Below are 57671 nucleotides of genomic sequence, written 5' to 3' on the forward strand. Positions count from 1 at the left end.
TAGCCACGGAATTTGAACAGTCCTTCATCGGACATTCTCTGAAGTCACAGCTATTCCAGCTAGTAAAATCACAAACTTAACCTAAATAGTTCCTCCAATCCAGTCCGCCTCTCCCCAGCTAATTCAAATGTTATATAAAAAGTACGGTATCATCTTTAGTTTGGAGAAAGACATCGATTTTGCGGGTGTGCTACGATTTTGCTTGAGAAGGGGGGCTGTTTAACAGACGATTGTAAGCGCTTAACTTAAAGGGCAGGTACTAATCCATAAAAAAGAGGAGTGCAATGCATGAGTAGAATGTTCAAGCGAGTCTTTTCCACAATATTAGCCGCCAGTCTGATGCTTCCGCTAAGCTGGGTTGCTCCGGCATCCCGGAATGCTCAAGCTGCGGAAGCCGGCCAGACGGAACAAACCATCGTTTATCATGAAACCTTTGCGGACGGGGCAGGCAAAGCCGCTCAATCCGGCGGGGCCAGCCTGACTGCAGTAACCGGCGTGCTTTTTGAGGGCAACGCTGACGGTGCGGCTGTATATGTAAGCAACAGGGCGAACAACTGGGATGCTGCAGATTTTAAATTCAGTGATCTGGGACTCGTTAACGGGGAGACTTACACAGTAACCGCAGTGGTGTATGTTGATCCCGCTGTAATCCTGCCTGACGGTGCAAAAGCGGCACTGCAAACCGTGAACAGCTACGGAAACTATGCTGAAGCAGCCTATGAGGCGGGCAAGGCCGTTACCCTGACTAGAGAATTCATTGCGGATACGTCCAAGGATCAGGCGCTGCGCATTAATTCCAATGAGGCCGGCAAGGCGGTTCCGTTCTATATTGGAGACGTTCTGATTACCGGTAAACCAGCCTCCGGCGGCGGAGAAGAGCCGGTAAGAGACCCGGCGCTGCCGTTCAATACGATTACCTTTGAGGATCAGACAGCAGGCGGCTTCGCCGGCAGGTCGGGAAATGAGACGCTGACGGTGACTGATGAAGCGAACCATACCGCAGACGGCTCCTATGCCCTGAAGGTGGAAGGACGCACATCAACCTGGCACGGGCCGGCGCTGCGTGTAGAGAAATATGTGGACAAAGGCAGCGAATATCTGATCTCCGCCTGGGTCAAGCTGATTGATCCGGCCAGTTCACAGCTTCAGCTGTCCACACAGGTAGGCGACGGCAGCAGCGCCAATTATGTCGCACTCTCCCCCAAGACCATCAATGCCGCTGACGGCTGGGTCAAATTTGAGGGAAACTACCGCTATAACAGCGTAGGCGGCGAGTACCTGACGATTTACGTGGAGAGCTCGAATAACGCTACAGCATCCTTTTACATTGACGATATCAGCTTTGAACATACAGGCTCCGGTCCGGTAGCCATCCAGAAGGATCTGGTTCCGCTGAAGGCTGCGTACCAGGATGATTTTCTGATCGGGAATGCCATTACGGCCGAGGATCTGGAAGGAGTGCGGCTGGAGCTGCTGGAAATGCATCACAATGTTGCCACAGCGGGCAATGCGATGAAGCCGGATGCGCTGCAGAATACGAAGGGCGAGTTTACCTTTACCGCAGCGGATGCGATGGTCGATAAGGTGCTGGCGGAAGGGATGCAGATGCACGGCCATGTTCTGGTCTGGCACCAGCAGTCGCCGGTGTGGATGAATACGTCCAAGGATGCGGAGGGCAATACCGTACCTTTGAGCAGGGAAGAGGCGCTTGTAAATCTGCGGACACACATCCGTACCGTGATGGAGCATTTCGGGGATAGGGTGATCTCCTGGGATGTTGTGAATGAGGCGATGAATGACAATCCGGGCAATCCGGCCGACTGGGAGTCATCGCTGCGCCAGGCCCCGTGGAAAACCGCAATCGGAGCAGATTACGTCGAGCAGGCTTTTTTGGCGGCGCGGGAAGTGCTGGATGATCATCCGGAGTGGAACATCAAGCTCTATTACAATGATTACAACGAGGACAACCAGAATAAAGCCCAGGCTATCTATAACATGGTAAAAGCAATAAACGATAAGTATGCGCTTAATCATCCAGGCAAAAAGCTGGTCGACGGTGTAGGCATGCAGGCGCACTATAACGTAAACACGAATCCTGAGAACGTCAGACTTTCACTTGAAAAATTTATCTCCCTGGGTGTGGAGGTAAGTGTTACGGAGCTTGATATTCAAGCGGGCAGCAATTATGAGCTGTCAGAAAAGCTGGCCGATGCCCAGGGGTACCTGTACGCCCAGCTTATGAGCCTGTACAAAGAATATGCTGCGAAAATAGCACGAGTTACCTTCTGGGGCATGGATGACAATACGAGCTGGAGAGCCTCATCCAATCCGCTGCTGTTCGATAAGAGCCTGCAGGCCAAACCGGCCTATTACGGGGTGATCGATCCGGTAAAATATATTGCCGGGCATCAGCCGGATACGACGGACGCCAATGTATCTAACGCAGTCTATGGCACACCGGTCATTGACGGGACCGTAGATGCACTCTGGTCCGGTGCGCCTGAAATGCAGATTAGCCGCTACCAGCTGGCCTGGCAGGGGGCAAGCGGCATAGCCAAAGCCCTGTGGGACGACCGGAATCTGTACGTGCTGGTTCAGGTCAGCGATGCGCAGCTGGATAAGGCGAGCGCGAATGTCTGGGAGCAGGATTCGGTTGAGATTTTCGTGGATCAGAATAACGGGAAGACCTCCTTCTATCAGGACGATGACGGCCAATTCCGGATCAATTTTGATAACGAAAGTACCTTTAATCCTGACAGGATTGCGGCAGGGTTCGTCTCTGCAACCCAAGTATCAGGAACTAACTACACGGTTGAAGTAAAAATACCGCTTACCAGCGTAACACCGGCCAACGCCAAGAAGCTGGGCTTCGATGTACAGATCAATGACGCAAAAGACGGCGCGCGGCAAAGTGTGGCGGCATGGAACGATACCACCGGTAACGGGTATCAGGATACTTCGGTGTATGGTGTGCTTACGCTTACGGGTAAGCCTGATGCACCGGCAGTGACTCCTACTCCGGAGCCAACACCGGTGCCAACGGCAACAGCAACACCGACGGCTACTCCGGCGCCGGCCGCTATTCCCGGCGGTACCACTAGCGGTAGTGCTACGCCAAAGCCGACTGTTTTGGAGAGCAATGGCGGTGCAGTGACGGTCAAACCGGAGGTTATTGTCACCGGCGGCGCAGCAAAGGCAACCGTTTCTGCCGAAAGCCTGAAACAGGCGCTTGAACAATCGGCATCTGCAGCTGACGGTCAAAAACAGGTCATTATTGAGTTGGCTAAGCAAGGAGACGCAGCCGCTTATGAATTGCAGCTGCCTGCGCAAAGCTTGAAGGGGCAGGCAAACTTCGTACTGCTTGTGAAGACAGCAGCAGCAATCATTGAGCTTCCTGGCAATATCCTGTCCAGTGCAGCAGCAGACACGGAACTCTTATCAATCTTTATCAAACATGCCTCCAAAGATGGCCTGGATGCCAAGGCACGCACGCTCATAGGGGAAGGTACGGTTATCGACCTGAGCCTGACGGCAGGCGGCAAAGCTATTGCCTTGGGCAGCCCGGATGCTCCGGTAAAGGTGTCCATACCGTATACTCCTGCTGCGGCGCAGCTTAGTAATACGGCAGCCCTCATAGCAGGTCAGCTAGGCAGCACGGGCAGCCTGGCGGCCATCCCGAACAGCCGCTATGATGCAGCTAGCGGATCACTTGTGTTCCATATTACCGGGTCCGGCACCTTTGCAGCTGCCTTTAATCCAGTAAGCTTCCCAGATCTGGAGAAGCTGACTTGGGCTGAAGACGCCGTTACCGCCCTGGCAGCCCGCGGCGTCGTGCAGGGAACCGCTGAAGGCAGCTTCTCCCCGGCAGCACCCGTGAAGCGCGCCGACTTCATCGCTCTGCTCGTCAGAGCGCTTGAGCTGAAGGGAACAGGCCCGGCTGCTTCCGGCTTCAGCGATGTCCCGGCCGGAGCTTACTACGGCAGCGAGCTGGCCATTGCACAGCAGCTTGGCATCATCAACGGCTATACCGACGGAATGGTTCGTCCAGAAAGTCCGGTAACCCGCCAGGAGATGATGGTGATCGCAGCGCGGGCGCTGGCAGCCGCCGGCAAGCAAGCGGCCGGCAGCGGCAGCGGCAGCCTGGATGCATATCCGGATGCAGCACAGATAGCCGGATATGCTGCAGACAGCGTATCCCTGCTGGTTGAAGCCGGTATTGTCACCGGCAAGAACGGCCTGCTTGCCCCGGGCGACACGCTCACCCGTGCGGAAGCGGCAGTGATTGTGTACCGGATCTGGGGGCTATAGGTTAGTCTAGACAAGCAACATTGCAGCGAGAGCAAGAGCAAAATACGTATCCGCTATCAGGCTGCTGAGTTGCACCAGATAGCCAAGCATATAATGAATAAAAAGGAACCGCAGAGGCTACCTCCTGCGGCTCCTTTTTTTGATATCCGTTTAATTAAGAAGAGGGGGGAGTAATTTGAGTACAAAACGGTATTTCCAGTATCTGAGACAGCCTGTATACTAAATACTGATAGTGTAACTATTACTTGTTAGGGGATTATATATGACAATAAATAGAAAGCCCCGGGCATTTATTGGAAGCTCACGGGAAGCTATCCCATACGCTCGCGCAATTGCCGAAGGTATCGAAATGTATATTGAAGTTAATGCCTGGTACGCCAATACTTTTCAAGCTAATGACTACACCATGGAATCGCTTGAGCGAGAGCTTGATGCGAATGACTTTGGGATTTTCGTTTTTGCAGCCGAGGACGTAGCTACCATCCGAAATCAGACTTATTTTGTTACACGGGACAACACCTTGTTCGAAATGGGGCTTTTTTGGGGGCGGCTGGGACGTAAGAGAGTCTTTTGTATTATTCCAAATGTCGTCCCGTCTGGTCAAAAGGGTGACCCTACTTCTTTACATTTACCATCCGACCTGGAAGGTATTACTTTACTGAGATATATGGCTGATCATTCCAGAGGGCCGCGAAGTGCTATGAGTACAGCTTGCGGGCGAATCTTGAGTGCAGTTGAAGAAGAGGGATTCTTTAAACAACGCTATGAGCTTTTTCAAGAGATGAGAGAGGGAATGGAGAGAAAGGACAGCATTATCCAGTTGCTTTTAGAGTATCTACGGAATGTGACTCTTTCAGGCGGTAAAGAAGGCTTTAACGCTGCTGCTGAGGCTGTTCGTAATTCCATTCTGCCTCCGGAAGGATTTCGGGTCACAGGGGCAGCAATCTGGACACAGGTAGATGATGAATATATATCCCAGGTAGGCGGAAATGTCGGAAAGGGCCGAAGATATCACGTATCAGAAAACGACGGCAAATCTCCGGATGAGGAGCAAATCTATGTTCTTAAGGTACTAGGAACTAATAACTGGAAATTTTTTAAACGGGAGCAGATTGCCCGTATAGGTGTCTTATGTTATGCTTTGAGTAAGAAACACGTTCTATCGGTTCATTTTTCAGGTAATCGTGAACTGAGTGATGAATTAATGAAACAGGTTGTTGAGGTAAACCATGATTTGTTGTTTACTACAAAAGGACTGGTGGGAGGGATTCGAAATGAATGAGAATTCTAGGAAGGCAAAAAACCGTCTGATTGGATCCGGCTACAGGTCAATTGTTGTAAGCAACGGTGTATCTGCTGCGCCTGCCAACAGAAAGGACACACGTGCCGGACGGTTTATAAATATTCATGCAAAATCAGCCCCGGTTGAATTAGTAAAAGACCGGCGGTATATAGGTCCAGCAGATGAAGGTACATCAGATGTAAGATATGTTGAAGCAGTAGGCGGAACAATTTCAGATCGTAAGCCTTCCTTCATCCGGTAATACAAGTGCTCAGCAGCAGCTGGGCACTTTTTTGATAATACCGCAACAAACATTGACACAACCCCAACCGCTGGCTATACTTGAAATGTTAAAATGCAAATCGGATAAAACATTGATGAAATGAAGTACGCCGGAGCATGGCTCCCTCAGAGAACGGGTTCCGTTACGAATCATTTGTAATGGCTGCGAGAACCCGGAAGACAGACCGGCGGAAAGCTGATTTCGGAGTGCGGGGAAATCCCGCCGGGGGCGCCCGTTAACAGCCGCGACAAGGCGATCGTCTGCAGGGTCCGTGTATCACGGGTCAAGGCGATAACCAGGGTGGTACCGCGATAATCATCGTCCCTGAATTTATTCAGGGGCGTTTTTGTGTATTCCGGCAAGCTTGCGGATGCAGATTAATACTAAGACGGGGGCTGTACATGATGAAAGCAAGTGAAATCCGTTCCAAATGGCTGCAGTTTTTTGAGAGCAAAGGCCACAAAATCGAACCAAGCGCATCGCTCGTTCCGCACAACGATCCGTCCCTTTTGTGGATTAACGCCGGTATGGCGCCGCTGAAGGCATACTTTGACGGCCGTGAGATTCCTGAGAATCCGCGTCTGGCGAACTCGCAGAAATGCATCCGTACCAATGACATTGAGAATGTCGGCAAAACACGCCGTCACCACACGTTCTTCGAAATGCTGGGGAACTTCTCGATCGGCGATTATTTCAAGGAAGAAGCCATTACCTGGGCCTGGGAATTCCTGACCGGTAAAGAGTGGATCGGCTTTGACGGCGACCGCATTTCCGTTACGGTATACGCTGAGGACGAAGAAGCATTCAAGCTGTGGAATGAAAAAGTAGGCCTGCCTGCTGAACGCATCATCAAGCTGGGCGATGAGAACTTCTGGGATATCGGCGAAGGCCCTTGCGGACCTTGCTCGGAGATTTTCTATGACCGCGGTGAAGCTTACGGCAGTGACATGAGTGATCCTGAAATGTATCCGGGCGGCGAAAATGAACGCTGGCTGGAAGTATGGAACCTTGTATTCTCCCAGTTCAACCACAATAAGGACGGCAGCTACACGCCGCTTCCTAACAAGAACATTGATACCGGTGCGGGTCTGGAGCGCCTGACTTCCATTCTGCAGGATGTGGATTCCAACTTCGATACGGATCTGTTCCAGCCTGTAATCCAGAAGACTGCCGGCCTGGCCGGAGTGAAATACAAAGAGAACCTGGAGCAGGATATCGCGCTAAAAGTGATTGCCGACCATGTCCGTACTGTAACTTTTGCAGTAGGTGACGGTGTGCTTCCTTCTAATGAAGGCCGCGGCTATATTATCCGCCGTCTGCTCCGCCGTGCTGTCCGTTACGGAAAAACCCTCGGCCTTGACCGCCCGTTCCTGCATGAGCTGACTGAAACCGTCGGCGAAGTGATGGGTGTGTACTATCCGTCCGTTGTGGAGAACCGCGAATATATCGCCAAAATCATCCGCTTGGAAGAGGAACGCTTCCACGAAACCTTATCTGACGGCCTGGCTATCCTTGGTGAAATTTCGGCCAAAGCCAAAGCTGACGGCCAGAGTGTGATTGCAGGCGTTGATGCGTTCAAGCTCTATGACACCTATGGCTTCCCGTTTGACCTGACGGAAGATTTTGCATTCGAGCAGGGACTGACGGTTGACCGTGAAGGCTTCGATGCAGCAATGCAGGAGCAGCGCGACCGCGCCAGAGCAGCCCGCCAGGACAGTGCCAGCATGAAAATCCAGGGCGGCGCGCTTGCTGAACTGACGGTTAAAAGTGAATTTGTTGGATATAATGACACGGTAGCAGAGTCCAAAATTCTTGCTATTGTTGTAGACGGAGAGCTTGTGGATACCGTCAGCGAAGGCGCTGAATGCCAGGTTGTGCTTGAAGCAACTCCGTTCTATGCTGAAAGCGGCGGCCAGGTGAGCGACACTGGTGTTCTGACCGGCGGTTCTGTTACGGCAAAAGTAACCGGCCTGTTCAAAGCTCCGCACGGACAGCATGTACATCTGGTAACCGTCGAAGCCGGTGACCTGAAGGTCGGCGATAGCGTGCGTGCGGAAGTGAACCGTGCCGAGCGCGAAGACATCGTGAAGAACCACACGGCAACTCACTTGCTGCATAAGGCACTGAAGGAAGTATTGGGCGGTCATGTTAACCAGGCAGGTTCCCTGGTGGAAGGCGCACGCCTGCGCTTTGACTTCTCCCATTTCGGTGCCATTACACCGGAAGAGCTGAGCGATATTGAACACCGGGTGAATGCGCAGATCTGGCGCGGCCTGGATGTGGTCATTGAGAACAAGCCGATTGATGAGGCCAAAGCTATGGGCGCAATGGCACTCTTCGGCGAAAAATACGGCAACATCGTCCGTGTCGTGCAGGTCGGCGATTACAGCCTTGAGCTGTGCGGCGGTATCCATGTCGGCAACACATCGCAGATCGGGATCTTCAAGCTGGTCAGCGAGAGCGGTATCGGCTCTGGCGTACGCCGGATCGAGGCTGTAACCGGCCGTTACGCATACCAGTTCACCGAGGGTCAGCTGGATCTCCTGAAGCAGGCTGCAGGCCTGCTGAAATCCTCGCTGAACGATGTGCCTAAGCGGATCGAAGCGCTGCATGCGCAGGTGCGCGAAGTATCCCGCGAGAATGAATCGCTGCAGTCGAAGCTGAGCGCAACCTTTGCCGCTGAGCTGACCGGCAGCGTGAAGACCGTAGGCGCCGGCACACAGCTGCTTGCCGTTGCTGTTCAGGCAGGCAACATGGATGCGCTGCGCTCCACGGCCGATGAGCTGAAGGTCAAGCTGCCGGATGCCATCCTCGTGCTCGGCGCTGCAATGGACGACAAAGTGAACTTTGTTGTATCCGTACCGCAGGCACTGGTTAAACAGGGCTTCCATGCCGGCAAGCTGGTTAAGGAAGTTGCTGCCGTATGCGGCGGCGGCGGCGGCGGACGTCCGGATATGGCACAGGCCGGCGGCAAGGATGCTTCCAAGCTGTCCGAAGCACTGGCCAAAGCCGAGGAGCTTGTAGCTGCCCAGGCTTAAAGAGTGACAAAGGCTGTCTGCACAGCCACTCCCTCCATATAAAAATGCCCAGCGGTACTGAGAGCCTTACATCAGTACCGCTGCTTTATTAAGCAGGGCAGAGTGGTGCATTTTGGCGAAAATTCGCCCGGGAATGGTTCTGCAATAGCTCAAAAACCAAAATTATCTATATTTTTGTAGATAAAATGCCAAAAAAAGCGCTATCTCAGAGGCAGGATTTCCAAGGCAGGGCCTGAATATGTTATGATGAAGGCAGCAAGTGAGCTGTACAGCAGCAACTATGCGAAGCCGCCCTCTGAGGGTGATTTTGCAGAAGGAAGGTGTCACAAATGGACTCCATGGACAAAACGGTTAAATTCAATGTGAAGGGCGACGAAAAGGAAGCTTCTCCCCAGGAAATTCTGCTCGCCGTATACGACGCGCTGGTGGAGAAAGAGTACCATCCGATCAACCAGATCGTAGGGTATTTACTTTCCGGAGATCCGGCTTACATTCCGCGCCACAACAATGCGAGAAGTTTGGTCCGGAGAAAAGAACGTGATGAGCTGATTGAGGAACTGGTCCGTTTCTACCTGGCCAATCACCGGGTGGATCAGCCGAGATGATGAAGAAGCTGGGACTGGATTACGGCGACCGCAGAATCGGAGTCGCCACAAGTGATATTTTCGGGTGGACCGCCCAGGCTCTGGAGACCATTGAACGCCGCGGAAACGGCAATGAATTTGTACGCATCCGTGAGCTGGTCAAGGAGCATGAGATTGGAGAAATCGTGGTTGGCCTGCCGAAGAATATGAACGGCTCAGTTGGACCCCGCGGTGAAATCTGTATCGAGTTTGCCGGTCAGCTGCGGGAAGAACTCGAAATACCCGTACACCTTTGGGATGAGCGTCTGACGACAGTATCCGCCGAGCGGATGCTGATTGAAGGGGACGTCAGCCGGAAGAAACGCAAAGGGATTGTGGATAAAATGGCCGCAGCCCTGATTTTGCAAAATTTTTTGGATGCTAACAGTAAAAGGTGAGGGGTGCGCATTTATGACAAACGAGCAGATTGGCCAAGAAGAAGAACCGGAAATTATCTATATTCCCGATGAGGAAGGTAATGAAGAGGAATTTGAGGTCATCATGAAGTTTGAAGTCGACGGTTCGGATGCAAAGTATATGATGGTGGTGCCGCTTGATTCCGAGGACGAGGATAGCGACGAGGTCTATGCGTTCCGTTACGAGGAAGACGGCGATGATCTGCAGCTCTTCATGATCGAGAATGACGAAGAGTGGGCAATCGTTGAAGAAACCTTCAATACACTTGTTGACGAGCTTGACGGGGGAGCAGAGAATGACTGATTTTTCCGCGGAACAGGCGGTCTGGACATCTAAGCTCAAGGAAGTCTACGGAGAAACAGTAGAACTGGAAGATGAGCAGGGCCGGTCTTCCGTTTACAATATTGTCGCCGAGTTTGAGGTCGGTGACCGCGCGTATGCGGTACTGGCCGGTTCCGGAAAAGGCGCGGAGCAGGAAATTCTGCGGATCGTGGTTTCGCCTGACGGTGTGCCGGAGCTGGAAAGTATCGTTGACGATGAAGAGTGGGAAGATGTCTCCGAGCTGTACGATGAGCTGACTTTTCCTGCAGAAGACACGGAATAAAGACTGTTCCAGATATACAACATCTATGCTGGGCGAGGAAGAGGGCGGATTTATTTCCGCGCTCTTTTTGCTTGGTAAGCCATGAAAATGGCCATGCTGAAATATAAAAATCACTAGATCAACCCGTATAGTAAAAAAATATGTTGAATTTAAGATAATACAATTCTATACTATATAGTCGGAAAGTGAGGAATTCCATTTGAAAGCCGCAATCCGCGCCGTGCTGATTATAGTCCTGGTACTGGTCTTGGCAGCAGGGGGAGGCGCATGGTATGTCTGGAATGGAATGCAGCCGGTTAAGCCCGCAGGGCCAGCCGTTACGTTTACGATAGAGAAGGGCATGGGCAGCTCGGAAATTGCTGATCTGCTGGAGGAGAACGGCATTATCCGTAACGCTTTATTTTTCAAAGGTTATCTGAAGTGGGTTAAGGAAGGCTCCGGCTTTATGGCGGGTACTTATACCGCAAGCCCCGGCGATACTTATGACAATCTGATTGCCCGGCTGAATGCGGGGGATGTCGTGAAGAAGGAGACGGTTGTCTTCACTATTCCTGAAGGATACACAGCAAAGCAAGTAGCAGACAAGCTGGCTGAGGTCTGGGGGGAGAAGCCTGAGGTTTATCTTGAGATTATCGATTCAGGGGCAGGCTTGGCTGCTGTTGACAGGCTTGGGATTCCTTCCGGTACTGAGGTGCTGCATCGTCTTGAAGGATACTTGTTCCCTGAAACGTATGAGATTCTTAAGGACAGCACGCCCCAGGAGGTTGTCGAAGCGCTGCTGGAGCAGCTGGAGAAGAAGCTGGACAGTATTCCCGAATGGAAAAAACAGCTGGCTGAACGCAAACTCTCCCTGCATGAGCTGCTGACCGTAGCTTCGCTTGTGGAGCGTGAGGTTGTGGTTGACGATGAGCGGCCGCTGGTGGCCGGCGTTATTTATAACAGGCTGAACAAGGGCCAGGATCTGGAGATTGACGCTACAGTCCAGTATCTGCTGGGCAAGCAGAAGGAGCGGCTGCTGTACAAGGACCTGGAAGTGGACAGCCCGTACAATACTTACAAAAATGCAGGGCTGCCGCCGGGGCCGATTGCCAGTCCCGGACTTGCATCAATCAAGGCTGCGCTTGTCCCTGAGGCATCAGAATATTACTTCTACGTGACCAAAAAAGACGGCACACAAGGCCATCTATTCGGTAAAACGTATGAGGAACATTTAGCCAATATAAAAAAAAGTGAACAAACTACGCCGTAACCTATTAAAATAGAGATTACTGCGGTTTGATGTACCGCAAGGGCAGGAGGATGCAACATGATGAACAAACCGGAGCTGCTGGTTACAGCGGCATCCCTGGAAGAGGCGCGCGCGCTGCTTAATGCAGGCGCAGACGCGCTGCTGATCGGAGACGACCGTTTCGGCATGCGGCTGGCCGGCCATTTTACGCTGGAGGATACAGTTGCTGTAATAGAACTGGCCCATGGCATGGGACGTAAGGTATATGCCAGTCTGGGCGGCCTGATGTCCAACCGTCTGCTGGACGAGCTTCCGGCCTATGTGAAGGCCATTGGCCAGCTTGGGATTGACGGGATCGAATTTGGTGATCCGGCTGTGCTGTTTGCCGTGAAGTCCGAGGCGCCGGATCTTCGGCTTCACTGGAACGCCGAGATGACCTCGACGAACTACTATACGGCTAACTATTGGGGCCGCAAAGGGGCTTCACGTGTGGTACTGGCACGCGAGCTGAACATGGACGAGATCACCGACATGGTGCCTCTGCTTGAGGTGGAAGCCCAGGTGCAGGTGCACGGGATGACGAATATTTATCATTCCAAGCGCGGGCTTGTGGCCAGCTATATGGCCCATCAGGGGCGTCCGGTCTCAGACGGCAACCTCGGCAAAGACCGCGGCCTGTTCCTGATTGAAGCGGAGCGCCAGGAAGAGAAGTTTCCGATTTACGAGGATATCAACGGAACGCATATTATGAGCTCTGATGATGTCTGCATCCTGGAGGATCTGCATATTCTGCTGGCCGCCGGGGTGCACAGCCTGAAGATCGAAGGCTTGCTTAAGCCGGTTGCCTACAATGTAGCTGTCGTTAAAGCTTTCCGCCATGCGGTTGACCTGTACTTCCAGGACCCGCAGGCATATGAATTTGATGAGTCCTGGATGGATAGTATCCGTGCGCTGCAGGACCCTGAGCGTGACTTGTCGTTCGGCTTCTTCTACAAAGAACAAGTCTATTAATCAATCTTTTTGGAAATAAAATAAGGCAATGATTCAGCCTCTTAAATAAGGTTTGAACCATTAACTTTCAGGTGTAGCGGCGGAAGGGAAGTTTGGAACTGTAGGAGCGATAGCGCCCGCCTGAGAGCTTTCCGAAGGAAAGCTGGCTACGTAAGCATAAGCTATGTTTGGATTTCTACCGCGGCAGCGGATTAAAATCAGGAAATCCAAACATAACAGCGGCCGGAAGTCCAAACATTCCCTGCAACTGCGTACAACACCGTGAAGCGGGGTTTAAGCTTTTTTAACAGCTGAAGATATGGAGGGGAGAACATCAATGGGTACCATGACCAAGCCCCAATACAAGGGCAAACGTTACCGTCTGGACAAACCGGAGCTCCTGGCTCCGGCGGGCAACCTGGAAAAATTGAAATTCGCCGTGCACTATGGCGCGGATGCAGTATATATCGGAGGACAGCATTACGGCCTGCGCTCCGGGGCTGATAACTTCAGCTTCGAGGAAATGCGCGAAGGCGTTGAGTTCGCCAAAAAATACGGGGCCAAAGTATTCGTGGCCACCAACATCTATGCACACAATGAAGATATCGCCGGAATTGAAGAATACCTGCGTAACCTGTATGAGGCCGGCATTGCTGCCATAATTGTTGCTGATCCGGCGATCGTGGATACGGCGCGCCGGCTGGTGCCGGGGCTGGAGGTACATCTCAGCACCCAGCAGTCCACCCTGAACTGGCAGGCGGTCTCCTTCTGGAAGGAAGAAGGGCTGCCGCGTGTCGTACTGGGCCGTGAGACCAGTCTCGAGGAAATCGCCGAGATCAAGAAGCATGTAGATATCGAAATCGAGAGCTTCATCCACGGTGCGATGTGCTCCTCATATTCCGGGCGCTGCGTGCTGTCCAACCATTTTACAGACCGTGACTCCAACCGCGGGGGCTGCTGCCAGTCCTGCCGCTGGAAGTATGACCTGTTCGAGGATGGCCGTCCGGAAGGAACCTGGGTGTCGGAGGAGGATCAGGCTGAGGCTGCTGCGCCGCAGCATCTTTTGCCGGGAGTAACCCAGCTGCCTCTTCATCAGCCGGAGGATAACCAGTTCACCATGGGCTCCAAGGACCTGTGCATGCTGGAGAGCATTCCTGATCTGATTGAAGTCGGCATCGACAGCTTTAAGATTGAGGGCCGGATGAAGTCGATCCACTATGTTGCGACGGTAGTAAATGCTTACCGTAAGGCAATTGATGCCTATATGGCAGATCCGGAGAATTACGTGCTCAATCCGGAATGGCTGGAGGAGCTGCAGAAGGCGGCAAACCGTCCGCTGAACACCGGATTCTTCTACGATACACCGGATCATGAGGATCATATTTATGAGCCTGAGGAAAAAGCGGCGCCTTATGATTTTGCCGGCCTGGTGCTGGAATATGATGCGCAGACCGGTATGGCCCTGATCCAGCAGCGGAATCACTTCAAGCCTGGACAGGAAGTCGAGTTCTTCGGACCGGACATCACTCCATTCAAGCAGACCGTAGGTGAGCTTTGGGATGAGGAAGGCAACAAGCTTGATGCTGCCCGCCACCCGCTTCAGCGGATACGCATGAAGGTGGATCATCCGGTTGCCTATTTTGATATGATGCGCAAAAGAAAATAATAGCTTCAGTTTACACGGGGATGCCTCATATGCGGGGCGTCCTCTTTTACATAGGCGGATGTGGCAAAAGAATATAAAAACTATAAAAAATTCTCAGATTATTTCTTGCAAATCCTAAGCAATTCGTCCTACTCAGCCGATATAGATAGTGAACGCTTACATACATCCTCTATTCTTGCTGGTAGGTGATTATATGGGGACTCCCGGGCAGGGAACAGAGAGAACAAACAGAAGGGGAGAAGGGTGAAAGTGAGAGAGAACAATCAGCAATCAGACAAAGAGCAAAAGGCAAAACCAGGCTTTAAAAGGGGAAATAAATCACCGGGCAAAGAAAAAAGTAAAGTGAAGATGCCGGATTTTAGCTTTAAAGGGGTACTGAACGGGTCAGTCCGTCAGGTAAAAAGAGTTAATCCGGTGAAATCGGTAGGCGTCAAGCTGTTTCTGATTTTCCTGTCTTCGATTGTAATTGTCGTACTCCTTCTGGGTCTGTTGTCTTACAACAAGGCTAAAAACACGATTAAAGATAATGTGGCAGAAGCGAACAGACAGACCATTCTCCAAACCTCGGACAAGCTGGACATCATGCTTAACCAGTACGAGAATCTGGCACTGCAATTATATTTCGATACCAAAATGCAAAGCGATCTGAACGCTCTGGCTTCTGCACAGTCCAATTATGATAAATTCGTTGCCACGGATTCAATCAGCAAGAAGCTGTCTAGCCAGACAACGACGGATTCCAATATTGTAGCCATTTCACTGATCCCGACAGCACCGGAGGAGAGCGTCCTTTCGAGCGGTAATTCGACTCTGAAGATGGATGGGATCAGAGATCAGGAATGGTACAAAACAGTGGTTGCGCGGACCACGGAATACACCTCTTACTACACAGAGGATGCTGATTCACTGCAGAACTACTGGTTCTCAACCGCTGTACAGGGAAGCGGCGGAAAGAATGTAGCGATGGTAAGATCCCTCAAAACAATGGGATCGGCATCAGGCTATGTTCTGATGCTTGAACTCAAGAATACGCTGCTTGAGAATGCTTTTAATAGCGTTTCGCTTGGCGAAGGCTCGCGGATTCAGCTTGTTGATCCGGATGGTGTCGTGGTAGCTTCTTCCGTTTCGGCTGATGATGGTGCGGCTTCGGAATTCAACTTCATTAAGGACAGCAAGAGCGAAAGCAGCAGCCGGGAAGCCAAAACCTCGGACAGTAAGGATGTTCTTGCTGTATTCAGCACTATGACCAAAGCGGACTGGAAGCTGGCCGGGGTCATTCCGACGGGAGAACTGGTAAAAGCTGCCGAGCCGATCCTGTTCACTACTTATATGGCCGCGCTTGTAGCAGCGCTGCTTGCTGTGCTGCTGGGCTTCTGGATGGTCCGGATGATAGCCCGTCCGCTGGCCCGTCTGAAGGATCTTATGGTTGAAGGAGCCAAGGGTGATCTGAGCGTGCGGACTGAATATGCATCGCAGGATGAAATTGGCCAGCTGTCCGCATCGTTTAACATAATGATGGAACGGATTACCGATCTGGTTGCCCAGACTACCGATACAGCGCGTGAGGTGCTGGAGACTGCCGGAGAGCTCGGTGATGCCTCCCGCAAAACGGCAATTTCGGCGAAAGAGATTGCTGCGGCTACCGAGGAAATTGCCGGAGGCGCGGGCAGCCTTGCCCTTGAAGCAGAGCGCGGCAATGAGCTGACCGATCTGATCGGAACACAGATGCAGAGCGTTATTGCTGCTAACGCAGCGATGGATGAGGCTGCGCACACGGTTGGTGAAGCCAGCGGCCATGGAGCACAGCAGCTGGGCGAGCTGCTGGAGAAGACAGGCCTGATCGGCGAGAAGACAAGCGCGCTGGTGTCCCGTGTCAACAATCTGAAGGAAACGGTTTACTCAGTCGTCAAAGTGCTGGATGTGATGAAGAATATTACCCAGCAGACCAATATTTTGTCCCTGAATGCTACTATTGAAGCCGCCAGAGCCGGTGAAGCAGGCCGCGGATTTATGGTGGTTGCCGGGGAAGTCCGGCAGCTGGCTGATCAGTCCAAGCAGTCCATCGCTCTGGTTGCCGGAATCATTGACAACATCGTTACTGAAATGAACGGAACGGTAGAGGAGCTGTCTGAAGTGGCACCGCTCTTCAAAGAGCAGATGACCTCCGTTAAAAGCACAAGCGATATCTTCGTCTCCGTGCAGGGCCAGATGGAAGATTTCATCGCCAGTCTGGAGTCTGTTACCAGCGCGATTGGCAGTCTGAGTCATTCGCAGGGTGTGCTGTCTGATGCCATGAGCAATGTGAGTGCAGTGGCAGAGGAATCGTCGGCTACTTCAGAGGAAGTGGCTTCCCTGAGCAGCGAGCAGCAGAATGTGAGCGACCAGCTCGTATCGCTGTCCGGTAAGCTTGAGGTGGCTTCGAACCAGCTGAAAGACAAGCTGGCCCTGTTCACCATTTAATTCGATATAACTGGTAAGTATGATGTATATTCAGGCCGGTTCTTCCATAGCGGAGAGCCGGCCTGTTTTTGCGTAAAGGGCTTTTTCTTGTGTATCCCGAAAGAGGCAAGTATAATTATTTTGTTAGGTAAAAGTTATGATAACGGAAATAGCATTTGGAGGAATAGGAATGGCTAAAAAGATTACAATGCAGAAAATTGCCGATCATCTCGGCGTTTCTAAATTTGTTGTTTCCAAGTCCTTGTCCGGCAAAGAGGGCGTAAACGAAACGACGAGGGAACGGGTAATTCAGGCGGCTTCACAGCTCGGCTATTTCACACAAAAAAACGCATATATGCAAAATGCAAAACGCTCCAGCCAGACTGCTGACAATGACCGCAATAAACAGTCGGTTCTGGTGCTGATGCCCAATATCCGTTCACAGACACAGGATTCGCTGTACTGGGGCAAAATTGTTGACGGCATCGCCCTTGCCCTGGACGAGCACGGATTGGGCATGGTCATTGTCTCGGAGCACCGCGCTGACAATTTCGTGAATATTCTGAATCCCGGCGGACTGCTGGGTCTTGTCGGTGTAGGGACTATTTCAACCTCACTGCTGCTGGAGGTGCACCGGATCGGCCTGCCGATGGTGCTGATCGATCATGAGGACCCGCTTATTCCGAGCGATACCGTATTTGCGAACAATATGGACTCCATGTCCAGGCTGAGCAATCATCTGCTGGGTATCGGCCATACGCGGCAGCATTTTATCGGTCCGATCCGCTATTCTCGCAGCTTCAGGGACCGCTGGATCGGGTTCCGCAGTGCACTTGAGGAAGGCGGCCTCCAGTCCCAGGCAGGCGATGACGAGCTGCTGCTGCAGGAGGGGATGGACGCGATTATTTTACATGAAGAATTCAAGCAGTGGCTGATGAAACGGAAAAAAGAGGATAATGTACCGACTGCGCTGCTGTGCGGGAACGATTTTATTGCGCTTACGGTGTGCAATGTGCTCCGGGAGGAGGGCTTGTCCGTGCCTGGGGATATTTCTGTGACCGGCTTTGACAATATAGATGATGCTGCGAGGGGCATTCCGCCGCTCACCACAGTCCATGTCCCCAAAGAAGCGATGGGCCGGGCCGCTGTGGAGAAGCTGCTGAGCCGGATTAACAGCCCGTCCGCACCACTTGAGAAGATCCTGATCGCGGCCGATATTGTCCACCGGGATTCGGTGGGGGAGCTGCGGGGTTAAGCGGAAGTATCGGAAAGCCGGAAAGGGGATGTACGGGAACAAAGAGGAGTGCCAAAAGGACAACTTATTTTAACTGGAGTGAATAAGCTGATGAGCTATAACGTGCATATTACCCGGGCGGAACACTGGACAGAGAGCGACAGTAAGCCGATTTCTCTGGAAGAGGCAAAAATATATTTTGCCGGGCAGGAGGATTTTGAGTACAGCAGCGGTCTTTCGGTAGAAGGCCCGTTTGGTAAACTGGCGGTCGGCGGGGATTTTTTTAACTGGCTGGCGGAAGAGGATGAAAAAGTCCCTTTTAGACATACGGATGGCCGGATTACGGTGGCGGGCGCGGATGATTTTGTAATAGAAAAAATGGTAGAGGCTGCTGCCGGCTTGAATGCCAAAGTGCAGGGGGACGAAGGAGAGGTTTATTAAGTTTCTGGGGTTAACTTCGCGGGATGATAGGATGACTATTCCGGCGGCACCACTGGTCCAAAAGCGCAGTGCCGCCGAGTTCCGGTTAGTCTGCAGTTACTCAGTTACTCTGGCAGCTCCCAGGCCGGGTTCCAGGCGACCTCCCATAGATGACCGTCCGGGTCCTGAAAATATCCGGCATATCCCCCATAAAAGGTGTCGTGAGCAGGTACGGTAATGGCCGCGCCTGCTTTTTGCACTTCTGCCATAAGCTTATCTACTTCTTCCCGGCCGCTTACATTGTGAGCCAGTGAAAATTCCGTCGGACTGGCAGGGGTCTGCGGAAGCTTGCTGTCATGTGCGAGATCACTGCGTTTCCATATAGCCAGCCTGAGCCCTGCCTGCAGCTCAAAGAAAGCAACAGCGCCGTGCTCAAACTCCGTTCCGATTATCCCCTCAGACGGCAGCCCCAGCCCGTCGCGGTAGAACGCCAGCGACCGCTCCAGATCATCTACTCCCAATGTAATAACTGAAATCCGCGGTTTCATCTTCTTTATCCTCCTCGCTGTAAGTAAGATTTAGTTCTGTTCCATTGTACCCTGTTTATAAAATAGGAAAACATCCTCTTCGCAAGCAAGCGGACTAAGTGGAATTTCGCTACTTAATTCTCTATATAATCGCCTAATCAGCCTGCCTAGTTGGAAAAATGCTACTTAATTACACCGGATTTAGGAGTACCGGGACTTTCGAGCCGAAATAAGTGGCGAAAATCCACATAGATGTGAGAGCTGAGCCTTCTAAGGCTCAACGGCTGCCGGTACTCCCGCAGTGTTCTCTGAGGGCTTAGGCCTTCCCGAATTAAAGTCTTAGCGGCCTTGCGAAGGTACAGCGGAGCCAGAACAACAGACAGATGCCCGCAGAAGCATTAAGCTCTGCGGGCATCTGTCTGTTTATTATAAACGTATAAATTATAGCTGCAGATTACGGTCGATCAACGAGATGCGCTGCTGAACGCAGGCATAGGAGCGCAGCGGATCTTCCGGTGTGTTCAGCACGTAGTCGAGCATCTGGTCGACTGTGGTGGTTGCGACATGCACACGGGTGTCGGAGGAGGCGTAGTAGATGTAGATCTCTCCGTTGTCACGGGCGATTGCACCGTTGCAGAACACTACATTAGAAACGTCCCCGACACGTTCTTCTCCATCCGGTGCGATAAAGTGGCCGCCTGGAGCATGGGTAACCTTGTTCGGCTCATTCAGGTCGGACAGAAAGACATAGAGAACATAACGCAGGCCGGCAGCGGTATTGCGCACGCCGTGGGCGATGTGGAGCCAGCCGCGCGGGGTTTTGATCGGAGCGGGTCCCTGGCCGTTCTTCACTTCTTTGACAGTGTGATAGAAGCGCTGGTCGATGATCGTTTCGCTGGTGATTACAGCATTCTCGATCGAGTCTGCGAGACCCCAGCCGATGCCGCCGCCGGAACCGGCGTCAATGAAGCCGTCCTGCGGACGGGTGTAGAAGGCATACTTGCCGTCTACAAATTCAGGATGCAGCACTACATTGCGCTGCTGGGCGGAGCCGGTCTTCAGATCGGGCAGGCGCTCCCAGGTCTTCAGATCTCTGGTGCGGGTGATGCCGCACTGCGCTACCGCGCTGGACAGGTCACCGTGCGGCGCATCCGGGTCCTTGCGCTCGGTGCAGAACAGGCCGTAGATCCAGCCGTCTTCATGCTTGGTAAGGCGCATATCGTAGACGTTGATGTCCGGCTCTTCCGTCTCAGGCAGGACAACCGGATGATCCCAGAAGCGGAAGCCGTCCACGCCGCTGTCGCTCTCGGCAACAGCAAAAAACGATTTGCGGTCATTGCCTTCAACACGGGCAATGATGTAGAATTTGCCGTCCAGCTCGATTGCTCCCGGATTGAACACGCCATTTACGCCGATCCGTTCCGCGAAATAAGGATTAGTCTCAGGATTAAAATCATAACGCCAGATCAGCGGAGCATGCTCTGCAGTCAGCAGCGGGTAGCGGTAGCGGTCAAAGATCCCGTTGCCGAAAGGCAGCTTTTCATTGGTGCGGGTAATCAGGTCCTCATAACGCTGCGTCAGCTGTGCTTTACGTTCTTCGAATAAGGCTGTCATTAATGAGTCTCCTTTGCAGCAGCCTGCAGCCGTCCGATCATTTCGAAGCAGGCTCTGCCATTATGATATGGGCATTTCCAGGCACTGACCTTGGGAGCATGGGCGAGCGGCTGCTGATGCTCATCTACCGCCCAGTACCATTCACCAAGCTCATGGTCAACGATATAACGGTCGATGAATGTCCACACTGCACCGGAGGCATCCAAGAAACGTGTATCCTGTGTGAGCTGATAAGCATTATAGAAGCCGACCATAGCCTCAGCCTGCGGCCACCAGTCCTTTTCTTCGTTTAGCAGGCCGTTCTTATCAGCCTCGTTCCAGATCCCGCCGTCCTTATCAATCCCTTCAGCCAATACAGCTTCGGCCATGGTAACGGCAACCTTGCGCACACGCTCCAGCAGTTCCTCATCCCCAAGTACCTCTGCCGCTTCAACCAGCAGCCAGCTGCCCTCAATATCGTGGCCGTAGGAGGTGATGTCTGATTTTACATTCCACTCTTCATCCAGGAACAGGTGGAAGTGCTGGTCCTGATCATCAATAATGTGAACCATCATTGTATCAATCAGCTCGGCCAGCTTCACCCGCAGCTCCTCGGATTTCCAGACGCGGTAGAGGCCGGTATAGCCTTCGAGCACATGCAGATGGGTATTCATCGATTTTTTCTCATTCATATCCTTATCGCTGAGCGAAAGTTCATCCGTAACCTCCCATTCGCGGGAGAGAGCTTCGATATAGCCTTTATAAACGGAATCATAGCTGTACTTCTCCAGGGCCCGGAACACCTCTACCGCCTGATCCAGTGCTTCCTGATTGCCGGTAGCGTGATGGAATTCAGCCAAGGCATAAATGGCAAAAGCTTGACCGTACACCTGCTTTTTAGGCTGGGAAGGTGATCCGGAAGCATCGACCATCCAGTACAATCCGCCATATTCCTTATCCCAAAAATGCTCAAGCAGATATTGGTAAGCACGTTCGGCCATGCTCAGATATTCGGGTGAACCATACGTCCGGTAAGCACTTGCAAAAGTCCAGAGAATCCGCGCGTTAAGGACAAGGCTTTTCTCAGCTCCGGGAACAATGTTCAGCTGATTATCGATTTCACCGACGAACCCGCCGTGCTCCTTATCCAGCGTGTGCTTCATCCAGAAGCCGAGAATGTTGTTTTGTAGCTCGTTTGTAAGTGCGCCCAGCCATGCTTCAGTTGTTAGTTTCATGGTGTATCATTCACTCCTGACTCTTTATTTTGGATGTAAAATATTCTTTGATCACCGGTGCAGCCGCCTTGCCGTACATACAGTAATCATCATTGACTGCAGCCTCTTCCAAAGGGTAAAGCTCAGCCGGCCAGTCCCAGAGCATGAAGCCCTGCACCCAGTCACGCTTCTGGCTTGCGCCGAACATCGCCTGGTAGAACCGGCTTTGCTCTTCCTCATCAGGCACGCCCGGCAGTGACCAGTCATTAGGGATCGCTGCGCTTCCGCTGCGGCTCGGACAGCCGGCTTCCATGAAGAAGAAGGGCTTGCCGTGCACTTGTACCACTGCTTCAATTCTGTCCAGCTGCACTTCCCAGTCCGTTTCAGGATAATAACCGCTGGAGGAGATCACATCGAGCGCATCCCACCAGGTCACATTGTCCTCCTGATACTTGTCGCAATTGTAGGTTAGTACACCGGTGTATACCTTGCGTACTTCATCGATCAGTGCGCGCCATTCTGCTTCACGGCGGTCGGTTTGCACCATTTCACAGCCGATACAGAACATCTCGCAGCCGGTTTTTTCAGCAATTGCAGCATAATGCAGAATAAAGGCGGTATAAGAGCGGAACCAGTCTGACCATTTAGGCTCACAGGGAACATCCTTGTCAAAAAAATTAATATGGGCCCGCCATGTTCCGTCAGTGCAGTTTACAATCGGTTTCAGACAGACCTTTAAGCCGAGTGCTTTGGCCTTGCGGATGGCCCACAGCACTTCATCATCAGTAACCGTCGGCGCTTCCCGGAAAAGGATGTCCGTAGACTGGGCAGTAGCCTGAAAAGCACTGAAGGCGATAGCTGTCCAATTGGCTCCCGTAACCGATTTCATAAGTTCCATTGAGTTTCCGGCAGCCTCTGTATCCCATGTTCCGCGCTTGCCCATAAAGCCCCAGGTAACGCCTGCTACATATTCATTCAGCCGTGACATTTGCAACTCCCCGCTTTGCTAATTTTATGATAAAACAATAATAACAAATTTATTTTGTTATTAATAATTAGTTAAATAATAATAACAAAATGATAATTTAATAATACAATTTAGTTATAACCCTTTTCAGGAGTGATTTCAAGAGGGGAAACTGATGAAACAGGATGGAGATAACGATCTTTTCAAGGAATCATCGACATCAAACGTCTAATAGAACAATATCACAGCGTCCCTGGACCTAATCGATTATGATTAAATGCAGTTATGTGCAAAAGATAATGAAAATTTGGCGGTGATTGTTTGTGAGTAATTCAGGAGCAGGCAGCAAAGGAATATCCAGGCTGCTTCCATCCAGGTCATTAGGAACGCGGTTATTCCTGGTGTTTTTTATCACTACTATGGGAATTGTTCTGTCACTCGGCTACACCTCGTATTCCGTGGCCAAACATACGATTGAAAACAATGCACTGGCGGCAAATGAACAGACCGTGCAGCAGACGGCAGAGAAGCTGGATGTTATTCTGCTGCGTTTTGAGGACAGGCTGGGTGAGCTGTTCTACAACAAAACAATCGTGCAGGCTGTCCAGTCCGCAGCAGCAACAGTGTCCGGCAGCAACGATACACGGGAGACATCGGCTGCCAGGATTCAGGCTGAGCTGGATCAGTGGCTCACTGCCGCCGGCAATATGGAGGCTGTGTATCTTATTCCGCTGGATGAGAGCCTTCCGGTGCTGGCTTCAGGGATTGAAGATAACGCTTTTATTGAAGGAATAAGAGGTAATGACTGGTTCAGACAGCTGCAGGAGCAGCCTCAGAGTTTATGGATTACGCAAGCGGTAAAACAGGGTGAGAATACCGGGGTGTTCCATTTTGCCAAGTCGGTTAATGTTAACCCGGGGAGCACAGGGTACATTGCAGTCTGCGACATCAAGACCGCCGAAATCGAAGGCCAGCTGAGCAAGGTTAGCCTGGGCATGGACTCCTACATCCAGCTGCTGACAGGTAAAGACGAGCTTATCGCTACCTCGCAGCATGAGGAGGCAGATTCATATCTGCGCCTGGGCGGAACACTGTTTAACGGCTTGAGTCAAGCCTCAGGCTCACTGCCGACCAAAGACGAGCAGGGCAAGTCGATCCTGGCAGTGTACGGTACTTTGGCGAGCTCGGGCTGGAGAGTTCTAGGTGTAGTGCCTTCGGACAATCTGACCAGGGACGCGGGCCGTATCCTGAATACAACCTATATCGCTGTTGCCGCCGCCGCTGTTATTGCCGTTTTGATCGGGTTTTGGATGGTCCGGATGGTCTCAGGCCCGCTGAACAGGCTGAAAACACTGATGTTCCATGGAGCAGAGGGGGATCTCCGGGTACGGACTCAAGTCACGTCACTGGACGAGATCGGCCAGCTCTCCGGGTCTTTTAATATGATGATGGAACGGATTAATGAGCTTGTTATACATACGAATGAAACGGCGCGTGAAGTGCTTGAAACGGCGGATGCGCTGGGAAGTGCGTCACGCAAGACGGCAATGGCGGCCCGGGATATCGCTTCAGCAACCGAGGAGATTGCCGGGGGAGCAGGCAGCCTGGCGCTGGAGGCCGACCGGGGCAATGAAATGACAGAGAAAATATCCGGCCAGACTGCTCTGGTCATTGCCGCTGCGCAGGAGATGAGCAGCACAGCGCACAGTGTCGGGGAATCCAGCCAGGAGGGGGTTGCCAAGCTGCAGGAGCTGCTCGTCAGAACAGGAAGCACCGGTGAAATGACCGGTACACTGGTCCGGAAGGTGAACGGGCTGCAGGAAACGGCATCTTCAGTCATTAAGGTGCTGGATGTCATGCAGAACATCACGCAGCAGACCAATATTCTGTCGCTGAATGCCACAATAGAAGCGGCCCGGGCAGGCGAGGCGGGCAGCGGATTCATGGTGGTGGCCGATGAAATCCGCCAGCTGGCCGACCAGTCCAAACGCTCGATTGCTGTTGTGGCGGAAACTACAGACACCATTATCAAAGATATCAATGAGACTGTAAACGCCTTGTCACAGGTTGCGCCGCTCTTCACGGAGCAGATGGCCTCGGTCCGGGAGACAAGCGGGATTTTCGTATCTGTGCAGGAGCAGATGAACCAGTTCATTGCCAGCCTGGATTCTGTTTCGGAATCCATCACCGTGCTAAGCCAGTCCCAAAGGGGACTGGCGGAGACAATCGGGAATGTCAGCTCGTTTGCCGAGGAATCGTCAGCGGCTTCCGAGGAGGTGGCTTCACTCAGCGGGGAGCAGCAGAATGTGAGCGGCTATCTGGTCGAGTTGTCCGGCAAGCTGGAGAATGCTTCTCTCAGGCTTAAAGAACGGTTGTCCAGGTTCATTGTATAGTGTGCAGAAACAGATCTTTTCAAGATATAATTACAGCTACAACAACAGAATAAAGTGTGTTTATGTACAGCCGTATTATCCGTCAGGATAGTGCGGTTTTTTTCTCGGCTGCCATTCATGTAATTTATCCGGAAGGTGGGCATAATAAAGGCAGAAGTCCTGACCGGTTAAGGTACAGGCGGCAAGCGGGGGGAATAAACTTGCAAAAGCACATCAATAAGCGGATAGTCTGGAGCCTGCTCATATTGTCGGCTCTTGTTGGAGTTTTGATCTTTAGGCTGGCCTGGGTTCAGCTGGTGCTGAGGGAGCGTAAGGTTCCCGGAGCAGAATATACGATGGCTCAAATGGCGGAAATTCAAAGTGAGCGGGAGATGGTGCTCGACAGCGGAAGAGGCCGGCTCTATGACCGCAGCGGCAAGCCGCTTGCCGGGGAGACGGTGTGGACGGCGGCTTTTTTTCCGCAGGAGGAGTTATCGGAAGCGGCAGATGAGCCGAAGCTGCAGCGCCTCGCCACTGTACTTGGGGTGACCTATGGCGAGCTGGATAGCCGGATTAGCGGCCTGAAGGAGCCGCTGCTTTGGCCGGCGGACGGCGGACGCGATCCTTTGGCGCTGACCCCGGATCAGGCGGAGCAGGTTGAGCAGCTTGGGATGAGCAACGTGCGCGCGCTGCCGTTTGCCCGCAGGTATGACGGGGTTGCTTCCGGACGCCAGTGGCTGGGTTATCTGTCTGAGCTGTCCCCTGCGGCCGCGAAGCAGTCACCGACCGGACTGCGGGTCGCGCTGTCCGGAACGGACGGTCTTGAAAAGACGCTGGAGCCGCTGCTGCAGGGAGTAGGACATACGGAAGTGTATGCGCAGGTGGATGCTCGCGGCAACCGGCTTCCCGGCAGCGCACTGAAAGTCAGAGCGCCAGGGAATCCGTATTATCCGCTCTCAGTATATACGACAATTGATAAAGAGCTGCAGGAGAAGATAGAAAAGCTGGCTGTGAAGGCCGGAATAAAAGAAGGAGCGGTGGTTGTACTGGACTCCGGGTCAGGAGATATTGAAGCGATGGTTTCGCTGCCTTTGTATGAGCCGGACCATATCTCGCCTGAAGGCGGTGAGTGGAACAACCGGGCACTGCAGGCGGCCATTCCCGGCTCAATCTTCAAGATCGTTACCGCCGCCGCAGCGCTGGAGGCCGGTGTGACTTCGCCGGATGAGCGGTTCTTCTGCTCCGGCGAAGTAGGCAGGTATCACCTGTCCTGCCCGCACGGCAAAAAACACGGCTCCCTCACGCTGGCGCAAGGGTTCGCCGTGTCCTGCAATACCGTATTCGCTTCGCTGGCCGAACGGCTCAGCGGCGCTCAGCTCCAGGCCGCAGCGCTTGCGCTGGGTCTGGGCAGAGACATCGGCTGGCAGGCCGCGGACACGCTGGGCCAGCCGGTGCTCCGGCCGCTGGCTGGCGAGCAGCCGGGCCGGATCTTCAGCACCCTGGTTCCGGACGACGCCGGGGCCAGGGTGCAGACCGCCATTGGCCAGCGGGATGTCACCATGACGCCGCTGCAGGCGGCGAATCTGGTGGTGACGCTGCTGCATGGCGGGGAAGTGCGGGCGCCGCGCATTCTGCAGCGCGTCGCCTTCCGCAACGGGCAGACGCTGCAGGAGCTGCCCGCCCATCTGGCGCCGGTAGCCGCAGGCGCCATCTCGCGCGGGACCTCGCAGACGCTGCTGTCCTGGATGCGGCTGGTTGTGACCGAAGGAACCGGCAAGCGTCTGCGCAGCACGCAGTGGCCGGTCGCCGGCAAATCCGGGACGGCCCAGACAATGGTAAAGGGGGTGCCGCGAAATAACCAGTGGTTTATCGGCTACGGGCCGGCAGACCATCCCCGGTATGCCGTGTCTGTGGCCGTGGAGAATGTGGCCCCGGACAGTGAGCATGTCGCTACTAAACTGTTCGGTCAGATCTTTAATTTGCTGTCGGCATCTTCTGAAGGAGCCTGAGGCTCAGCGGCAGAATCACCAGACACCGGGCCGCCGGCCGTTGATGTGCCGGATGCCGCGAACGGAGATACAATGAACTCTTCCTGGGGCAGATAGATCCAGCGCTGCAGATATCCCTGCTGGATCAGCTCCTTGATCAGAATGAGCAGGATCGGCGACAGGATCAGTCCGGCAACACCGAAGGCTGACATTGAGAAGATGACGAACGAGAGCATCAGAAAAGCGGAGGATACTCCAATCGAATTACCGGTAATTTTCGGCTCCAGCAGCTGTCTTACAATCAGCACGACGGCGAGCAGCACAATCAGGCCGATGGCCAGGGAAGTATTGCCGACAATAAACAGGTAAACGATCCAGGGGATCAGAATGGTCGATACACCCAGCAGCGGCAGCACGTCAAAGACGGCGCAGACCAGCGCCATAGTGAGCACATTTCCGGTTCGGAGAATGAGTAATCCGACCAGCACAATGACAAAGGTGATACCGATGAGAATCGCCTGCGCCTTCAGGTAAGATCCAATAGCCTTAAAAACATTTCCCTGGACAAAAGCGTAAGCGGTCTTGAATGTCTTGGGCATTTTATCATGGGCAATTTTGCGCCAGTCCTTAATCTCCATGCTGAGGAAAAAGGCCAGGATAATCGCAATTCCGAAATTACCCATAAAGGAAGAGAAGGAACCAAGCGCTCCGATCATATACTTAAAGAAAACGATCAGCCAGCCCGACAGGACGTTGGTGGCATCTGTAAAATAGCCGTTGATTTTGTCCGTCAGATCGGCGGGCAGGGCAGCAATCTGCTGCTGGAGATATGTAGTGGCTTCGGTAAAATGAAGCTGGACAATCGCCGTATACCTCGGCAGGCTGTCCTGGAAGTGCAGCGCCTGGGTAGCGATGAGCAATCCGGCACCGAACAGGATACCCAGCAGAATGACCAGAAAGAGCAGCACCGAGATGGCTGAGGCGAAGGGCTTGCCCAGGCCTTTGCGGTTAAGGAAGCGGGCCAGCGGCTCAATTAGCAGAAAAACAAAAAAAGACAGAAAAACAGGCGCGGCGAGCTGATACAGCTTGCTGAACGCGAGCATAACCAGATACACCGTCAGTACGACCAGCCCGATGTCAAAGAACGTTCGCCAATATTTTTTGTACAGCGGCAGCATAGATTAACACGACTCCTTTTTCATAAACACAGATTTAGCAGATTTTACGTGGCTCCGGATAAATGGTTTCTTTTTAGAGAAAATGACAAAATTAGCTTGAATTCATTGTACACGATTTTAATAAAAATGCGTCTTTTTCTTTATGACCTGTGTTAAAATAGGGGGTAACGTTTTTTTTGCGGAATCTGTCCGACATCTGTCACCCTACTTGGCCGTACCCGTAAGACGAGCCAAAGTCAACTCTGGAAAAGCGGGGAATATACATGCAGACTTTGCTGCTCTGGTTATTTTACATTTCTACTTTTTATGCTTTCATTCCCGGAATGATCAGCCGGATTTTCGGCTACCGCGTCTTCCGCAAAGGGATTGGGCGGAGTGAATTTGCCTTGACCTTTGACGACGGGCCTGACCCGCTTTATACACCGCTGCTGCTGGATCTTCTTAAACAGTATGATGCCAAAGCGACCTTTTTTGTCGTTGGTGCCCATGCTGAGCAGAATCCGGACATTGTCAAGCGTATGCATGATGAGGGCCATCTCATCGGCATTCATAATTATGTGCACAAAACAAACTGGCTGATGCGGCCCGGAACCGTAAAGCGCCAGATTAAGCGCACAGATGATATTATTTACAGTATTACCGGTGAGCGGAGCACCTATTACCGTCCGCCGTGGGGGATTGTTAACCTGTTCGACTTTTCGAAGCGCCGGCAGGTGCAAATTGTCCTGTGGTCTGCGATGTTCGGGGACTGGAAGGAGAAGCTTGGTGCAGAACGCCTGACCGGCAAGCTGCTTAACAAGCTAGGTCCGGGCGAAGTCATGCTTTTGCATGACTGTGGAACGACCCTCGGTGCCGATCCGAAAGCACCGGAGCATATGCTGGTTGCTCTTGAACGGATGCTGGATGAAGCCCGCCGGCGCGGCCTGCGCAGTATCCGGATTGATGAGATGATCAGACAGGTGCAGACCTCCCCGGTCTCGCAGCTATCCTTCGCCAAACGGCTGGTTGTCGGCCTGTGGCTGATCTGGGAGCAATGCTTCCAGTTCCTGTTCCAGATCAAAACCATTGCTCCGGCTGACCCGTTTCTGCATTACCGGCTGCGCAAGTACCAGGGCGAGCCGGTGCTGATGGATAACGGTGAACGCCTGGCTAAAGGGGACCCGATTATCGAGCTGCACATCGATAACCGGCAGCTGTTCGAGCTCGGCGTGCATTCCCGGTCTTCCGCGCAGCTGGCCATCCGGATGATCCGCCGAATGGAAAAGGATCTGCCGGTGCTTGCAGAGCGGATTGCCGCAGATGTGGATCTGGCAGAAGCCAAGGCGCTGTACGGAGTAAGTATGCTGAACCGCGGGCCGGAGAAGTTCGGCTTTATGGTCCTGGACCTGCCGGACGGCTGGTTTGCCCGTTCGACCAAGTTCTATCTGAGCATCCTGCTCAGTGTCATTCATCCGGCAGGCGGCGCGCGGCTCAAGGAGCGCAGTGAGGTACTGGTGCCTAAGATGATGCTGATGCCGGTCTCTGAGCTGCTCGATAAGATGAACCAGCAGCGGCCGCAGAAGCAGGTTAAGGCGCGTGAGCGGGTAAGGGAAGAGGAGCTGGCCCTGGAAGCCGAGCTTCCGGGAGCGACGGTTGTGCATTGAACGTGTGGAAACTACTGTGCTATTTTTCTTAACATAAGTGCATTGCCCGATAACGTGCAAAAAAAGACAGAGACTCTTGAGGGAGCTTCTGTCTTTTTGAGGTAATACGATAAGTGCTTCAAATTCTATGGCTGTAAAACTGTTGTGGTGTAAAAATTATACAATGATGGATCTTCCTAAAAAAGAGAGAAAATTATATTATTTATGGCGCTTAGATAAGAAATTATGAATAAAGTAAGAAGAATGGCTACATCGTGTAGCGAGTAAATAAATCCTTTACTTTTTTGGCCTGGGAACGACTTAAAGGAAATTCTTGATTATTAGACATTATTACTGAAGAAGAAGTGAATCTACGGACATGCTCTAAATTAATTATTATTGAGCGGGTGATATACATGAATGTTGCATCTAAAGTATTTACATATTTTGATAATGTTCCATTTATAATGTATTGTTGATTCGCTGTTATCACTGTGAGCTTATTTTGCTTCAGTGAATGTTTAACTTTTACTATGGCAATAACATCTGTCTTCCTAAGAACAAGATGCTCTCGTTCCGATTTAATAGTAAAATATCGATTGGTTGAACTCTGGATAAAGCTGCACAATTTCAAGATGTTTATCTTAAATAATTCGTAATCTATGGGCTTGAGCAGATACTGGAATGTTTGAACATCAAAGCTGTCCATGACATGTTTCGGATGACTGCTCAAAAACATAATCTGTACATCGTGGTCCGGAATAAAACGAATTTTATTTACAACTTCGAGTCCGTTTATACCGTCCATCTCAATGTCAAGGATAAGGATTTGAAAAGCAAACGCTCCTTTTTCTATATAGTAATGAATCAATTCCTCTCCAGATTTAAAAAACTGAATATTATAATGATAAGAATATTCTGAGGACAATCGGGTGAAATGATTCTTTAATTGCTCATATATATGCAGTTCATCAACACAAATTGCTACTCTAAACAAATGATTTCCTCCTTTCATTGTTTGGAACAATTACACGAAATGCTTGATCGCATAAGTAAAATGTTATTTTACATGTAAATCATTCCCAAAAACATAATAATATATATATTATTTGATTGGGAGAAATAAATGATAGAATTCATTGTGAATCCAATCACATAGGTATATCTCCCCTCTGTAATCTTCAGGGGTTTGACGTTATTTGGTTAAATGATTAAAATAATAGGAGGAAATTCAAATGAAAATTAAGTATGCAATTGGTTCAGCGGTGTTATTATCTTCTATTCTTCTTTGTTCAGCTGGTGCCGGCATGGCCTCAGCAGAGAATGTGTTGAGTACAGAATCAATAATGACGCAATCCACACTAAGTAAAATCAGTCCTATTAAAACAACCAACATGATAGTTATTGACAACAAGAAAGTATTACTCTACCCAACTTTTCAAAATCAGCAAAGTGCCATAGACGGAATCAATAAAGAAGCTGCAGAGCTTTTAAATACGTTATCCCAAAGATTCGCATTAGGAGAGCTTACAACAGATAACTGGTTAGATTATAGAAGCTCTGCGGATCAATATGCCACTGAGAACTCGTCTATGTCTGAACAAGAAACTGTACAATATAGCCTGTTGAATCGTTTCTTTGATATTTATGAGAACCAGGATAAGAATAACGCCATTACTGAATTGGTCACAAGAAATAATTTTGCAAAAGCGGCGATAGATAACTCCGAATTAGAACTTTTATTACCATATACTTCGGATATCTCAAGCAATTTTAACAATATGCAAGTTGCCCAGAAACAATTAGCTACAGTAAGTTCGATTCCTAATCAGTCATCCTCTATTAGTTATGCATCTAACTACGCGGTTACGCCTAACAGCACTGCTTATGCAGTTTTTGGATCTGATTGCACAAACTTTGCATCGCAAATCCTTGAGGCGGGAGGTGTTAGCCAGTCTGTATTCACGGATGCCTCCAAAGGCTGGTGGCATAAAATTACTGTAACTCAATATGGGCAACTTATTCATACCAACTCGACTTCATGGAGCGTAGCAGATACGTTCGCTCGTTACATGGGGGTAGGGTATACCTCCAAATCACATTCTTCTTTTAGTTCAGCCATTGCTGCGGGCGATTTTATCGCTGCAGACTTTGAGGGTGATGGAGACTGGAACCATATTGGATTCGTTACAAGCAAGAGTAGTTCTTCAGGTTCCTATGGCGGAAAAACCTATTATGATTATAAAGTTGCACAACACACAAATAATTATCATGCCTGGACAAGCAGTTCGACAAATGGGTGGGAGACTATCGAAGATGATAACGGAACGTACGGAAGAGTCAGAAGATAAATCAATCTTTAAGCTAAATCTGCTAATCTTCTTATTAATTCTTGGTCATATCGTTTGTCTGGCTATTTCCTCATTAGAGTATTCTATTCTGAGAAGAAGCATTATTCCACATTTTACTCGAGATCTGTCAGGCGGACCTGATACAACTATGATATATCATCTTTATGAAGAGTTGCGGTGGCCTTTTATGATCGATTCATTAATTATAATATGTACGATTGTTTTAGCTTTTAGAAGCTATAAAGTTAGCCGGAAAAGTAGTGTGCTTTTTTTACTAGTCATTTTTTTATTATTTTGTATTGTACAAGTCGTGCCAGATGTCATTTTTGAATTTACTGGATTAACATCTGTGCTGACAGGAATTCGGTTCCTGTTAGGAACCAGTACGAGGATACCTAGTGTGCAATATCTGTTTTTTCCGTACTATACACTGCTATTTGCAGCAATGTTATGTTTTGTCTTTGGTTCTTTATTGAAGCTCGGGGGCAGGGACAGCATGCCTAAATGAATGTAAAAGAAGAAGACCCAGGCACTTAACGTGCCTGGGTCTTCTTCTTAAGAGTGCAGAACAGTTAGATCTTCAGCACGCCGCCCTTGCTTGCATTGGTAACAAGCGCGGAATAACGGGCCAGATAGCCTTTTTTGACCTTAGGCTCGAAGCCTTTCCAGCCGGTGCGGCGGGTAGCCAGGGTTTCCTCGTCAACCAGCAGCTCAATCTTGCGGTTGATCAGATCCAGCTCGATGATGTCGCCGTCTTCAACGAACGCGATCGGTCCGCCTTCAGCGGCTTCCGGCGAGATGTGCCCGATGCTGATCCCGCGGGATGCGCCGGAGAAACGTCCGTCGGTGATCAGGCCGACTTTGGCGCCCAGACCCATGCCGACGATTTGGGAGGTAGGAGCAAGCATTTCCGGCATGCCCGGTCCGCCCTTCGGACCTTCATAACGGATAACTACGACATGGCCTTCTTTTACCTTGCCGTTAGCGATGCCTTCCAGTGCCGTTTCCTGCGAATCGAAGCAGATGGCAGGACCTTTATGGTAGCCGCCTACGGAAGCGTCAACCGCACCGACTTTGATGATCGAGCCTTCCGGTGCCAGGTTGCCGTAAAGTACAGCGAGTCCGCCTACCTCGGAATAAGGGTTTTCCAGTTTATGAATAACGCTGGTATCCAGAATTTCGTGGCCGCGGACATTCTCGGCAATTGTCTTGCCGGTAACCGTCATACAGTCGCCGAAGATAGCGCCCGGTTTCTTGAGCAGCTCGTTCAGTACGGCACTTACGCCGCCTGCCCGGTCAACATCTTCGATAAAGATGTCGGAGGCTGGAGCGAGCTTGGCCAGGTAAGGTACGCGGTTAGCTACTTCATTGATACGTTCCAGCGGATAATCGATCTCAGCTTCCTGGGCCAAAGCCAGTGTGTGAAGCACAGTATTGGTAGAGCCGCCCATCGCCATATCAAGAGCAAAGGCGTTATCCAAGGATTCCTTGGTTACGATATCACGCGGCTTCAGATCCAGCTTGATCAGCTCCATCAGCTGGGTAGCTGATTTGCGTACGAAATCTCTGCGTTCTTCGGCTACGGCAAGGATGGTGCCGTTACCCGGAAGGGCAAGACCCATTGCTTCAGCCAGACAGTTCATGGAGTTCGCAGTAAACATACCGGAACAGGAACCGCAGGTAGGACAGCCGAATTGTTCAAGCTCAAGCAGCTCGGCATCATTGATCTTGCCGACCTGGTGAGCGCCAACGCCTTCAAATACGGAAGTCAGAGAAAGCTTATTGCCTTTGCTGTCCACGCCGGCCTTCATCGGTCCGCCGCTGACAAAGATGGTCGGGATGTTGACGCGCAGGGCGCCCATCATCATGCCTGGGGTGATTTTATCACAGTTGGGAATGCAGACCATACCATCGAACCAGTGCGCGGAAACAACGGTTTCCAGTGCGTCAGCGATGATCTCACGGCTTGGCAGCGAATAGCGCATACCGATGTGGCCCATTGCGATACCGTCGTCTACGCCGATTGTATTGAATTCAAAAGGAACGCCGCCGGCTTCGCGGATCGCTTCCTTAACGATTTTGCCGAACTCCTGCAGATGCACATGACCTGGAACAATATCAATGTAGGAGTTACAGACCGCGATGAACGGTTTGCCGAAATCCTCCTCTTTAACTCCGGCTGCACGCAGGAGACTGCGGTGCGGAGCACGGTCGAAGCCTTTTTTAATCATGTCTGAACGCATTTTCTTGGCTGCCATATTGACATTCCCTCCCGAAATTTGTTGAACAGATATAGTGTCGCATTAACGCATTGCAATCCCGAAAGCTGCGTGTCTGCGGATTATAGAAATAACGGGGTCCAGCTTCATGTTGCAGAAGGAGGGCGGAGCCGTTTCTATAAAAAATAATGCCGTATTAACAGGGCCAGACTATCCTGCCTAAGAGGTTAGCGTGCCATTGTTATTAGTGAGTCTATCATAAAAGGCCCGTTTTTTCTACCGGACAGTGTGAAGTTTGTCGGCTGGAAAGAATATGGTCGTTTTATGGAAGCTGCAGCCGCTGCTACTTTCCTCTGTCTTTGAAGACGGATCGTGTAGTCAGTATTTTATTGCAGGAAGCAGCTTAAACAGAATATTTATAATTAATTACAAAAATACTGTAATAAACAAGCGGGTTGCAGATTTAACAATAAATTTTGAAAGCGTTGACAGATTTGGTCCCCGGGATTATACTCTGAGTTGATTTACCGATATCCCGTTTAGGTAATCTCTTATTCATTTAATTGTTACATAAAATCAGTAATAATAAAATATAAAGTCGGGAGTGAAGCTCATTTTGAGTACACCAGCAGCAGAACCATCGATTCCCCGTCCGGAATATCCCAGACCCCAGTTTGTCCGCAAGGATTGGTTGAGCCTCAATGGACAGTGGGATTTTTGCTTTGATGACGGGCGCGCCGGTGAAGATGAACACTGGTACCGGGGAGATGCGGAAGCTTTTTCAGCCCGGGCAATTCAGATGCCGTTTGCGTTTCAGAGCAGGCTGAGCGGGATTGCCGACCCTTCTTTTCATGATGTGGTGTGGTACCGGAGAACATTTTGCATTCCTGCAGACTGGAGCGGCAAAAGGGTTGTGCTGCATTTCGGAGCTGTTGATTACCTGGCCAAGGTTTGGGTGAACGGGCAGCTTGCAGCGGTGCATGAAGGCGGTCATACTCCTTTTCAGGCTGATATTACGGCAGTACTGACTGAAGGAAATAATACGGTTGTGGTCCGGGCGGAGGATTTCAGCCGAGATGTCACCCTGCCGCGCGGGAAGCAGTACTGGCTGGAAAATTCCGCATCTATTTTTTACACCCGTACGACCGGAATCTGGCAGAGCGTGTGGCTTGAACCGCTGTCTGAAGTTCATCTGGCCAAAAGTATGCTCACCCCTGATATTGACCGCAACGAAGTCCGGATCCGCACGTTTCTTAAGGGATACGAGGCGTCAGATAAGCTTAAACTTCGTATTCTGATCTGTTTTGAGCAGGAGCGGATTGCCGAAGAGGAATATATAGTTAGCGGAGCTGAACAGCAACGGAGTATCGGGCTGGGTGATTTCAATGATCATGGACTTGGACGGCTGTGGAGTCCGGAGCATCCGAATTTATATGATATCCGGTTCCAGCTTGTCCGCAGTGAGACCGTTATAGATGAAGTCTCTGCTTATTTCGGGATGCGCAAGGTGTCGGTTGAGGACGGTAAACTCTGTCTTAATAACAGGCCTTACTATCAGCGGCTTGTGCTTGACCAGGGGTATTTTCCTGACGGCATTCTGACTGCTCCTGCTGACGGCGATTTGCAGCGTGATGTGGAGCTGGCCAAAGAACTTGGTTTCAACGGTGTGCGCAAGCACCAGAAGACGGAAGATCCTCGTTTCCTGTACTGGTGCGACAAGCTCGGCATGCTGGTCTGGAGTGAGGCGGCCAATGCTTATGAATTTTCGGAAGCTTATGTCCGGAGGTTCACGCAGGAGTGGCTGGAGATTATGGAACGTGACTATAACCATCCTTGCATTGTAGCCTGGGTTCCGCTTAATGAGAGCTGGGGGATTCCTAATGTGCAGATTGATGAGCGCCAGCAGCAGCACGGACTGGCCATGTATCATTTGACCAAATCCCTCGATGGGACCAGACCGGTGGTGTATAATGACGGCTGGGAGCATATGACAACGGACCTGGTAACCATTCACGATTATGAGAGCCGCCGGGAAGTATTGGAGCAGCGATATGCCACGGCAGAATCGGCTGTTAATGCCATGCCGGCGAACCGCAGGATTTTTGTCGGAGGCGCTTCTTACCAGGGGCAGCCGCTGCTTGTCTCGGAGTTCGGGGGCATTGCCTTCAAAAAAAGCGAGCAGGAGGGCTGGGGCTACTCCGGAGCAGAGAACGAAGCGGATTTTCTGAGCCGGCTGCAGGCGGTCGTCGGGCCTATGTTTACCTCACCGGTGATTCAGGGCTACTGCTATACGCAGCTGACGGATGTAGAGCAGGAGATCAACGGGATGCTGACCTATGACAGAAAACCGAAAGCGCCGCTGGCCGCTCTCCGGGCAATCATGACGAATGAACAGGTGTAGCAGATTGATTTTGTCGAAGGAGAGGGAATACTTTTGCTGGAGCTAAGCATTGAAGATCCGGACCGGCTGGTTGCGGTAACCCATGCCTTGTCAACACGTTCGAGGGTGGAGATGCTCCGGCTGCTTGATAAGGAGGATCTGAATATCATTGAAATAGCCGCCAGGCTGCAGCTTCCCGTATCAACGGTGGCGAGCAATGTCAAAGTGCTGGAGGCAGCCGGACTGATCCGTACATCCGCTGTTCCTGCCTCCCGCGGGGCAATGAAGCTGTGCAGCAGCAACTACAGCAATATCCAGATTAACCTGAATGAACAACGGGGACCGGAGTTAAAAAAGATTTATGTCTACGAGGTAGATATGCCGGTCGGCCATTACAGCGACTGTGAGGTGGAGCCCACCTGCGGAATGGCCAGCGCCGAGGGGCTTATTATTAAGGAAGACGAACCGTCGAGCTTCTATCATCCCAAGCATATTAACGCCCGGATTATCTGGCTTCGCCGCGGGTATCTTGAATATCTGCTGCCGGTGGATCTGCCTGAACAGGCCGAGATTACATCGCTTGAGCTGTCGATGGAGATGTGTTCGGAAGCACCCGGATATGAACAGGACTGGCCCTCGGATATTACTGTGCGGGTGAACGGTATGGAAATCGGCATGTGGACAAGTCCCGGGGATTTCGGTGACCGGCGCGGCCGGCTGAATCCGCAGTGGTGGCCGGACGGATCAACCCAATACGGATCCCTTAAAACATGGCATGTGAACCGTGAGCAGACTACGCTTGACCGGGAGAAGGTGTCGGATGTTAGCCTTAATGAGCTGAACATTACCAAGAGCCCCAAAATACGGCTGCAGATCGGTATTCATCCGGAAGCGGTTCATCAGGGCGGGCTTAACCTGTTCGGCCGCGGGTTTGGCGATTACGAGCAAAATATTATCATGAAAATTAATTATACTCTCAGGTCCGAATAAGCGCCACTGGTTTTGAGTGACGCATAAAAGCCCGGCTCTTGTGATGCGGATAACGCTCACAGTGCCGGGCTTTTATGGATCAGGAGATGCGCCCAGTGTGTATTAAGGAGTGCGCCGCAGCGCAGCGCGCTGCAGGCTGATCATCCAGTCTACCTGCGGTTCAACCAGCGGGTGGAGCCAGCGCTTGACAGCCGGCCGGGCAAGCAGCAGTGTGCAGAGGACGGCTGCGGACAGGAGCAGAACGGCTCCGGCCGTATTGCCGATGTAGCTGTAAATCCCGGAAGCAGCAGCCAGCCGGACAATGAAGCCGTGGAGCAGGAAGACATACAACGTGCGGCGTCCCCAGTCCGTCATCCGGCTTACACCATAAGGCACGAGTCCGAGAAACGCGAGCGAAGCTGCAATCTGCACAGCATACAGCGCCAGACGGTACATGCCCGCATACCATTCAGTTGCACCCAGCTGCATATAAGTCATATTGCCGTACAGCCAGCCGAGCGGAAGCCCCGGACTTGCCAGAACGAGCACGGCGAGGAGCAGTACGGAGACAGCGGCTGCGGCTGTTTTAATATTTTTGCGGTAGAGCTTAGTGAAGGTGCCGAAAGAGAGATGATAGCCGATTACGAAATAAGGCAGATACACAAAAGTGCGGCTGATGCTGAACCATACCCCGTCTACCTGTAAATAGCCGACGGCTACGCCGGCTGCTACAGCAAATGCTATTTGTGCTGGTGCGGACCACTTGCCCATTCCCAGCATCAGTAGACGCCAGCAGGCATGACTGGCCAGAAACCACAGGAGCAGATAGGGAGCGAATACGGAATGATGAATGCCGTCTACATGAAAAAGGGATACGTCAAGAGCTGAATACAGAGTCTGAAAAATCAGGTACTGCATACCGATCTGCAGGAGTACCTTGCGGCCTGCGCCTCCGGTAAGGCTCTTCCTGGCGAAATAACCGGTGACCAGCACAAACAGCGGCATATGGAAGCTGAAAATCCACATATAAAGCCCGTGCATGCCGTTCATTCTGCTGATTAACGGCTCGATTGCATTACCGGCGAATACAGTGACGATAAGCATGAATCGCAGGTTAAGAAAAAACGTTTCTCCGCGCGCCTCCAGCGTACTTTCCCTTTCCATGGTCTAACCCCCAAAAGTTGCACAATGCAAAAGTTTTTAATTTAATTTTAAAATACATCTTTTCGCGGTTGGTTATTGTGAATTCAATCACAATAGAAAGCGCTATCAGAGGGATTATTTGTGGCGATATGTTGAAGGTTGTTTGATTACCTTGATTCCTCTATAATTTTCTGTATGCAGTACACGGGAGTGAATCTAATTGAAAAAAACAATAAACAGACGCAGGATTCTCCTGTCGCTTGCAGTCCTTCTGATCGTTGCCGGATTGCTGCTGTGGAGATACCTGACACCGTATGAGCCGGAACAAAATGCCGAGACTGCAATGCTCTCCGCCGCAGGTGTGACAGTGGAACAGAACGACGGCTGGATTTCTTTTGAGCCGGCTGTGAGCAGCGGTACAGCTGTTATTTTTTATCCGGGTGCGCTAGTTGAAGCAGAGGCCTATGCGCCGCTCGCCAAAAGAATTGCCACCGCAGGACATCCGTTCTACATAGCCCAAATGCCGTTCAATCTGGCCGTCATTAAAGGGGATGCGGCGGAGGAAATTATCAGCGCTCATCCGGAGCAGTCCTTTGTGATCGGCGGCCACTCCCTGGGCGGTGTTATGGCATCGCGTTACGCGGCAGAGCATGAGGATCAGCTGGAGGGCGTCTTTTACCTCGCATCTTACCCGGATGAGAAAGGCAGCCTGAAGGACACGACGCTGTCTGTCTTGTCTGTGCTCGGAAGTGCGGATACCGTGGTCAACAGGGACAATTACAATGAAGGCCGTGCCTACTTGCCCGGCAATACTGTCTATTTGTCCATTGAGGGCGGAAATCATGCCCAGTTCGGAAGCTACGGGAAGCAGAAAGGCGACGGGGAAGCTTCCATCACAGAAGAAGAGCAGCAGATCCGCACCGCGCGGGCTATGCTGGATTGGCTGGGCAACCTGCGCTGATTATTTGAATTTCAGAGAGGAGGCGGAGAATGCCGCAGCTGCATGTTAATGATCTGGCCGTTCCCTGCCAGTGTATATTATTCGATAAGGACGGCACTCTGCTGGACCTGCTCGCCACCTGGGGAGCCTGGGCGGAGCTGGTGCTGCAGGGGCTGGACAATCAGCTGGCGCTCATAGGGGGCAGCAGCCTGCCTGATTTGTCCAGTGTTCTCGGGACCCGGCACGGCGCTGACGGCCGGCTGACCGGCTATGACCCTGCCGGGCCGCTGGCGATGGCGACAGCCGAAGAGAGCACTGGCATTCTGGCCTGGCATCTGTACAGTGCCGGTGTTCCCTGGAACGAAGCAGTTACCCGTGTTAATGCTATTGCCAAAGAGGCGATGAACAGGCTGCGGGCACAGCGCGCTGCAGTACCTCTGCCGGGCCTGCCGCCGTTTCTGCAGCAGTGTGCAGCTGCAGGGCTGAAGCTCGGAGTTGTTACTTCAGACGGAGCCGGGACGACTGGTGAACATCTGGAATGGATGGGCATTTCCGGTTATTTCCAAACGGTGGTGACAAGAGACCGGGTGCGGCACGGGAAGCCGGCGCCCGAAATGGCTGAGCTGGCCTGCCGTGAGCTGGAGGTTCTGCCGGAGAATACTGTCATTATCGGTGACAGCAATGCGGATATGCAGCTTGGCAAAGGGGCCGGCCTGCGGCTGTCTGTCGGAATCTCGCCGGAAGGCACTGCAGGCCACCTGCTGGATGCGGACACCATTGTTACCGGGTATCATCAGCTTCATATTACAGATTAATTCTGTTTGGAGAAAGGTGAGTGTGCAGAGTATGGATCAAGTGCAGACACTGGTTTCCTGGATTAAGGACAGCGGAAATATTGTGTTTTTCGGCGGAGCCGGAACGTCTACTGAAAGCGGAATTCCCGATTTCCGTTCTGCGGCCGGATTATATCAGTCTGAGCAAAATTCCCCATATCCGCCTGAGGTCATGCTCAGCCGCCGTTTTTTTATGTCCTCGCCGGACATTTTTTTTGATTTTTACCGAAGCAAAATGCTGCACCCGGAGGCCGTACCCAATGGCGCACATCTGCTGCTTGCCGAGCTTGAGGGCCAGGGCAAGCTGAAGGCGGTCATTACGCAGAATATCGACGGCCTGCATCAGAAGGCGGGCAGCCGGGCCGTGTTCGAGCTGCACGGCTCGGTTCACCGGAATCACTGTATGGGATGCGGCTGCTTTTATCCTTTGGAAACCGTTACAGGTTCAGCTGAGCGGGTTCCGCGCTGCGGAGACTGCGGCGGCATCATTAAGCCGGATGTAGTGCTGTATGAAGAAGAGCTTGATCATGATGTGCTGGTCGGATCTGTTGCAGCCATTGCTGCGGCCGATCTGCTGATTATCGGCGGTACCTCGCTGACGGTACAGCCGGCTGCCAGTCTCGTAACCTATTTTCACGGGCGCCATACTGTCCTGCTGAATGGAGAGCCTACTCCGTATGATCACCGGGCTGATCTGATTATTACGGACCGGATCGGCGAGGTTATGGGGAGAGTACTGGTCCAGCTGTGAAGCGCGATTCTGTGAGCGGCAGATTATAAACGCAGAGCCAGGTTTAAATTAGGGTAGTGAAGCAATTGAGGTTAGCGAGAGGCAGGGATCGGCAATGGTATATGTGGCTAGCGATGAACGGTATGAAGTGATGCAGTACAACCGCTCGGGCAGATCCGGCCTGAAGCTCCCGGCAATATCGCTGGGGCTGTGGCATAACTTCGGCGGGATTGACGCCTATGAGAACGGCCGGGAGATGATTACCCGCTCGTTTGATCTCGGCATTACCCATTTTGACCTGGCGAACAATTACGGTCCGCCTGCGGGCTCTGCAGAGGAGCTGTTCGGCAAGGTGCTTAAGCGTGATCTTTCCGCATACCGTGACGAAATGGTCATTTCGACCAAGGCGGGATATTATATGTGGCCGGGTCCTTATGGGGACTGGGGCTCACGGAAATATATGCTGGCAAGTCTGGACCAGAGTCTGAAGCGGCTCGGGCTGGACTATGTCGATATCTTTTACTCCCACCGCCCGGACCCGGAGACGCCGCTTGAAGAGACGATGAGGGCGCTGGATTATGCCGTCCGCTCAGGCAAAGCCCTGTACGTCGGGCTGTCCAACTATACGGCGGAGCAGACGGTGGAGGCGATCCGGATTCTGAAGGAGCTGGGTACACCGCTGCTGATCCATCAGCCGCGGTATTCGATGCTGGACCGCTGGATTGAAGGCGGACTGCAGCAGGTTCTGGAGGAGAACGGGGTCGGCAGCATTGCTTTTACACCGCTGGCTCAAGGTCTCCTGAGCAATAAATACCTTAACGGTATCCCTGAAGACTCAAGGGCGGCCGGCCCTTCGGCGGCACTGGACGAGAGCGGGATAACGCCGGAGGTGCAGCGCAAAATCCGTGCGCTTAATCAGCTGGCTGTCACACGCGGCCAGAGCCTGGCGCAGCTTGCGCTGCAATGGACCCTGCGCGACAGCAGGGTGACCTCGGCATTGATCGGCGCCAGCCGGATCAGCCAGATCGAGGAGAACATTGCCTGCCTGTCCCATCCGGAATTCTCGCAGGAGGAGCTGGACCGGATCGAAACGATCCTGAAGACCGAAAGTGAGGTTTAAGGAGCTGGCGGTGGAGTTAGTGCGTTCTTTCAAAGTTTAGCTGAGAAGCGGGGAGCCCGGCAGCTAGGTGGATTTTCGTCATTTAATTTCGCCATTATCCAACTTTTTTAAAGATTAGTTTGAAAATCGCAGCTTATTTTAGACTGCAACCGCTGTTTGGAGCGAAATGGGCATAATTAAGTAGCGTTTTTCCAACTGGATTCTTTGCGGCAGTGGTTTACCCGGAATTAGTTGTCGATTTTCCACTTAGCTTGTTTAGCGAGACCTGTATGGTTCATTTGTAAGATCCATAATCAAAAGATGCAGCAGAGAGCACCCCCGACAGCCCGTTTCCGGAAAGGAGACGGGCTGTTGCTTTACATAAAGATAAGGCTCGCGGATAAGCATAAGTAGCGGTATCGCATGAGATGCGCATCCCGCAAGCAATGATGCGGTTACTTCTCCCCGTGTCTGGCTGTTGTCAGACGGTAGGCGGTCGGGGACTGGGCGCAGAACCGCTTGAACTGGCGGGAGAAATACAACGCATCGGTCAGCCCCACGGAAGCAGCTACCTGCTCAACGGACAGCTCGGGGCGCTCACGCAGCAGCTGGCGTGACTTCTCAATGCGCAGCTTGAGCAGGTAAGTAACCGGCGAGAGGCCGGTTTCCTGCTTGAAAATCCGTGACAGGTAGGCCCGGTTGTAACCGAGGCTGCCGCACATCTGTTCAATCGATACCGGGTGGGCATACTGGGAGGCCATATAATGGATCATCTGCTTCACTGTTCGTTTGATCTGGGATTCCGCTCCCGGGAGCCGCGATGCCGAGAGATGCCGTTCCGTTGCTTCACCTAGGACCAGATACAAATAGCCGAGCGAGGTGAGATGGGCACTCTCCTTGTTGGCATAAAAGACCTGCATCATCCCAGAGAGAGCGCCGGGAATAACAGTGCCCTCCGCGGTGCCGAGCACGGGCTGCTGCGGAGCAAATCCGGCCTGCAGCACGAGTCCGTCTGCGTCAGCCCCGGTAAAAGCCGCCCAGCGGTACCGCCAGGGCTGCTGTCCGTCCGAGACGTAGCTGACAAGCTGGCCGGGATGGATCAGGAAACAATCTCCCGGACCAAGCGCATACTTGCGGTGCTCGGTTGTGAACAGCCCATAGCCGGATTCAATGAAGTGAAGCAGATAATAATCGTAGATTTTGGGTCCGGCCTGATGGACCGGCAGGGTCTGGCTCTCGCCGGCAAACAACACATGCAGATTCTGCTTATCGTAATATACAGGGTTCGATCCTACGGAATAGGTATGTTCCACGCTGACAGATCCTTTCCTTGAGTTAACGCTGTCAATGCCCTGCGCGCAGGGAGGCGACTTCAGAACCTGAAGCCCGGCCTGATCAAAGTATAACGTGCGAAGTCACATTTATCCATACATTACACACATGATTGCATTATCAGGGCAAGTCTGATTTTATTATAATGTAACCATAAAGAACATAAGCAACTGAACTTAAGAACAAAGAGTGAAACCAGCGAAAGGATGGAGTGGCATTAATGAGCATACAGGAACTTAACAGCAAATTTATCGAGCAATACGGGGAGAGCACGGAGGAGGCGCGTGTATTCTACGCTCCGGGCCGTGTGAATCTGATCGGCGAGCATCTGGACTACAACGGCGGTTATGTGTTCCCGGCAGCACTGGATTTCGGAACAACCCTGATCGTGCGCCCGCGCAGCGACAGCAAGGTGCAGTTCGCTTCCACGAACTTCCCTTACACAGCATCCATTGACTACAGTGAAATCGGCAAAGCCAAAACCGGCGAATGGGTCGACTACCCTGTCGGCGTTCTGGTTGAGCTGGCCAAGAAGGATCTTCCGCTCTCCGGCGGCTACGATCTGCTGTTCCACGGTGAAATCCCGAACGGCTCCGGCCTTTCATCCTCCGCTTCCATCGAAGTAGTTACAGGTTATGCTTTCCTGTCCCTGCTGGGCGGAGATACCGATACAGTGGAAATTGCCCTCCTGTCCCAGCGTGCCGAGAACCAGTACGTTGGCGTTAACTCCGGCATCATGGATCAGTTCGCTGTAGCCAACGGCAAGCGTGACCACGCAATCCTGCTGATGTGTGACACACTGGAATACAGCCTGGTTCCATTTGCAACCGGAGCCTACAAGCTGGTAATTGGTAATACGAACAAAAAGAGAGGTCTTGTAGACTCCAAATATAACGAGCGCCGCAGCCAATGTGAAGAAGCGCTGGCAATCCTGAAGCAGGAAGTGCCTTCCCTGTCGTATCTGGCAGAGATGAAGCCGGAGGAGTTCGAGCTTCATCAGCACAAAATCGCCGACGAGACTGTACGGCGCCGGGCCCGCCACGTTGTGGAAGAAAACCAGCGTGTGCTTGACTCTGTAGAAGTGCTGAAGAACAACGATCTGAAGCAGTTCGGGCTGTTCATGAACGACTCCCACGTGTCGCTGCGCGACCTGTACGAAGTAAGCTGCGAAGAGCTGGATGTAATGGTAGAGGAAGCACAGCGCATTCCAGGCACACTGGGCTCCCGGATGACCGGTGCGGGCTTTGGCGGATGTACAGTATCACTGGTTCATGAAGATGATGTCGAACGCTTCATCCGCGAGGTAGGCGAAGCTTATAAAGCAAGAACCGGCCTGACCGGCGAATTTTATGTATGCGGCATCGGCAATGGTGTAGAAGAACTGGAAGGAGTGAAGTAAGATGGCAATTTTAGTAACAGGCGGAGCAGGGTATATCGGATCCCACACGGTAGCGGAGCTGCTGGACCGGGGCGAAGAGGTTGTAGTGATCGACAATCTGCTGACAGGGCACCGTGAGGCGCTGCTGGGCGGCAAGCTTTATGAAGGCGATCTGCGTGACAAAGAGCTGCTGGCAAAGCTTTTCTCCGAAAATAAAATTGAAGCGGTCATCCATTTCGCAGCCAGCTCCCTTGTCGGCGAGAGCATGAAAGACCCTGTTAAATACTACGACAATAACGTGTACGGTACGCAGTGTCTTCTGGAAGCCATGCAGCATGCCGGTGTAGACAAAATCGTCTTCTCCTCCACAGCGGCAACCTACGGCGAACCTGAGAAGGTGCCGATTGAAGAAAGCGACCGCACCGAGCCGGCAAATGTCTACGGTGAAACCAAGCTGACCATGGAGCGCATGATGGCCTGGTTCGACAAGGTGCTGGGCATCAAGTATGTGGCCCTCCGCTACTTCAACGCAGCCGGCGCACATGCCAGCGGCAAGATCGGTGAAGACCACCGTCCGGAGAGCCATCTCGTTCCGCTGGTGCTGCAGACCGCCCTTGGACAGCGCGAAAGCATCGCCGTGTTCGGAGATGACTATCCGACAGAGGACGGAACCTGTGTCCGTGACTATATCCATGTCAGCGATCTGGCAGACGCCCATATCCGCGCGGTAACCTACCTGCGCAGCGGCAGTGCCAGCAATGTCTTCAACCTCGGCAACGGACTGGGCTTCTCGGTGAAACAGGTTATTGAATCGGCCCGCAAGGTGACCGGCCGGGACATTCCGGTTGTAATCCAGGAACGCCGCGCTGGTGACCCGGCAGTGCTGGTGGCTTCCTCGGCCAAAGCGCGGTCGGTGCTTGGCTGGAATCCGCAGAAGGCAGACATTGAAGAAATTATCCAGAGCGCCTGGAACTGGCATTCCGCCAATCCGCAAGGCTACGGAGAATAATACAGACAAGAGGCTACACCTGAATAAGGAGAATGGAGAGTTAACATGTCTAACGATAATACTGCCGCTCCCGCCGCAGAGGAGGCACTGTATGCCATCGAACAGCTTGTCCTGTTCGCACAGCACCAGCAGCTGATCCAGCCGGCGGATGTGGATTACAGCCGCAACGAGCTGCTGGACCAGTTTGGCTTCAGCGAGCCGTATGCCGGAGCATTCAGCGAAGCTCCGCTGGAAAGTCCGCAGGCTCCGCTTGATGCACTGATTGACTACGGGTTCACTATCGGCCTTATCCCTGAGAACACCGACACGTACCGCGACCTGCTGGATGCTAAAATCATGGGTCTGCTGATGGCCCGGCCGTCGGAGGTCAATGCCGAGTTCATGAGCCTTGCCGCCGAGCAGGGGATTGCAGCGGCTACTGACCGCTTCTACAAGCTCAGCATTGATTCCAACTATATCCGGATGGACCGCGTCGCCAAGAACGTCTACTGGCTGCAGGATTCGCCGTACGGCGATATCGAGATGACGATCAACCTGTCCAAGCCGGAGAAAAGTCCGAAGGAAATCGCGATGGCCCGGCTGCTTCCGCCGCCGGTCTATCCGAAATGCCAGCTATGCCGCGAGAATGTCGGCTATGCCGGCCGGGTCAACCACCCGCCGCGCCAGAACCTGCGTATCATTCCGCTTGAGCTGAACAAGGAAAAATGGTTCTTCCAGTACTCGCCTTACGTTTACTACAATGAGCACTGCATTGTGTTCCATCACGATCATGTGCCGATGAAGCTGACGAAGGATACGCTGAAGCGGCTGCTCTCTTTTGTAGAGTCGTTCCCGCATTACTTCATCGGCTCCAATGCCGATCTGCCGATTGTCGGCGGGTCCATTCTGACCCACGACCATTTCCAGGGCGGACGTCATACGTTCCCGATCCAGAAAGCGCCTAAAGAGGACAGCTACACTCATCCTGCTTATCCCGGCGTGAGCCTGAGCATCGTGAAATGGCCGATGTCTGTGCTGCGCCTCAGCGGCAATGATCCTGCTGTGCTGCTGGAATGCGGAAATGCACTGTACGAGGCCTGGAAGGGCTATAGCGATCCTGAAGCCGATGTACTGGCATTCAGCGATGTTGAAGGTGTGCAGACACCGCACAACACCGTTACGCCTATCGTGCGCCGGTCGGAAGACGGCGGCTTCGAGATGGATCTGGTGCTGCGCAACAACCGGACCAGCGAGGAGTATCCGGAAGGAATCTTCCATCCGCACCGCGAAATGCACCATATCAAGAAGGAGAACATCGGCCTGATTGAGGTTATGGGTCTGGCGATTCTTCCGGGACGCCTGAAAGAAGAGCTTGATGCTGTGGCCGGTATTCTGGCCGGTGATCAGGCGCTGCTTGAAGCGGTCAAGGCAGAGGAAGGGCATGCGCTCGCGCTTCATGCTTTCTGGATTGATGAGCTGGTGGAACGCTTCGGCACAGGGCTTGCCCGTGAAGAAGCAGTCAAGACCGTCCAGAATGAAGTGGGTATCAAGTTCACGCATATTTTGGAGCATGCCGGAGTGTACAAACGGACACCTGAAGGCCAGGCGGCTTTCCGCCGGTTTGTTCAGAGCTTTGGCGCACTATAAAAATAAGCTTACGGGAATGTCCCGGCCTCTTACGGCCCGGGGCATTTCTTTATCCTGCCCAGGGAGGGAAATGATCCCAGAACCGATTTGTATGCGGCCTGCCGGAGGTCTATAATATAATCCTGCATCCTATTTTTGAAATTTACGGAGGTTAAGACATATGCGCAAATTTGAATTTTATAATCCGACCAAATTGATTTTTGGACAAGGCACCCTGCAGGCACTGCGGACAGAAGTACCGAAGTACGGCAAGAATGTCCTGCTCATGTACGGGGGCGGCAGCATCAAGCGCAGCGGTCTTTATGATAATGTGCTCGCCGAGCTAAGCGCAGCCGGAGCTGTTGTGACAGAGCTGGCCGGTGTTGAGCCTAATCCGCGCTTGTCCACGGTACATAAAGGCGTGGAGCTGTGCCGCGAGCATAATATTGAACTTATTCTTGCTGTGGGCGGCGGAAGTGTGCTGGACTGTGCCAAAGCTGTAGCTGTCGGGGCAAAGTACGACGGGGATATGTGGGATTTCGTGGAGCGCAAGGCGGCTCCGCAGGGTGCACTTCCGCTGGGTACAGTGCTGACTATGGCAGCAACGGGCTCGGAAATGAACAACGGCTCGGTAATCACCAACGAAGTTACCAAGGAAAAAATGGGCTGGGGCAGCGTTCACGCCTATCCGGCATTCTCGATTCTTGATCCGGAGAACACATTCTCCCTGCCACGCGACCAGACAGTATACGGGATGGTGGACATCATGTCCCATACCCTTGAGCATTACTTCCACACCGACACCAACACGCCGCTGCAGGACGGCTTCTGCGAAGCGCTGCTCCGCACCGTTATCGAAGCGGCTCCGAAGCTGATCGAGGATCTGGAGAATTATGAGCTGCGTGAGACGATCATGTATTGTGGCACAATGGCGCTGAACGGCATGGTCAGCATGGGCTTCGCCGGAGACTGGGCCACACACAATATCGAGCATGCTGTATCCGCCGTTTATGACATCCCGCATGGCGGCGGTCTGGCGATCCTGTTCCCGCAGTGGATGAAATATAACCTCAGCACCAACCCTGCCCGCTTCCGCCAGCTAGCGGTGAATGTATTCGGAATTGATGCTTCCGGTAAAACCGACGAGGAAGCCGGACTCGAGGGAATCAAAGCGCTGCGCAGCTTCTGGGATTCCATCGGTGCTCCGAAGACGCTTGGCGATTACGATATCGATGACAGTGAAATCGGCAGCATGGCCGACAAGGCGGTCCGTTTCGGTCCGTTCGGCAACTTCCGCAAGCTGGAGCGTGAGGATGTTGTAGAAATTTATAAAATGTCGCTGTAAGAGACAGCCTTATTGCTCTCTTGCCTTTGTCTGTGAACAGGGGTGTCCCCGGCCGTATCAATGGCCGGGGACACCCCTGTTTTATTGCGGATGACATCAGATGCACATATGCATGATACATTAATGAGATAAAAATCCAAGTTTGTGAAACCAAGGACATGGTTTGTGCGTTTATACTGGTATGACAGTCCGTAACTACAAGACGGGAGGAGAAAATTATGCAAACGCTATACTTGGGCTGTTTGGCGCTGGGCGTAATTTTTGCGGTGGTTAGTGTGCTGGTGGGGGATCTGATCGGGAATGCCCTGGACGGTGTTTTTGATCTTGTATCGTTCGATTTTCTGAATCCTACAGTACTGGCGGGGGGCATCACCGTTTTTGGCGGGGCAGGGATTCTGCTCACCCGTTACAGCGGGCTGGAAGACGGCGCAATTCTTGCCTTGTCCCTGCTGATAGCGGCGTTTATGGCAGTGCTCCTGTTCCTTGCAGTGATTAAGCCTATGGATAAAAGCGAGGTGTCTACAGGCTTCTCGATGCAGGACCTGCCAGGCAGGATCGGGGAAATTACAGTTCCTGTCCCCTCGTCAGGCTACGGCGAGGTGATGGTGAAGTTTGGTGCAGGCAACAGTCTGCATACAGCAGCAAGCTTCGAACACCAGTCCCTGCCTGCCGGCAGCAAGGTGGTAGTGATCGAAGTAAGAGAAGGCGTTGCACTGGTATCTGAATTTGAAGAGAGAAAAGGAGCGGATGTGTAATGTTCGGTGTACCTGATTATTTGTTTATTCCTGCAGTAGTTGTAGCTGTGCTGTTTGTACTGGGGATTGCGTTCTGGGCCCGTTATAAGACAGTCGGACCCGATGAAGGCATGATCGTTACCGGTTCATTCCTCGGCAAAAACCACATTTCCGATGACGGCTCCGGCCGTAAGATCAAGATTGTCCGCGGCGGCGGTGCGTTTATTCTTCCGGTATTCCAGAAGGCTGAGTTCATGTCGCTGCTCTCCCATAAGCTTGATGTAACCACTCCTGAGGTATATACGGAGCAAGGGGTTCCGGTTATCGCCGACGGTGTAGCGATTATCAAGGTCGGCAGCTCGACCGAGGATGTGGCAACAGCCGCCGAGCAGTTCATGGGCAAGCCGATAGATGCACTAAAGAGTGAAGCCCAGGAAGTGCTGGAAGGCCATTTGCGGGCTATCCTCGGTTCGATGACTGTTGAAGAGGTGTACCGTAACCGTGACCGGTTTGCCCAGGAAGTGCAAGGGGTTGCGGCACGGGATCTGAAGAAAATGGGTCTGCAGATCGTTTCATTCACGATCAAGGATGTGCGCGACAAGCACGGATACCTGGAAGCGCTCGGTAAACCGCGGATTGCGGCAGTAAAACGCGATGCGGAAATTGCCGAAGCCGAAGCGATGCGGGATGCGCGGATTCAGAAGGCCAATGCCGAGGAGCAGGGGCAGAAGGCGGAATTGCTGCGTGATACGAACATTGCCGAAGCGTCCAAGGACAACCAGCTGAAGGTTGCTGCGTTCAAGCGCGATCAGGATACGGCTAAGGCGGAAGCTGACCAGGCGTATCACATTCAGGAAGCCCGGGCCAAGCAGACAGTGGTTGAGGAGCAGATGAAGGTAGAGCTGGTCCGCAAGGAGCGCGAGATTGATCTCCAGGCCAAAGAGATCCAGGTCCGCGAGAAGCAGTATGATGCAGAAGTCAAAAAGAAAGCGGAAGCCGACCGTTATGCTGTAGAGCAGGCGGCAGAAGCGGATAAGGCAAGACGTATGCGCGAGGCCGATGCCTTGCAGTACAGTATTGAGAAGCAGGCGCAGGCGACCTCGGAGCAGAAGCGGCTTGAAGGTCAGGCGATGGCTGATGCCGAGCTGGCCAAAGGTAAAGCGGAAGCCGAAGTCATCCGGGCGCGCGGTCTTGCCGAAGCGGAAGCGAAAGAGAAGCTGGCTGAAGCGTTCCAGAAGTTCGGCGAAGCGGCGGTACTCGACATCATCGTCAAGATGCTGCCTGAGCTGGCCGGCAAGATTGCGGAGCCGATCGCTTCCATCGACAAGCTCACTGTTGTCGATACCGGGAATGGTGAAGGAGCGGCACGGGTCAGCAATTATGTGACCCAGCTGATGGCTACCGCTCCGGAAATGCTCAAAAGTGTCTCCGGGATTGATGTGGAGTCGCTGATCAAGGGGCTGACCCAGAAAGCCGTTCCGGCATCCGGGGGGAGCGCGGTTCATATGGTACCAAGCAGTCCGGCGGCAGTGAAGGAGCATCAGGAATAGCCGGCACAGTCTGAACATGTGAGGGACTCATAATTAACCTTGTAAGCTTTTCACGCAGGACAGCATTTCAGAATCAGCACGTCTCTAAATTGGGAAGACGTGCTGATTTTTTTATATCAAAAAAACGGGATAGCGTACCGACTGGGGGAGAATGGAATGGAGCTCATACTGGACAACATCAGGAAAAGCTACAACGATAAGCAGGTGCTGAAGGGTGTCGATTTTACTTTTGAAAAAGGGAAAATATACGGCCTTCTCGGCCGCAACGGCGCCGGCAAAACCTCACTGTTCAACTGTCTGAGCGGCGAGGTCCGGATGGACAGCGGCGGCGCGTTCCTGCGGAGGAAGGAGGTCAGTCTGCCGCTGGGCGAGGATGAAATCGGCTATGTTTTTTCCCTGCCGATTCTGCCCGAGTTTCTTACCGGATATGAATTTGTGAAATTTTACATGGACATTAACCGGGACAAAATTCAGCCGGGCCTGACCATTGAAGACTATTTTAATATCATTTCATTTGAGGAAGAGGACCGCCATAGGCTGATTAAAGGGTACTCCCACGGGATGAAGAACAAAATCCAGATGCTCTGCTTTATCATCACCCGGCCTCCGCTGATTCTGCTGGACGAGCCGCTGACTTCGTTCGATGTCGTTGTAGCGCTGGAGATCAAGAAGCTGCTGCGGGAGATGAAGCAGGATCACATTATTATTTTCTCCACCCATATTCTGCAGCTTGCTGCTGATCTGTGTGACGAGCTGGTTATTCTGAACAACGGTGTGCTGCAGGAAATTCCGGCGGATACGCTGCACAGCCCGGGATTTGAGGAGCGGATCATCAGTCTGCTGAAGGACGGAACGGGCCATGCTTAAGACGCTGAACACCATTATGAACATCCGGGGTACATCCGGTGCCAACCGGATTATGTATTATTTTATGAGAATCCCCTGGCTGGGTACATTGATGAAAGAGAGGGTGTATGCTAATCGCGGGCTCAAAAAGGCTTTTACTGCCGTTGCGCTGATTCTGCGGATTCTCTTTGGCTTTCTGACTAAATTTGCTTATCTGGGTCTGATCATCTATTTGCCGGTCTCGCTGACTGCCGGTGATCTGCCGCAGCCGGAGCAATACAAGCTGTATCTGCATGTGCTGGTTCTGCTCAGCTTTGGAGCCAGTGCGGTATCAAGCGCAGTCATTCTGGAGCCGAAGCGCGACAAATATATCTGTGTCAAGCTGATGCGCATCCCTGCCGATAAGTACATGCATGCTGTAATGGGACTCAGAGGAGTGAGCTTTTTTATTTATTTTGTGCCGGCGATGATGGTGTTTGCTGGTATTCACGGTGCTCCGCTCTGGCATGGAATCCTGCTGGCCCTGCTGCTGACCCTTTGGCGTACAGCCGCTGAAGCGGTGCATCTGCGTATTTTTGACCGCAGGGAGATTGTGGTAGTCAAACAGAATGTGCTGGTCTGGTCGGTCATCGGAGCCGGATATTTGCTTGCTTTCCTCCCGCTCTATACAGGAAAATCCTTGCTGGACATGGATACTGTACTGTTCAGTCTGCCGGCTGTTCTGGCTGCGCTGCTGCTTGGAATTATTGGGGCCGTTTATATTGCCAGATACCCGAGGTACCGGGATGCCGTAGATGCCGTAACCAAAATAGATGATCCGCTGCTGGATATGGGCCGGATGATGAAAGAGGCCAACCTGAAGCAGGTCGAAACGAAGGAGCAGGATTTCTCGGCCGAGCAGCTGCGTCCTGGGCAGTTTGCCGGAAAGAGCGGCTATGCTTACTTGAATGCGATATTCTTTTCCCGGCACAGGCGGTTTCTGGTACAGCCGATACAGCGCCGTATGGTGATCATAGGTGCGCTGTTTGCTGTAGGAGTGCTGCTGCAGCTGGCTGCGCCGGAGCTGTATTCCCGGCTGGCCGGTTATCTGATCAGGGCGTTGCCTGTATTTGTCATTGTGATGAATTTTACGTCGATCGGGGAGCTGGTCTGCAAAGCGATGTTCTTCAACTGCGACCTTAGTCTGCTGCGCTACGGTTTTTACCGTGACCGCTCCGCTATTCTGAGCAATTTCCGCGTCCGGCTGCTCCGGATCAGCGGACTGAATCTGATTCCGGCTGCGGCGATCTGTGTAGCGGTGAATCTGTTGATTTTTCTGTCGGCTGAAAGCTGGAGTGCAGCGGATTCGCTTATTTACAGCGCAACTGTGCTGGGCCTCTCACTCTTTTTCTCGGTGCATCATTTGTTCATGTATTACATCTTTCAGCCCTACAGTACTGAACTGAACATGAGGAATCCGTTCTTCAGTATTGTCAACAGTATCATTATGGGCGTAGCGGTAATCAGCATGCAGTTTAAGGGAGCTCCAGGACAATTTGCCGTGCTGGTACTTTTGGCGGCTGCTGTCTACATGATGATTGCTCTTTTACTGGTCTATAAGTATTCATACAAAACCTTCCGGGTCAAATAAACGCTGCGCAGTGCGCTCTTCTAATAACCGTATGTTGATGTTATGATGGTACCTCAAGTATAATTTATGCATGCTGCTAGGATGGACAGTCTGCTTTGGAGCAAAAGGTATTCAGAATTAAAAGAGGTGTCGGAATTGGGCAGCATAACTGTAGCCAAGGTACTCAATAACAATGTCATTATCGCCCAGCACCCCCAGTATGCCGAGGTTGTTGTCATTGGCAAGGGGATCGGGTATAACCGTAAAAGCCGTGATCAGATCAACCTGTCCTCCGTGGAGAAGATGTTTATTCTGCGTAACCAGGAAGAGCAGGAACAATATAAACAGCTGGTTCCCCAGGTGGATGAGAAGCTGATAGAGGTTGTACAGGAAATCGTTCTGCATATTATGCAGAGCAGCAACCAGCCGCTGAACGAGCACATTCATATTGCCCTGACTGATCATATCTCTTTTGCCATCCGGCGTAACGAGCAGAATATTGCTATTCATAACCCCTTTTTGTATGAGACAAAAGAGATCTATCCCGAAGAATACCGGCTGGCCGACTACGCGGTTAAACGGATTAACGAGACGATGGCGGTCACGCTTCCTCCGGATGAGATCGGTTTCGTAGCCTTGCATATCGTCAGCGCGCTCAGCAACAGGCATATCTCTGAGGTGAGGGAGCATTCTTTGCTGATCGGCGATCTGGTGAGTATTGTGGAGGATAATCTGGATTACCGGATTCCGCGGGATTCGCTGGATTATTCGCGGCTCGTGACCCATTTGCGGTTCGTGCTGGAGCGGCTGCGCCGCGGAGAAACGGTGCGTGAGACCACCTCGCTGGACGGCCTGATGAAGCGGGAATATCCGGAGATGTATTCGCTGTCCTGGAAGCTGACCAAGATTATTGAGCAGCGGGTCCGTATACCGGTTTATCCGGCGGAGGTCAGCTATCTGACGATCCATCTGCAGCGTCTTGCCCAGAAGAAAGAGGATGAGGCGGATATGGGGCAGTAGCGGCAGTAATAACCAGGCATTTGTTAAAAGACGATGCATAATAATTCAGGTGTCAACAAATTGCGCTTGCTTTCCTTTTTCATCGGTGCTACAATGTTCCCTGTTAAGAATGACAAACAGAATACCAACGTGTAACTGATACGATCAGGCATGAGTGATTTACAGTATTTTTTGGTTGTAATCCCCTTAGTCGGGGCAATCTAACGCTAGCGTTAGAGTACAACCTGTATACTGTATTGCTCATGCCTTTTTTGGCGTTTTGTTTGCGAAAAATAATATGTAAGGAAGTGGCCCCTAATGTTTAAAAAGTTATTTGGCGTTCTACAGCGGGTCGGTAAAGCGCTTATGCTGCCAGTAGCCATTCTGCCTGCGGCAGGTCTGCTGCTCGGAATCGGCAACATGCTGGTCAACCCTGACTTCCTCCAATACGTGCCTGCGCTTGAAAATCATGTGGTTCAGGCGATTGCCAACGTACTGATGAACTCAGGACAAATTGTGTTTGATAACCTTGCGCTGCTCTTTGCCGTCGGGGTTGCCATCGGCCTTGCCGGAGGCGAGGGTGTCGCGGGCCTTGCTGCGATAATAGGTTTCTTGGTAATGAACGTTACGATGGGAACCGTTTTGGGTATCAATGACTATGTATTAAGCCTAAAAGACTTTGCTTATGCTCGTGTCCTGGGGATCCCAACCTTGCAAACAGGTGTCTTCGGCGGTATTCTAGTCGGGATACTGGCATCGTCCATGTACAAGCGGTTCTTCCGAATAGAACTGCCTTCTTATCTGGGATTCTTTGCGGGTAAACGGTTTGTGCCGATTATGACGGCTGTCACCTCGCTGATTCTCGGTCTTGCCCTGACGATTGTCTGGCCGCCGATCCAGCACGGACTGAATTATGTCTCGCAGAGTATGATCAATACGAATCTGACGCTGTCCGCCTTTATCTTCGGTACGATTGAACGTTCCCTGATTCCGTTTGGCCTGCATCACATTTTCTACTCGCCGTTCTGGTATGAGTTCGGAAGCTATATTGACAAAGCGGGCGAGCTGGTACGCGGAGACCAGCGGATCTTCATGCAGCAGTTACGTGACGGTGCGGAATTTACAGCCGGAACATTTACAACCGGTAAATATCCGTTTATGATGTTTGGACTGCCTGCAGCAGCACTGGCGATTTATCATGAAGCAAGACCGGAGAACAAAAAGATTGTCGGAAGTCTGATGGTTTCCGCAGCGCTCACCTCGTTCCTTACAGGGATTACTGAGCCGCTGGAGTTCTCGTTCCTGTTCGTAGCACCGCTGCTCTTCGCAGTACATGCGGTTTTCGCAGGTCTGTCTTTTATGACGATGCAAATCCTGAACGTTAAGATCGGGATGACCTTCTCCGGCGGTTTCATCGACTATGTATTGTTCGGTATTATTCCGAACCGTACCGCATGGTGGCTTGTTATCCCGGTAGGTCTGGTAATGGCTGTTATTTATTACTTCGGGTTCCGGTTTGTAATCCGCAAGTTTAACCTCAAGACTCCGGGCCGTGAAGACCCGTCCGATGAGACTGAGGAAACAAGCGGAGCAGCTGTTTCCACAAGCGGAGATGATCTTCCGCGGAACATTCTGGCCGCACTCGGCGGCAGAGAGAACATTACTCATCTGGACGCATGCATTACACGTCTTCGGGTTGAGGTTAAAGATAAAGCAGGCGTGGATAAAAACCGCCTGAAGAAGCTGGGTGCCTCCGGGGTGCTTGAAGTCGGAAATAACGTCCAGGCAATCTTTGGAACACGTTCCGACACCATCAAGTCGCAGATTCAGGATGTCATGAACGGCAGAACTCCTGCTGCTGCACCTGCAGCTCCGCAGCCTGAGCTTGAGAAGCAGGCCGGGGAAGAAGGTGCAGCGATCATGCCTGAGGATATCGTATCGCCGGTTAACGGTGAACTTCTGGATATCACCGAGGTACCGGATGCAGTCTTCTCGCAGAAGATGACAGGTGACGGCTTTGCCTTCCTGTCTGCTGACGGTAAAATTGCTTCACCGGTCTACGGCAAAGTATTCAATGTGTTCCCTAGCAAGCATGCTATCGGCATTATGTCCGACGGCGGCAAGGAAGTGCTTGTACACATCGGGGTCAATACAGTGAAGCTGAAGGGCCAGGGCTTTACGGTTCTTGTCGAGGAAGGCGATCTGGTTGCAGCTGGTCAGCCGATTATGGAAGTGGATCTGGAGTACGTGAAAGCCAATGCGCCTTCCGTCATTTCACCGGTCATCTTCTCCAATCTGCCTGAAGGCTCCACGGTCACCCTGAAAAAACCGGGCAAGGTTTCTATCGGTGATAAGGATATCATCACCATCCAGTAAAATGTGCAATGGCGCAGCGCATCCATTATAATTTAGTGGAGGCGCTGCCCTCACATATATATAGGCAATACACACAACCATACCAAATACACAGAAAGCGAGTTGGATTATTATGCAAAAAACTTTCAAAATTGTTGATGAAGACGGAATTCACGCACGTCCAGCAACTGCCCTGGTAAATACAGCAACTAAATTTAAAGGCACTGAGGCTTTTGCAGAAGCAAAAGGCAA

The 57671-nt window shown here is 52.1% G+C and carries 44 protein-coding genes (1 of these 44 running past the window's edge); 35 read left to right on the plus strand and 9 right to left on the minus strand.

Going from position 1 to position 57671, the window contains the following annotated elements; all coding sequences use genetic code 11:
• Positions 1-288 precede the first annotated feature (288 nt).
• From NST84_RS08180 to NST84_RS08245, 14 genes are all read left to right on the plus strand, one after another.
• Positions 289-4308: an endo-1,4-beta-xylanase gene (locus tag NST84_RS08180; RefSeq protein WP_342565106.1), complete on the plus strand. Its 4020-nt coding sequence runs from the start codon at positions 289-291 to the stop codon at positions 4306-4308.
• A 262-nt stretch (positions 4309-4570) separates the two neighbouring features.
• Entirely contained in the window at positions 4571-5590 is a 1020-nt protein-coding gene (locus NST84_RS08185; protein ID WP_342565107.1) for a nucleotide-binding protein, read from the plus strand.
• Complete coding sequence (locus tag NST84_RS08190) at positions 5583-5852, plus strand: hypothetical protein (protein WP_342565108.1); 270 nt, start codon at positions 5583-5585, stop codon at positions 5850-5852. The genes NST84_RS08185 and NST84_RS08190 overlap by 8 nt, the downstream gene beginning before the upstream one ends.
• Positions 5853-6277: 425 nt before the next feature.
• A complete protein-coding gene (alaS, locus tag NST84_RS08195) occupies positions 6278-8911 on the plus strand; it encodes an alanine--tRNA ligase (protein WP_342566377.1) in 2634 nt (877 codons plus the stop codon).
• A gap of 329 nt (positions 8912-9240) precedes the next feature.
• Positions 9241-9516 carry an IreB family regulatory phosphoprotein gene (locus tag NST84_RS08200; protein WP_039871391.1) on the plus strand — a complete coding sequence of 92 codons (276 nt, stop codon included), beginning with the start codon at positions 9241-9243 and terminating at the stop codon, positions 9514-9516.
• Positions 9516-9932: a Holliday junction resolvase RuvX gene (gene ruvX / locus NST84_RS08205; protein WP_342566378.1), complete on the plus strand. Its 417-nt coding sequence runs from the start codon at positions 9516-9518 to the stop codon at positions 9930-9932. Before NST84_RS08200 ends, ruvX begins: the two co-directional genes overlap by 1 nt.
• Before the next feature lie 13 nt (positions 9933-9945).
• Positions 9946-10254, plus strand: a complete 309-nt coding sequence (locus tag NST84_RS08210) for a DUF1292 domain-containing protein (RefSeq protein WP_039871393.1) — start codon at positions 9946-9948, stop codon at positions 10252-10254.
• On the plus strand, positions 10247-10555 hold the full coding sequence (locus tag NST84_RS08215; RefSeq protein WP_342565109.1) for a DUF1292 domain-containing protein: 309 nt from the start codon (positions 10247-10249) through the stop codon (positions 10553-10555). The genes NST84_RS08210 and NST84_RS08215 overlap by 8 nt, the downstream gene beginning before the upstream one ends.
• 199 nt (positions 10556-10754) lie before the next feature.
• Positions 10755-11804 carry an endolytic transglycosylase MltG gene (gene mltG, locus NST84_RS08220; RefSeq protein WP_342565110.1) on the plus strand — a complete coding sequence of 350 codons (1050 nt, stop codon included), beginning with the start codon at positions 10755-10757 and terminating at the stop codon, positions 11802-11804.
• A gap of 57 nt (positions 11805-11861) precedes the next feature.
• Positions 11862-12794, plus strand: coding sequence for a peptidase U32 family protein (locus tag NST84_RS08225; RefSeq protein ID WP_342565111.1), 933 nt, complete (start codon positions 11862-11864; stop codon positions 12792-12794).
• Between the two features lie 316 nt (positions 12795-13110).
• Positions 13111-14439, plus strand: coding sequence for a U32 family peptidase (locus tag NST84_RS08230; RefSeq protein ID WP_342565112.1), 1329 nt, complete (start codon positions 13111-13113; stop codon positions 14437-14439).
• 249 nt (positions 14440-14688) lie between these two features.
• Complete coding sequence (locus NST84_RS08235; protein WP_342565113.1) at positions 14689-16899, plus strand: methyl-accepting chemotaxis protein; 2211 nt, start codon at positions 14689-14691, stop codon at positions 16897-16899.
• A 169-nt stretch (positions 16900-17068) separates the two neighbouring features.
• A complete protein-coding gene (locus NST84_RS08240; RefSeq protein WP_342565114.1) occupies positions 17069-18133 on the plus strand; it encodes a LacI family DNA-binding transcriptional regulator in 1065 nt (354 codons plus the stop codon).
• A 78-nt stretch (positions 18134-18211) separates the two neighbouring features.
• Entirely contained in the window at positions 18212-18553 is a 342-nt protein-coding gene (locus NST84_RS08245; protein WP_342565115.1) for a hypothetical protein, read from the plus strand.
• A 104-nt stretch (positions 18554-18657) separates the two neighbouring features.
• On the opposite strand, the gene NST84_RS08250 is transcribed toward NST84_RS08245, so the two are convergent.
• The 4 genes from NST84_RS08250 to NST84_RS08265 form a co-directional block, all read right to left on the minus strand.
• Positions 18658-19080, minus strand: coding sequence for a VOC family protein (locus tag NST84_RS08250; protein ID WP_342565116.1), 423 nt, complete (start codon positions 19078-19080; stop codon positions 18658-18660).
• Between the two features lie 420 nt (positions 19081-19500).
• Positions 19501-20673 (minus strand): glycosidase, encoded by a 1173-nt coding sequence (locus tag NST84_RS08255; RefSeq protein ID WP_342565117.1) that lies wholly within the window; start codon positions 20671-20673, stop codon positions 19501-19503.
• Entirely contained in the window at positions 20673-21887 is a 1215-nt protein-coding gene (locus NST84_RS08260) for an AGE family epimerase/isomerase (protein WP_342565118.1), read from the minus strand. The genes NST84_RS08255 and NST84_RS08260 overlap by 1 nt, the downstream gene beginning before the upstream one ends.
• Positions 21888-21897: 10 nt before the next feature.
• Positions 21898-22854 carry a 1,4-beta-xylanase gene (locus tag NST84_RS08265; RefSeq protein ID WP_342565119.1) on the minus strand — a complete coding sequence of 319 codons (957 nt, stop codon included), beginning with the start codon at positions 22852-22854 and terminating at the stop codon, positions 21898-21900.
• Between the two features lie 302 nt (positions 22855-23156).
• Here NST84_RS08265 and NST84_RS08270 point away from each other — a divergent pair, with 302 nt between their 5' ends.
• Both NST84_RS08270 and NST84_RS08275 read left to right on the plus strand, forming a co-directional pair.
• Entirely contained in the window at positions 23157-25226 is a 2070-nt protein-coding gene (locus NST84_RS08270) for a methyl-accepting chemotaxis protein (RefSeq protein WP_342565120.1), read from the plus strand.
• A gap of 200 nt (positions 25227-25426) precedes the next feature.
• Positions 25427-27214, plus strand: coding sequence for a penicillin-binding transpeptidase domain-containing protein (locus NST84_RS08275; RefSeq protein ID WP_342565121.1), 1788 nt, complete (start codon positions 25427-25429; stop codon positions 27212-27214).
• On the opposite strand, the gene NST84_RS08280 is transcribed toward NST84_RS08275, so the two are convergent.
• Complete coding sequence (locus NST84_RS08280) at positions 27172-28371, minus strand: AI-2E family transporter (protein ID WP_342565122.1); 1200 nt, start codon at positions 28369-28371, stop codon at positions 27172-27174. The two genes, NST84_RS08275 and NST84_RS08280, sit on opposite strands and share 43 nt — an antisense overlap.
• A 263-nt stretch (positions 28372-28634) precedes the next feature.
• Between NST84_RS08280 and NST84_RS08285 the strand changes: the two genes are divergently transcribed.
• Positions 28635-30014 (plus strand): polysaccharide deacetylase family protein, encoded by a 1380-nt coding sequence (locus tag NST84_RS08285; protein WP_342565123.1) that lies wholly within the window; start codon positions 28635-28637, stop codon positions 30012-30014.
• A 247-nt stretch (positions 30015-30261) separates the two neighbouring features.
• Here the strand turns inward: NST84_RS08285 and NST84_RS08290 are convergent, their stop codons facing one another.
• Positions 30262-30990: a LytTR family DNA-binding domain-containing protein gene (locus tag NST84_RS08290; protein WP_342565124.1), complete on the minus strand. Its 729-nt coding sequence runs from the start codon at positions 30988-30990 to the stop codon at positions 30262-30264.
• A 238-nt stretch (positions 30991-31228) separates the two neighbouring features.
• Between NST84_RS08290 and NST84_RS08295 the strand changes: the two genes are divergently transcribed.
• Entirely contained in the window at positions 31229-32344 is a 1116-nt protein-coding gene (locus NST84_RS08295) for an amidase domain-containing protein (RefSeq protein ID WP_342565125.1), read from the plus strand.
• A 572-nt stretch (positions 32345-32916) separates the two neighbouring features.
• Here NST84_RS08295 and ilvD read toward each other — a convergent pair.
• The gene (gene ilvD, locus NST84_RS08300) at positions 32917-34602 is read right to left on the minus strand and encodes a dihydroxy-acid dehydratase (protein WP_342565126.1); all 1686 of its coding nucleotides are present in this window, start codon (positions 34600-34602) and stop codon (positions 32917-32919) included.
• A gap of 577 nt (positions 34603-35179) precedes the next feature.
• On the opposite strand from ilvD, the gene NST84_RS08305 reads away from it, so the two are divergent.
• Together NST84_RS08305 and NST84_RS08310 are read left to right on the plus strand one after the other, a co-directional pair.
• A complete protein-coding gene (locus tag NST84_RS08305; RefSeq protein WP_342565127.1) occupies positions 35180-36964 on the plus strand; it encodes a sugar-binding domain-containing protein in 1785 nt (594 codons plus the stop codon).
• A 33-nt stretch (positions 36965-36997) separates the two neighbouring features.
• Complete coding sequence (locus NST84_RS08310) at positions 36998-37933, plus strand: winged helix-turn-helix transcriptional regulator (protein ID WP_342565128.1); 936 nt, start codon at positions 36998-37000, stop codon at positions 37931-37933.
• Positions 37934-38035: 102 nt separating this feature from the next.
• On the opposite strand, the gene NST84_RS08315 is transcribed toward NST84_RS08310, so the two are convergent.
• Positions 38036-39076 (minus strand): fucose 4-O-acetylase, encoded by a 1041-nt coding sequence (locus tag NST84_RS08315; protein WP_342565129.1) that lies wholly within the window; start codon positions 39074-39076, stop codon positions 38036-38038.
• Between the two features lie 199 nt (positions 39077-39275).
• Here NST84_RS08315 and NST84_RS08320 point away from each other — a divergent pair, with 199 nt between their 5' ends.
• The 4 genes from NST84_RS08320 (at position 39276) to mgrA (ending at position 42678) form a co-directional block, all read left to right on the plus strand.
• The gene (locus NST84_RS08320) at positions 39276-40016 is read left to right on the plus strand and encodes an alpha/beta hydrolase (RefSeq protein ID WP_342565130.1); all 741 of its coding nucleotides are present in this window, start codon (positions 39276-39278) and stop codon (positions 40014-40016) included.
• A gap of 29 nt (positions 40017-40045) precedes the next feature.
• Positions 40046-40810: an HAD-IA family hydrolase gene (locus tag NST84_RS08325; protein WP_342565131.1), complete on the plus strand. Its 765-nt coding sequence runs from the start codon at positions 40046-40048 to the stop codon at positions 40808-40810.
• Between the two features lie 31 nt (positions 40811-40841).
• Positions 40842-41579, plus strand: a complete 738-nt coding sequence (locus tag NST84_RS08330; RefSeq protein WP_342565132.1) for an NAD-dependent protein deacylase — start codon at positions 40842-40844, stop codon at positions 41577-41579.
• Between the two features lie 94 nt (positions 41580-41673).
• On the plus strand, positions 41674-42678 hold the full coding sequence (mgrA, locus tag NST84_RS08335; RefSeq protein WP_342565133.1) for an L-glyceraldehyde 3-phosphate reductase: 1005 nt from the start codon (positions 41674-41676) through the stop codon (positions 42676-42678).
• A 434-nt stretch (positions 42679-43112) separates the two neighbouring features.
• Here mgrA and NST84_RS08340 read toward each other — a convergent pair whose 3' ends face one another.
• Complete coding sequence (locus NST84_RS08340; RefSeq protein ID WP_342565134.1) at positions 43113-43970, minus strand: AraC family transcriptional regulator; 858 nt, start codon at positions 43968-43970, stop codon at positions 43113-43115.
• A 239-nt stretch (positions 43971-44209) separates the two neighbouring features.
• Between NST84_RS08340 and NST84_RS08345 the strand changes: the two genes are divergently transcribed.
• The 11 genes from NST84_RS08345 to NST84_RS08395 all read left to right on the plus strand — a co-directional run.
• Positions 44210-45388, plus strand: coding sequence for a galactokinase (locus NST84_RS08345; RefSeq protein WP_342565135.1), 1179 nt, complete (start codon positions 44210-44212; stop codon positions 45386-45388).
• A gap of 1 nt (position 45389) precedes the next feature.
• Complete coding sequence (gene galE / locus NST84_RS08350; RefSeq protein WP_277471714.1) at positions 45390-46376, plus strand: UDP-glucose 4-epimerase GalE; 987 nt, start codon at positions 45390-45392, stop codon at positions 46374-46376.
• Positions 46377-46421: 45 nt separating this feature from the next.
• Positions 46422-48002: a UDP-glucose--hexose-1-phosphate uridylyltransferase gene (locus tag NST84_RS08355; RefSeq protein WP_342565136.1), complete on the plus strand. Its 1581-nt coding sequence runs from the start codon at positions 46422-46424 to the stop codon at positions 48000-48002.
• 160 nt (positions 48003-48162) lie between these two features.
• The gene (locus NST84_RS08360; protein WP_342565137.1) at positions 48163-49326 is read left to right on the plus strand and encodes an iron-containing alcohol dehydrogenase; all 1164 of its coding nucleotides are present in this window, start codon (positions 48163-48165) and stop codon (positions 49324-49326) included.
• 218 nt (positions 49327-49544) lie between these two features.
• The gene (locus tag NST84_RS08365) at positions 49545-50081 is read left to right on the plus strand and encodes a protease (RefSeq protein WP_342565138.1); all 537 of its coding nucleotides are present in this window, start codon (positions 49545-49547) and stop codon (positions 50079-50081) included.
• Entirely contained in the window at positions 50081-51610 is a 1530-nt protein-coding gene (locus tag NST84_RS08370; RefSeq protein ID WP_342565139.1) for a flotillin family protein, read from the plus strand. Before NST84_RS08365 ends, NST84_RS08370 begins: the two co-directional genes overlap by 1 nt.
• 156 nt (positions 51611-51766) lie before the next feature.
• A complete protein-coding gene (locus NST84_RS08375; RefSeq protein WP_342565140.1) occupies positions 51767-52477 on the plus strand; it encodes an ABC transporter ATP-binding protein in 711 nt (236 codons plus the stop codon).
• On the plus strand, positions 52470-54086 hold the full coding sequence (locus NST84_RS08380; RefSeq protein ID WP_342565141.1) for a hypothetical protein: 1617 nt from the start codon (positions 52470-52472) through the stop codon (positions 54084-54086). Before NST84_RS08375 ends, NST84_RS08380 begins: the two co-directional genes overlap by 8 nt.
• Positions 54087-54221: 135 nt before the next feature.
• Entirely contained in the window at positions 54222-55085 is an 864-nt protein-coding gene (locus NST84_RS08385) for a PRD domain-containing protein (protein WP_342565142.1), read from the plus strand.
• Between the two features lie 297 nt (positions 55086-55382).
• Positions 55383-57440 carry a glucose-specific PTS transporter subunit IIBC gene (ptsG, locus tag NST84_RS08390; RefSeq protein ID WP_342565143.1) on the plus strand — a complete coding sequence of 686 codons (2058 nt, stop codon included), beginning with the start codon at positions 55383-55385 and terminating at the stop codon, positions 57438-57440.
• Between the two features lie 112 nt (positions 57441-57552).
• Positions 57553-57671: the 5' portion of an HPr family phosphocarrier protein gene (locus tag NST84_RS08395; protein ID WP_342565144.1), read on the plus strand. The gene runs 157 nt beyond the window's last position; the window shows 119 of its 276 coding nt (coding positions 1-119); it begins with the start codon at positions 57553-57555; the stop codon falls past the right edge of the window.

It is taken from the genome of Paenibacillus sp. FSL R7-0345 (genome assembly GCF_038595055.1).
GTDB lineage: Bacteria > Bacillota > Bacilli > Paenibacillales > Paenibacillaceae > Paenibacillus_AQ.

Coding starts and splice junctions, on each gene's coding strand:
- NST84_RS08325 (WP_342565131.1), top strand. CDS start 40,046: ATGCCGCAGCTGCATGTTAATGATCTGGCCGTTCCCTGCCAGTGTATA.
- NST84_RS08330 (WP_342565132.1), top strand. CDS start 40,842: ATGGATCAAGTGCAGACACTGGTTTCCTGGATTAAGGACAGCGGAAAT.
- NST84_RS08280 (WP_342565122.1), bottom strand. CDS start 28,371: ATGCTGCCGCTGTACAAAAAATATTGGCGAACGTTCTTTGACATCGGG.
- NST84_RS08210 (WP_039871393.1), top strand. CDS start 9,946: ATGACAAACGAGCAGATTGGCCAAGAAGAAGAACCGGAAATTATCTAT.
- NST84_RS08265 (WP_342565119.1), bottom strand. CDS start 22,854: ATGTCACGGCTGAATGAATATGTAGCAGGCGTTACCTGGGGCTTTATG.
- galE (WP_277471714.1), top strand. CDS start 45,390: ATGGCAATTTTAGTAACAGGCGGAGCAGGGTATATCGGATCCCACACG.
- NST84_RS08240 (WP_342565114.1), top strand. CDS start 17,069: ATGGCTAAAAAGATTACAATGCAGAAAATTGCCGATCATCTCGGCGTT.
- mgrA (WP_342565133.1), top strand. CDS start 41,674: ATGGTATATGTGGCTAGCGATGAACGGTATGAAGTGATGCAGTACAAC.
- ptsG (WP_342565143.1), top strand. CDS start 55,383: ATGTTTAAAAAGTTATTTGGCGTTCTACAGCGGGTCGGTAAAGCGCTT.
- NST84_RS08250 (WP_342565116.1), bottom strand. CDS start 19,080: ATGAAACCGCGGATTTCAGTTATTACATTGGGAGTAGATGATCTGGAG.
- NST84_RS08295 (WP_342565125.1), top strand. CDS start 31,229: ATGAAAATTAAGTATGCAATTGGTTCAGCGGTGTTATTATCTTCTATT.
- NST84_RS08315 (WP_342565129.1), bottom strand. CDS start 39,076: ATGGAAAGGGAAAGTACGCTGGAGGCGCGCGGAGAAACGTTTTTTCTT.
- NST84_RS08365 (WP_342565138.1), top strand. CDS start 49,545: ATGCAAACGCTATACTTGGGCTGTTTGGCGCTGGGCGTAATTTTTGCG.
- ruvX (WP_342566378.1), top strand. CDS start 9,516: ATGAAGAAGCTGGGACTGGATTACGGCGACCGCAGAATCGGAGTCGCC.
- NST84_RS08260 (WP_342565118.1), bottom strand. CDS start 21,887: ATGAAACTAACAACTGAAGCATGGCTGGGCGCACTTACAAACGAGCTA.
- NST84_RS08190 (WP_342565108.1), top strand. CDS start 5,583: ATGAATGAGAATTCTAGGAAGGCAAAAAACCGTCTGATTGGATCCGGC.
- NST84_RS08360 (WP_342565137.1), top strand. CDS start 48,163: ATGCGCAAATTTGAATTTTATAATCCGACCAAATTGATTTTTGGACAA.
- NST84_RS08215 (WP_342565109.1), top strand. CDS start 10,247: ATGACTGATTTTTCCGCGGAACAGGCGGTCTGGACATCTAAGCTCAAG.
- NST84_RS08370 (WP_342565139.1), top strand. CDS start 50,081: ATGTTCGGTGTACCTGATTATTTGTTTATTCCTGCAGTAGTTGTAGCT.
- alaS (WP_342566377.1), top strand. CDS start 6,278: ATGAAAGCAAGTGAAATCCGTTCCAAATGGCTGCAGTTTTTTGAGAGC.
- NST84_RS08285 (WP_342565123.1), top strand. CDS start 28,635: ATGCAGACTTTGCTGCTCTGGTTATTTTACATTTCTACTTTTTATGCT.
- NST84_RS08230 (WP_342565112.1), top strand. CDS start 13,111: ATGGGTACCATGACCAAGCCCCAATACAAGGGCAAACGTTACCGTCTG.
- NST84_RS08380 (WP_342565141.1), top strand. CDS start 52,470: ATGCTTAAGACGCTGAACACCATTATGAACATCCGGGGTACATCCGGT.
- NST84_RS08255 (WP_342565117.1), bottom strand. CDS start 20,673: ATGACAGCCTTATTCGAAGAACGTAAAGCACAGCTGACGCAGCGTTAT.
- NST84_RS08375 (WP_342565140.1), top strand. CDS start 51,767: ATGGAGCTCATACTGGACAACATCAGGAAAAGCTACAACGATAAGCAG.
- NST84_RS08225 (WP_342565111.1), top strand. CDS start 11,862: ATGATGAACAAACCGGAGCTGCTGGTTACAGCGGCATCCCTGGAAGAG.
- NST84_RS08185 (WP_342565107.1), top strand. CDS start 4,571: ATGACAATAAATAGAAAGCCCCGGGCATTTATTGGAAGCTCACGGGAA.
- NST84_RS08200 (WP_039871391.1), top strand. CDS start 9,241: ATGGACTCCATGGACAAAACGGTTAAATTCAATGTGAAGGGCGACGAA.
- NST84_RS08355 (WP_342565136.1), top strand. CDS start 46,422: ATGTCTAACGATAATACTGCCGCTCCCGCCGCAGAGGAGGCACTGTAT.
- ilvD (WP_342565126.1), bottom strand. CDS start 34,602: ATGGCAGCCAAGAAAATGCGTTCAGACATGATTAAAAAAGGCTTCGAC.
- NST84_RS08180 (WP_342565106.1), top strand. CDS start 289: ATGAGTAGAATGTTCAAGCGAGTCTTTTCCACAATATTAGCCGCCAGT.
- NST84_RS08345 (WP_342565135.1), top strand. CDS start 44,210: ATGAGCATACAGGAACTTAACAGCAAATTTATCGAGCAATACGGGGAG.